Raw genomic sequence first — 57,671 nt, 5'->3', positions numbered from 1 at the left:
GCAAAACAAACGATTTCTCTTTTCACGAAACGGATCAACGGTGGACTCACTAAATTGTCTCATCACAGGCGGAGCCGGTTTTATTGGGTCGCATTTAGCTGAAAAACTGCTTCAGCAAGGTTTTCGGGTCACGATTGTCGATGACTTGTCCACAGGACGAAAAGAGAACATTGAACATCTGCTCGACAACCCTGCCGTTGAATATATTGAGGGTACGGTCGAAGACGAAGTTTTGGTTCACGATTGTGTCGACCGAGCGGATCGAGTCTACCACCTGGCGGCCGCCGTCGGCGTCGCTTTGATCGCCAAGCAACCCATCCAGACAATTGAACGGAATATTTATCCGACGCAGTTGATTCTCAATCGATTAGGTGAACGGGCCGAGCGTGGTGAACGGATTCCCTGTTTCATCGCAAGCACAAGCGAAGTCTACGGGAAAAACCCAAAAGATACTTACTCCGAAGAAGACGATTTGGTTTTTGGCGCGACGACCAAACCACGATGGAGCTACGGCGTTTCCAAAGCAATTGATGAGTTCTTGGCTCTAGCATTTTACAAAGAAAAGGGATTGCCAGCGGTAGTAGGACGTTTCTTTAACGTCGTCGGCCCACGGCAATCGGGTGCATACGGGATGGTTTTGCCGCGGTTCGTCGACGCGGCACTTCGAAATGAACCGCTTATCGTTCACGACGATGGGCATCAAGTACGTTGTTTTGCCCACGTTGATGATGTGGTCCGAGCGGTAACGGATTTGGTCGAAAATCCACATGCCGCTGGCCGCGTCTACAACATCGGTAGCGATGTGCCGATTTCAATTTTGCAACTCGCTGAAAAGGTGATCGCCCAGGTCGGCTCGAACTCCAAGATCGAATTCCAGACCTACGCTGCAGCATACGACGAATCGTTTGAAGATATCCGCCGCCGTGTTCCTGATCTGGCTCGTATCCGCGAAGCAATCGGTTACGAAGCAACGAAAGACCTGGACGAAATCATCCAAGCCGTCGCCGACTACTATCGTTGACCCCAAAGACCGATCGCATCCCAAAACTTGGTTTGAATCCGACTGCATTCGGCAAAACGACCGAGGAAACAACCACCGAACCGATGCGGGCATCCCTCGCGCGGTTAGCTCTCTTTAGAACACCGCCTAGGAAGCCTTTACGTTCACGTACATCATACGCATTGCATGGAGTGCCTCGGAAAGCATCTTCGCTTCGTTTTCCGACAGGTTTCCCTTGGTCTTTTCGCTCAACATATCGAGTGTATCGATGTAATGCTTGGCGAACGGTTTGTTGATGTTCGCTTTGCCAGTGGCCGGGTCCGGCATCTGGCCCAGCATCATCATCGCTTGCGTAAACAACATCGAAACAAGAACTTCAAACGACGCCGGTGGCGGAGCCTGAGCCCCAGACGCTTCGTCAGCAGCTGCATCTTTATCAGCAGACAATTCTTCCGGCGCAGCTACCGGCTCATCGGCTGGTTCCGACTCAACGGGCTCAACGGGCTCGTTGCCTTTCGCTGCGGCTGCCTCTTTTTCTTTGGCGACCTGTTCTTTCCAATCATCGTCGATGATGATCTTTGGTTCTTCAGCAGGATTTTCGGAAGGGTTTGGAGTGTCACTCATGGCTATTACTCTTTTGAGTCAAAACGGTTTTCGCTAGCTAATCGATTGCTTTTCTTCTGTATCGGCTCGCTTCAAATGACGTTCAACCGCCGCTTCGACGAAACCGGCGAATAGCGGGTGAGCCTTGAGCGGTTTGCTTTTGAATTCAGGGTGGAATTGGACTGCGACAAACCAAGGGTGGTCAGGGACTTCGATGATTTCCACCAACCCGCCATCGGGGCTTGTACCGGCAAACCGCATCCCATTGGCTTCGAACTGCTGCCGATACTTATTATTGAATTCGTAACGATGACGATGGCGTTCGTCGACCTCATCCGTCCCATACGCTTTTCCAGAAAGGCTATGCCGATCAAGCTTGGTCGGTTGTTTGCCCAATCGCATCGTGCCGCCCATTTGCGTCACATTTTGCTGTTCGTCAAGCAAGCAGATGACCGGATGTGCCGTGTCCTTGTCAAACTCACTTGAATGGGCGTTTTCTAATTTCACGACGTCTCGTCCGTATTCAATCACGGCACATTGCATTCCCAAACAGATACCAAAAAACGGAATGCCGCGTTCACGGGCAAAACGAATTGCTTGGACTTTACCTTCGATTCCACGCTCGCCAAAACCGCCGGGAACAAGAATTCCATGGTAACCACTCAGTAGCCGCTCGGCCCCTTCGCGTTCGATGTCAGCACTTTGGATGCGTCCGATCCTGATTTGGGCTTGATGATGCATCCCCGCATGATCGATCGCTTCGTAGATCGACTTGTACGCATCTTTGTGTTCCGCGTACTTTCCTACGACTGCGATCGAAATCTCGTGGCGAGGGTTTCGCAACCGATGCAGCAAATCGGTCCAAGGGGTGATATCGAGTGACGATGCTGGCAAATTCAATTTCTTAACGATCAATTCGTCAAGCTTGTTGTCGACCAATGAAATGGGAACTTCGTAAATCGAAAAGTCCTTGTCCTTCTCTTCGATCACCGCTTCCACAGGAACGTTGCAGAACAACGCGATCTTTTCGCGATCTTCGCGGCTGGTCGAATGCTCACAGCGACAAACCAAAACGTCTGGTTGAATCCCAATCTCGCGAAGTTGGCCAACGGAATGCTGAGTCGGCTTCGTTTTGAGTTCATCCGCCGCTTTCAAATATGGCACCAGGGTCAAGTGCATATAGAGGCAGTTTTCGCGGCCAACATCAAGCGAAAATTGACGGATAGCCTCCAAAAACGGCAAGCTTTCAATATCGCCAACCGTTCCGCCGATTTCAGTGATGACGACATCCACGTCGTCACCCCCCATCCGTTTGATCACCGATTTGATTTCGTTGGTGATGTGCGGGATCACTTGGACCGTCTTACCTAAAAACAGTCCTTTGCGTTCTTTTTCGATGACCGACAGATAAATTTGTCCTGTCGTGTAGTTGCAATCTCGCGACAACTCACCCGAAGTGAACCGTTCGTAGTGGCCCAGATCCAAGTCGGTCTCGCTGCCGTCATCAAGAACGTAGACCTCGCCATGCTGGTAAGGGCTCATTGTCCCCGGGTCGACGTTAATGTAGGGGTCCAATTTTTGCATTCGGACCCGCAATCCACGCTGCTCTAAAAGCATTCCGATCGATGCGCTGGTGAGCCCTTTTCCGAGTGAGCTAACGACGCCGCCGGTTACAAAGATATGTTTTGTCATGGAACAAGATAATAGTACAGCAAAGGAAAAAGGGGTAGGTCCGATCGTTGTTTTCACCACGCAACGGGTCTGGCCCGCGAAAGCGATCTAGAATCTGGCCCGCGATAGCAGTTCGGCCCGCGATAGCAGTTCGGCCCGCAAACGGTTAAACGCAAGAAAGGTTTAACCTACGTATTCTGGTTTGCAAACGCCACTCGCTCGGCAAATGCCCGAAAATCCTCTTCGGTATCGATTCCGGGCACCGCCGACTCGACTCTAGCGACAACAATTTGCTTGCCAGCCTCGATCGCCCGCAATTGCTCGAGACGCTCGGTCTGTTCGAGCACGCTTTGCGATTGCTGTGAAAACCACTGCAAAAATTCGCGGCGATAGGCGTATAAACCGAGGTGGTGCCAGAACAACGGCGGTTCAGCCAGCAATGATTCTGCGGTCACACCGCCGCGCATATGGGGTACGACCGAGCGGCTGAAATAGATCGCCCTGCCCTGCCCTGCCCCTTTGGCCCCACCCATTTCACTCGCCAAAACAATTTTGACGCACCCTGGATCCTGAAGCTTTTCCAAGTCGCGGATCGGCGTGCCAACGGTGGCGATATCCGCCGACGGGTTGTCAATCAGCAGCGACGCGACCAAGTCGATAGCCACCGGATCGATTTCGGGTTCGTCCCCTTGGACGTTCACAAACACATCAAACTCCGGGCACTGCTTGGCCACTTCGGCAATCCGATCGGTGCCGCTTGGGCAGTTCACATCCGTCATGATCGCTGTCCCACCAAACCGTGTCACTTCGTCGGCCAACTTCGCATCGTCCACCGCGACGACGACTCGGTTCGTCACCGATGCTCGCGAAGCGGCTTGCCATGTGTACTGAAGCACCGACTTTCCATCGACGCGTCGAAGCAATTTTTCAGACAAACGAGTGGAAGCAAGTCGCGCGGGAACGACGATTAGACAAGCGTTGTTCATATTGAAATATCGATGAAAGAAAAAAGGATGGACAACTCAATCATCCCCGAAACGGAAACTGCCGCAAAGGGCATCAAGTTTTCGGCCCAATCATCGCTCGGGCTGTGAAAGAAACACGACGGAACACCCGGCTATCGAGCCTGAAGCGGATCGCATCGCCTAATTGCCCACTTCTACCCTATTCCTTTCTGCTCATAGAATCATGTTTGTCGACAAACGTGCCTGTAAAATCGAAACTTGTATTCCTTGAAGGACGGATGCCATGGCGATGATACGCCTGAGTGTGATTAGATTGATGTGCCTCTTGACTGCCATATTCATCCCGGCCGACACAGCAACCTCGGCCGACACAGCAACCTCGGCCGACACAGCAATCGTGGCAGACACAGCGACGGTGACTATCGACGCATCAAATCCAGGCCCCAAGATCAATCCCCGTATGTATGGAATCTTCTTGGAGGAGATCAACCATGGAGTGGACGGCGGCTTGTACGGGGAATTGATCCGCAACCGTGCCTTCGAAGATTCGCGACCACCCGAGGGCTACACGCTGCGGAACGGCCGCTGGGTGGACGCCGGGGGCTTCGACTCCGGATTCTCTCGATACGGCTACTCTACCAACGGCGTACCTTTTTGGTCTCTGGTACAGCAAGGATCCGCAGCAGGGACGATGCACTTAGAGACGAACGGCGGAGTAACCGAATCCTCTGCGTATTGCCTGCGTCTTGATGTGGAAGACGCTACGAAGGGAAGAATCGGCGTGTCCAACGGCGGTTTCTTTGGCATGGGAATCCGAAAAGGCGAGTCGTACGCGTTGTCGCTCTATGCCCGCAGCGGCGATCGATTCAATGGACCGCTGACGGTTCGCTTGGAAGATGCCTCAGGCACAGCCTGTTCGGATGAGCCGGAAGTGCATGGCATCACCGCGGAATGGAAACAGCACAAACTCACCCTTACTGCTACGAAGACAGATTCTAAAGCTCGGTTGGTCATCCTGGCTGGTGACAAGGGTCAAATTTGGTTGGACTTCGTTTCGCTATTCCCAGAAGAAACATGGAAGGGCCAATCCAATGGTTTGCGTTTGGACATCGCCCAGATGATCGCAGACCTCAAACCGGGTTTCGTACGCTTCCCCGGCGGATGCGTGGTGGAAGGCGGCACGGTAGAGACCGCCTACAACTGGAAACTCACAGTCGGACCTGTTGAGGATCGTCCGGAGCGATGGGGCCCTTGGAACTATCGCCAAACTCATGGCATGGGATTATATGAGTACCTCCGATTCATCGAAGACGTCGACGCAAAACCGCTGTGGGTGGGCTTCTGCGGCCAAACCTGCATCTTCCGCCAACGGGAGACCGTACCGATGGAAGAGATGGGCTGGGTCCGGGACAATTTCCTCGACATCGTGGCGTACGCCAATGGCCCTGCTGATTCCAAGTGGGGAACCATGCGAGCCAAGGCCGGTCACCCCGATTCCTTTGACCTTAAATACATCGAGATTGGAAATGAGAACCAGGGACCGGAATACGGCGAGAGGTACCGATACGTGCACGATGCGATGAAGTCCAAACACCCCGACTTGACCTACTTAGCGGACCTGTCGTGGACAAGCCGAGAGTCACTGGGCCATGCCGTATTCGACATCGAGGACCGCCACTATTACAACTCCCCACGCTGGTTCCTCTCTCGGTTCAATGAATACGATGGCCGTGATCGCCATCTGCCACCTCTGTACTTGGGCGAAGTGGCCGTCACCAGCGGGGAAGGCGGACCGCTCCGGGGCAACCTCTTGGCAGCGCTCGCCGAGGGCGTGTTCCTTCTGGGTTGCGAGCGGAACAGCGATACCGTCAACATGGTCTCTTATGCTCCGCTGCTGGGGCATGTAAAGGGCCGCACGGAGCTGACCAATGCGCCGCCGCCATGGCATGCCATGATCTATTACGACGGAACCCGCATCTTCGGAACCGCTTCGTATTACCTCTGGAAAATGCTCGGCACCAACCTCCCCACTCACACCGTCCAAACCGAAGTAACGTTCCCCGATGCCGGTCCTCAAAAGGTCACTGGACAAATCGGCGTGGGCACCTGGGACGCAACCGCCGAGTTCAAAGCCGTGCGTGTAGAACAGCAAGGCAAGGTCCTCTATGCCTCTGATTTTACAGAGGACGCAGCAGGCTGGACACCGGATCATGGTCGTTGGAACGTAGCGGATGGAGTCTACCGCCAAAGCCGACGGGGCCAGGGACTCAGCTATTTTGGCGATGAGACATGGACCGATTACACACTTACACTCAAAGCCCGCAGACTCAGCGGTGGCGAGGGATTCCTGATCGCCTTTGGACACAAGGGACCAGACCGGTATTGGTGGAACCTCGGAGGATGGGGCAATAGCCAACACGCCATCGAGTTTAACCAGAGCCCTGTGGGCCGACCCGTCCGCGGTCGGATTGAGGACAATCGCTGGTATGACATCAAGGTTGAGGTCAGCGGACAACAAATTCGCTGTTTTCTGGACGGTCAGTTGGTTAACGAGGGTCAGGCTCCTTCGGAGACCAAGGTCTTTGCCGTTGCCGGTCCGGATGAGGCCAGCGGAGACATCATCCTCAAGGCCATCAACATTTCGGATCAGCGGATGGCGACCAACGTGTCTATCTCAGGGGCACAGGTCAAACCAGGAAAAGCCGCCGTCACCGTCCTGACCGGCGCGTCCCTTAGCGAAAACAACTCACTCGACGAACCAAATAAGATCTCACCTCGGACGACCCTAATGGAAGTCCACGGACCAAAGTGCACGCTTCAGCTTCAACCGCATTCGCTGACGGTTATCCGCTTCAAGACGCAAGCGAGTCCTACACTATCGGATTCCAAACAACGCCCCGATTCCTACAAACTAGCGATCGAGACGATCGAACCACCTGAGAAGGATTTCTTTGCGAAGCAACTGAATTTCAAGGGCATCCCGATCAAAGCCCCTAAGGAAGTCGTCGACGAAGCTCTTTTCGAAGCCTACGATCGTTTGGATAGGATGATGGCCAACCTGCCGAACGTTCCTGCAAGCCTAGCCGCAGTCGGGGCAGAGTTGCACATCATCGGCAGGAATCAAGTCACCACAGACTTGCCCGAATGGCGACACGACAAGGGCAAACCCATTGCCGAATACAATGGCCTGACTCGCGACGAGCGGACTCGCGGGATGGGTGGGCTGTTGACCTCCTGTGGGGAAGAAAACCTACTTCGCCTGAAACAGGACCGCTATCAAGGCCGTGACATTTGTGTACACGAATTTGCTCACAACATTCTTGGCCACGGTGTTCCCAGGGCAATTCGCCAACGTTTCGAGGACCAACGGCAAAGGTCGCTCGACGCAGGGCATTGGGTCAATTCCTACGCTGGAACCAACACCCACGAGTTCTTTGCAGAGCTGGCCATGTGGTACTTCGGGACCCACGGTGACCTACACATGGAGGGCCCAAAGCCCGCGAATGGTCCCGAGGGCCTGAAAGCGTATGACCCCACAGCCTACGCACTGGTGGACGACTTTTGGAGCGGACGGCTAACAACCGGCAATCCAGAGAGAAACAACCGCAGAAGTCTGCCCCAATAAGACCGAGACAAACACGGAGCAAAAACGCAGATGCAATCGTTTGACGAGCGAATACTTACGCTGCAATCGGCCTGAACACCTCTCGCGCAGCTTGCCTTTGATCGCTACCAGTGAGCATCTCAATTGACGGCGAATACCCCGGAATATAGCTCCGACGACACTGGCCTGAACGCTCGCCATCACACAGATGGCAACATTAGGCGAAATAAGCAGCCCGTGCGCCGTCGTTTGGATCGATTTTGTGCGGAAGTTCGAACTCACTTACGCTTTCTCTAGAACAGTCCCGCAGCCTAACCAATTGGCGGCTATGACCTTACACCGAAATTCGGAACCGGCGTTTTTTTGATACACGCTGGCAAGCGATTCCAAGTTTCAACTTCATCAATTTACCAAAGAGAACATTTCAAATGAGTTTCATTCAAGACTTCAAGGATTTCGCATTTAAAGGCAATCTTATCGACATGGCTGTCGGCATCATCATGGGCAGTGCCGCTGCGGCAATTGTAAAGTCCTTCATCGACAACATCGTTTCGCCTCTAATTGCTGTAATCGCAGGCGTTCCCGACATGTCAAGTCTCAAGATGCCCTTGGGAAAAATGATCGAGAACGCTGACGGAGAACAAGTCCAAGCAGCTATCCATTACGGCAGTTTCATTCAGAACGTCATCGACTTTACGATTCTCGCGTTTGTGATTTTCGTGGCATTGAAAGTCGCCGCAAAGTGGATGAAGAAGGCAGAAGAAGAAGCTCCCCCAGCAGCTGACATTGTGCTGTTGACCGAAATCCGCGACGCACTGAAGAAGTAAACAGCGTCATTCACTCCCAGGGACGGCACCGTTGCAGGCCGCCGTCCCTGTGGCCATGGCACCCATTTGCATCCTCAATTTTTCTTATTTGAGGGGCCGACTGCGGGCACGGACTCAAAAACGTCAACCGATAACAGGCGACCGTTCGCGGCGTGTCGCAGCGGAGCAAGACAGGTTTCACGGTTAAAACCGTTGCCATCGGGGATACGGAACCGGTGGAAGGCGATCACCCACTCATCGCTACCGGGTATCTGGACAATCGAATGGTGGCCGGCACCTTTGACGATGCCATCCTGACTTAGAATCGGATTGACCGGAGCCTTCTCGAACGGTCCCAGCGGCGAATCCGAAGTGCCGTAAGCAACAGAGTAGCGTGGATCACGGGTGTCGTATTCCGACCAACTGAGATAGTACTTCCCATTTCGTTTATGAAGAAACGCCCCTTCATTGTAACCCGGCGGCGTGATGTCTTTTACTTCACCTGGATTAAACGAAATCATGTCGTCATTCAACTTAACAACTTTGCAGCGACCTTGCCCCCAATACAAGTAAGCGGATCCGTCGTCATCGACAAAGACCATCGGATCAATGCATTGCATTTTCCGGTAGTCTCCCTTCGCCACAAGAGGCTCACCGAGTGGATCTTTGAACGGACCTTGAGGGCGGTCAGCCACGGCGACGCCAATATTCTGGGCGGCACTAAAGTAATAGAAGTACTTGTCATTCTTCGTGGCGATCGCGGGAGCCCATGCATGGACATCCGCCCATTTCAGATCACGCGGCAGGTCAAGAATGACGCCTTCGTTCGTCCAGTTCACGAGGTCTCTCGACGACCACGTCCGAAACAAAGTGGAACCCCAACCAGGATTTCCATCGGTTGTTGGATAAATGTAAAACGTATCCTCAAACACCGCGATGTGCGGATCGGCGTTCAAGCCTGGTAAAACAGCCGATGGTGCCTCGCGCTGCTCGTCCGATGCCAGGACGCACTTTTGTTCCTGTAGCACTGGAACCAAAAAACCTCGCCAACATTGAGCATGCGAAGGACTTGCAATCAGCAAGGAAATTGCTATGCCTGCGAGACTTAGACGATCAAGATACGGCATGTTCATAACAACGACTCTTCATATTTGATGAGTAACAGCAGGTTCAACAAGGGAAGCCGCAATGATAACATGTCGCTTCGCGGTGAATACTGACAAAGACGCAACAAGCAATTCAGTCGGCTATCATGGTTAGCCGAAGTGTTGCATTTCCCCTACCCTGGCATTGCCCTTCCGACTTGCAAGAGCCACTCATATTAGGGCCTGAAAACACGGGGCTTAAGAAACACGGGGCCCTTTCTGAACTCCTGCTTCAGATAGACTCATCAAACATGAGTGTTGCTTGAAGACTTCCTGATGCTCTTTTATCCAATCTTTTTCAAGGCAATCGCATGAGACCCCCTCACGCTACAGCATTTGCGATACTGAGCCTAATTGTGGTCGCGTTAAGTCTTCCGTTGAAGCTTGCCCAATCGCAACACTCTCAGGGAGACCAGTTCCTCAACGGTATCGGCGAAACAGCATTGGCTGCCCGATACGTATTGGCAGGCAACTCGCAAGATTGGTCCCGAAACAATCACCATGCTGCGGTTCACGGCGCACCGGTGTCATACGTCGACGACGAAAAATTCGGTCGAGTTCTATCGCTTGCTGGCGGCCGTGGCGGGTTCCTACAAATTCCAGGAAACGCATTGATAGGGTTTGATACTGTGAGCATTACTAGCTGGGTTTTCTTCCGATCCGAACAAGCATGGCAACGACTCTTCGACTTCGGACAGGGACCGACTGCTAATTTCTTTTGCACGCCGATGGGAGAGCAACCTAACGAAGGCTTTCGAGCACGCATCACCGCGACGGGATGGAACAACGAGAACGGACCGATGTCGGCACGAATCGCATTGAACCGATGGGTACATCTTGCAATTGTACTGGATGCTTCAAAACAGACATTGACGACCTACGCCGATGGCAAGCAAGTTGGCCACGCAACAAACATCGCTTTGACTCTTGAGGATGTACTGCACCAAGAAGATGGCGACAAGAACCGTCTTTTCATTGGTCGTTCGCAATACGATACCGACGAGACCGCACATGCCAAACTACATGATGTCCGGGTCTATACAATTGCGTTAACCGACGCTCAGGTAGCAACGATCCATCGCGACACGCTTTCGACCGATACGATACCATCGTCAAGCCCTCAAACCGCACCTCAACCCGACCAAACCCAATCCATGGCCGTATCCTCTTCGGCTGTCTACGGGACGTCCATTGTCGCAGTGCCCGACGTGAACGTCGAAACCGTTGTGGGACACCTTCCACGGTTACCTCTTTGGGTTCCAGCCACGTTCAACAACGGAGGCGATAGACCCAAGGTACGCGTGATTTGGCCGGCGCCGAAAAACAATTCCGAAGCTCTCGACGTGGGGACATACACGATTACTGGATCGATCCCAGGCACGGACCTCCACCCCAAAGCAGTTATTCATGTCGCCCCCGCATCAGACAATACCACGACAACAGCGGTGCAACTGCTTGCTCCCTTTCCGTTGGGACGAGTAACCCTGAACCACGACGGACAAGGACACGCAACTCCTTTCATCAAGAACCGCGACAAGTTCTTCAAGTCGCTAACGCTCACGAATGCCGATAGTTTCCTCTATATGTTTCGGGATGCATTTGGACAAGAGCAACCCGACGGCGCACGACCGCTAGGGGGCTGGGATAGCCAAACCACGCGATTGCGTGGACACGCCAGCGGACACTACTTGTCCGCGATCGCACAGGCATACGCTAGCTGTACGTACGACGAAACGTTGCGGGCCAATTTCAAACAGAAGATGGACTACTTGATCGAAACGCTTCACGACCTCTCTGAAAAATCCGGTGGGCTCTCTGAAAAATCCGGTAGGCCACGGATTGCGGAAGGCGACTTCAACGCCGATCCGGCAAGCGTGCCACCTGGCCCCGGACGCGATGGCTACACATCGGACCTTAGTGAAGATGGTATTCGCACCGATTACTGGAATTGGGGCAAAGGGTATATTAGCGCCTACCCACCGGACCAATTCATCATGCTTGAACAGGGGGCAACCTATGGTGGTCGGAACAATCAAGTTTGGGCCCCCTATTACACGCTTCATAAAATCATTGCTGGCTTGCTCGATTGTTACGAAGTCGGCGGAAATGAGAAGGCTCTCAAAGTTGGCAACGGCATGGGACTTTGGGTATATGAGCGGCTACGACACGTGCCCGCACAAACGCGCATCCAGATGTGGAATCGCTACATTGCCGGCGAATTCGGTGGCATGAACGAAGTGATGGCTCGACTGTATCGACTGACGGACGACGCACGATTTCTAGAGTGTGCGCAACTGTTCGACAACATTGACTTCTTCTTCGGGAATGCTGATCGTACGCACGGCCTAGCGTGTAACGTCGACACCATTCGCGGCAAGCACGCAAACCAGCACATCCCACAGATCACCGGAGCACTTGAAACCTATCGCTCCAACCGAGATCCGCGCTACTTCCATCTAGCCGACAACTTTTGGCATATCGTCACTGGCTCGTACATGTACGCCATTGGCGGTGTCGCGGGTGCCAGCACGCCCAATAACGCAGAGTGCTTTCCCGCCGAACCCGATAGTCTGTTCCGGAACGGTTTCTCGAGCGGCGGTCAAAATGAAACCTGTGCGACCTACAACTTGCTAAAACTCAGCCGCCAACTATTCATGCACTCGCCCGATACGAAGTACATGGATTACTACGAACAAGCTCTCTACAACCACATCCTGGCTTCGGTTGACGAGGACAATCCGGGGAACACCTATCACGTGCCACTTAACCCCGCATCGAGGAAACGGTTTGGCAACGCAGGGATGCGTGGCTTTACCTGCTGCAATGGCACTGCATTGGAAAGCAGCACGAAGCTACAAGATTCGATCTACTTCAAGAGCGTGGACAATAGCAAGCTGTACGTGAACCTATTCGTGCCCTCCAAACTCGATTGGAACGAACGTGGCATCGAGGTAACGCAAGCGACGAGCTTTCCCTACTCTGACCGCACGCGACTGACGATCGATGGCGATGGCCAATTTGCCATCATGGTGCGAGTCCCCTCGTGGGCGACAAATGGAATGCATGTGTCAATCAACGGAATGAGTCAGACCGTCGAATTGCCCAAAGGAAAGTACCTGACGCTTGATCGACAGTGGAAAAGCGGTGACACAATCGACTTGCAGATACCGATGAGTTTCCGTCTCAGCCGCATCATGGACCAGCCGAATATTGCAAGCATCTTCTTCGGCCCAGTCCTGTTGGCAATCGACGAACCGGGACCGCTGTCGACGTGGCGACAAGTGAAAATCAACACCAACGACATCGGCCAATCAATCGTGGGGGACCCTAGCAAACTACGCTTCCAAATCGGCGAACTGCAACTCAAACCGTTCTTCGAGACGTATGACCGGTATTCGGTATACATCGACGTGGTGCCGCAGTAGTCCCCGGGCGGAAAGGCTGATCGAGTCCATTTTTAGTTACAGGTGCTCGATTTAGAGGCGTGTCCCAATGCTGCCCTGAGGACTTTGCGGGTGGTTTCCCTGGGCACGGCGATGTTCGAATCACCGCCGTTTTGGGCCAATCGGTGGCGGGTTGCCCTGACAAAAAAAGCACACTGGTTTGACAGTTTGCAGACACAAAGATAAAGTCAGAGCTAACGGTGAGCGGTGCCACAAAACCTTGGGATTATTGGTTTTGCGGAAACAGGGAACTTCGGTGAAAACCCGAGACGGCCCGGCCGCTGTAATGGATGTTGGTGCTCCGGTAGGGCCGCGTAATGGCGGTTCGAAAGTGCACCAAGCTACTCCTTCACTCTTTCATGCCATTGTTGTTTGTTCGCTCCCCTCGGGAACGATCGACGATGAGAAGGCGGAAGTGGGTAATGTGCATCCAGTAGTCAGAAGACCTACCGACCTCACCGGGTGCTCGGAAAGCTGGCGGCATTTTGTCGCTGCTTTCGACAAAAACCTTCTTGGGTGAGGTTCGCATCAGAATCGCGCATCGTGACTTGCAGGAATGGCCCCACCACGGGTTTTGAGTCACACGCGTGAATCATGTTCGTCATGCGCTGGAAATTGTTGACCATCGTAACTATTCCGATTTTTAATGCGGTTAAGTCCATGACCACTTCGCGATTGCGTTCTCCGCGTCCAAGGGCGTTCACCTTGGTTGAACTCTTGGTGGTCATTGCCATCATCGGCGTTCTGGTGGGATTGTTGCTTCCCGCCGTCCAGGCGACTCGCGAAGCGGCAAGGCGAATGCAATGCCAAAACCGGTTGCACCAAATCGGTTTAGGGCTTCACAACTACCACGCCGCGTTCAATCGATTCCCCATCGGTGACCTACAACCTCGCCCGCTTTGGCCAAACGGCAAAGAGTTCGCCTGGTCAGCGTTCGTGTTGCCTCAGATTGAGCAAACGGCGGTTTGGGAACGAATCAATTTTAGTGTTCCCTACGATGACCCGATCAATGCCGATGTGGCTGCATCCGTGATCCCCACTTACATCTGCCCATCGACACCACGGTCGAGCAATCGATTGAAAGACCGTGGCGTGACGGATTACGGCGGCATCTATGGGGAACGCATTGTCAGCCGCAACGATCCTCCGTCGGGTGTCATGATCCATGATCGTGCGATCCGATTCCGCGACATCCTAGACGGAACATCGACCACGATTGTCGTTTCCGAAGACGCGGGATTCGCGGATGGACAATGGATCAATGGAAAGAATTTGTTCGACCAAGCGTTCCAAATCAACCACGCACCAAAATTCGAAAACGACATGCGATCCTATCACCCCCAAGGCGTGCACGGCCTATTTGGCGACGGTGCAGTCAGGTTCTTAACCGACAGCATGGACCTAGAAGTGTTGGCATCCATTTGCACCCGAGCTGGCAAGGAAGTGGTCACCGAAGCCTGGTAATTCTTTACCTATCATCCCTGAAATCCATCTTGATCAAATAGCATTCAAATTCACAATAACATGAACACTAAAAAACGCCGCTCGTTTGCCACTTCGCTTCGTCGCCGACTGACCACCGAAATTCTCGAGGATCGTCGATTGCTCGCTGCGGGGCCCTATGCACCGGCTGCTGGTGAAATCGGCAGTACCGCAATCTCAATGGATGACGCCGCAATCATTGGGTGGGCAACAAATTGGAAAGACTACGCTCCCGGTGCTGAAGTCGACGCACAATGGCAAACACCTCATAAAGCCATCGGACCAGCCGAAGGCAATACTGGCGACGTTGTCACGCTTGGTCGTGGCGGTCAAATCACGCTTGAATTTGACGCACCGATTCGCGATGGACTCGGCAATGATTTCGCTGTCTTTGAAAACGCATTGACCGATTCATTCTTGGAACTTGGCTACGTCGAAGTTTCGTCCGATGGAGTTCATTTCTTTCGTTTTGCAAATGACTCGCAAACGGACGCAGCGGTTGGAACTTACGAATCGCTGGATCCAACACAGATCAACGGGCTAGCGGGAAAATACCGTCAAGGATTTGGTACACCATTCGACCTAGCCTCGCTGAAAGGCACATCCCCGTTTCTAGACGTAACGAGTGTGACTCACGTCCGTGTCATCGATATCGTCGGTGATGGTTCGGCCAAAGACACTAGCAACGATTCAATCTTCGATCCTTATCCCACGAACGGCAGTGCAGGATTCGACCTTGACGGTGTCGCAGTGATGAATCAATCGCCGGTGACAATATCGTCGATCGACTTCGAGGACGTCGGTGCTACACTTGGTGCGAATTCGCATTGGAATGGTCCGGATCCGAACGGCACAACCATCACCGGAGCATATGATGAGTTAACGACCGTTGGGCAATTCCAAACCGCTGGTGCAACGTTTAACAACGCGATTTCGCTCGACTCTGGGGCGTGGAACGGATGGGCCTATTCGAACGAGACCAATACGACAACGCCAGGATTCGAAAACTCGTTCAGTGCGTTTCCCGGCCAAGGAGCCACAGGCTCCGGGACTTTCGCCGTCGCTTTTGCGGATCAATCGGATTTCTACGAACCACCGACGATTACGTTACCCGTTGGTGCCGGAATGGTTCAATCGATCCAAGTTACCAACACGACCTACGCGGCGTTGTCCATGCGAGACGGCGATTCCTTCGCCGAACCATTTGGCGGTGCGAGCGGCAACGAACCTGATTGGTTCTTGCTGACAATCGAAGGCAAGGATCCAGGCGGCGCAAGCGTCGGAACCGTTGACTTCTATTTAGCAGACTACCGGTTTGCCGATTCAGCTTCGGACTACATCGTTGACACATGGCAAACGATTGACTTGTCATCGCTCGGCCAAGCCGCGTCGCTGCAATTTGCTTTGACGTCGTCCGATGTGGGAACCTTTGGGATGAACACTCCTGCGTTCTTTGCAGTTGATAATCTTCAACTTGTTGAACCTGGCTTGGCAATCGACTTTTTGAAGTATGCTGTTACCGAGGACGCTGGCAGCCAGGCAACCACGGCGCGAGTCACACGTGGTGGAACCAGCCTGGCGTCCGCGCAGGTCGTTCAGCTTCAGCCAAACAACGCATCGCTATCGGTACCCGCCTCCGTCTCGATCCCGGCGGGCCAAGCGTTCGTCGATTTTTCAATCGGTGTGATCGACAACCAAGTTTCGCTCGGCGATGTGATGGTGGAATTGACCGCTTCCACAACCAGCGGCCTACAAGCCACACGAACGTTGCAAGTCGTAGAAGACGACTTGCCGCCACTAACCTTCAGCGTCAATCCATCCACCGTTGATGAAGGCGACACGGTGACTGCTACCGTGACGCGGCCCGATGCAAACAAAGCGACCGCATTGACAGTAAATTTATCGAGCGATTTGCCTGCAATCGCATCCCTACCGGAGACGGTAATTATTCCGGCCGGAGCAACGTCGGTTATGTTTGACATTACCGGCGTGGATGATGAAATCGACCATGGGCAATCAACGGTACCGTTGACCGCATCGGCAAACGGATTCGTATCAGCGACGTCTCAGGTCGTCGTGTCCGACAACGACATCGCAGCATTGGCCATCACCTCTAATCCTAGCGAATTTTCGGAATCGGACGCTTTTCCCACCACCCAATTTGAAGATGTAGGTTCGCGACTCAGCGAGGAATCTTTCAACAATGGTTCCGATGGCCGTGGAGGTTTTACTTCCAATAGCCTCAACTTCAACAACGACTACAACTCCGAGTATGGATCTTGGTCCGGCTGGGCGTTTTCGAACACAACTGACACGACGACTCCCGGTTATTTTAATCAATACAGTGCTTTCGCTGCAGGCGGAGCAAACGGCTCGGACACCTACGCGGTTGCATCGGTGTACGGCATCGACTTGCCCAACATCGTTCGTGACGAATCCAACGGGATCGGCTTCAAAGAACTTTCGGTCACCAACACCACCTACGCTGCATTGTCGATGCGTGAGGGTGACGCATTCGCCAAAAAGTTTGGTGGTGAATCGGGCGATGATGCGGATTGGCTCCTGCTAACAATCCAAGGACTCAACAACCAGGATGAATCCGTTGGGACGGTCGACTTTTACTTGGCGGATTACCGCTTCGATGACAATAGTCTCGATTACATTGTCAGCGATTGGACCACGGTCGATGTGTCATCGTTGACTGCCGCTACGAAACTTGTATTCTCACTTAGCTCGTCCGACAACGGCGACTTCGGGATGAACACACCCGCCTACTTCGCGATCGACAATGTTGTACTTGATCAATCCAGCGGATCGAATTCACCATCGATTTTGGTGACCCGAGAAAAGATGGAATTGACCGACCCAATCGAAGTCACGCTGACCAGTAGCGATCCTGGTTTAGCCCTAGTACCACAAACGGTTACGATACCGACAGGCCAAGCATCGATCGAAGTCCCGGTGCGATTGCTCGACAATTCAACCTCTGACGAGAATCGATTGGTGACGTTTTCGGCTGCCGCAAACCGGCTCTCGGCTACAGCCGATGTTGTTATCACCGATGACGATGCCCCCGCGGTGACGCTTACGATTCAAACGCCACAGCTAAATGAAACACAAGGGTCCCCGAGGGCCGACTTTGAGCGAATCGGCCAGCAACTGACGAACGAAACAGCCTACAACGGCTCCGATGGTGCAGGACAATTCGAGTCGTCCGCGTTGATTTTCAACAACGACTTCAATCCAACGTGGGGATCATGGTCGGGATGGGCCGTTTCAAACACGACCGACTCCACAACGCCTGGCTACGGAAACCAATTCAGTTCCATCACTAGCAGCGGAGCCAACGACTCAGCAACCTTCGCGATTGGCACCACTGGCGGCGTGACGCCGACGATCGAGCGCAGCGACGACGCCGACAACTTTGTGTTCGATTCGTTGCAGGTCACTAACGCCACCTACTCAGCACTATCGATGCTTGACGGCGACTTTTTTGCGAAAAAATTTGGCGGCGAAAGTGGCGACGATGCCGATTGGTTCTTACTGACCATCGAAGGCTATGACGCGTCAAACGAATCGATTGGGGAGATCGAATTTTATCTTGCCGACTATCGATTCAGCGACAACTCGCTCGATTACGTTGTCGACGCATGGACGAAAATTGATTTGTCGAGTATCGGCGAAGCGAGATCATTGTCGTTCTCGCTTAGCAGTTCGGATGTAGGCGACTTCGGCATGAACACGCCGGCGTATTTCGCGGTCGACGACATCCAAATGAAATCCACCGACACCTCGGTTGGAAGCGGAATCGTTCGGCGAAATGACGCTGACATTTCGACTCCGTTAACGGTCACCCTATCGTCAGCCCCCGCAGGTCCCTTATTACTTCCTCCGAGTGTCACGATTCCATCCGGCAGCAAAACGGCGAGTTTCTCGTTCGACATCGCCAACAATTCGCTCGTCAACGACGCGGTTATCACCATTGATGGAACCGCGGACGGCTACACCTCGTTCGGCGATTCGGTTCGCATCGTTGACAATGACTACTCGCCAGTCGGATTTATCGTTGCACAGTCCAGCGGAACCACGGCAGTAAGCGAATCGGGAACCTCCGACTTTGTCGAAGTCCGCTTGACGAGCAAACCCGATTCCGATGTTGTGATTGAGGTATCTCACCAGTCATCTGATGACTTTTCAGTGAACGTGACGCGGCTTACCTTTACTACAGAAAACTGGAACTCGGCGCAAACGGTTTCCTTTTCTGGCATCCCCGATTTTGAAGTCGAAGAAAACGATCTAGGCACCGTTCGAATCCAAGTCGTTGCAACCGACTCCGACCCAGCGTTTGCGGATGCCGAGACAACCGATGTGGTGGTTGCAATCGGAGAGCACGCAATCACCGATATCGAACTGATCGCCAGCGAAGGAAAACCGATCATTCGCGATGCCGCTTTGGGCTTCGAATTCAGCTTCTCTGAATCAAACGAGCGGTCCCAGTGGACCGCAGATGACCGAGTTCAAAATCTGACGGTAATGGAAAACACCTTTGACACTGGACTCGCGGAAGTCAATCTGGCTGGTGGAACAGATTCGGTTGAATTGTCCGACTCCACTTCGCTTCACCTTGACGGCGGCGACGGGATTGACCGATTGACGATTCTAGCGACCGATCGTGAACTGAACCTTGGCGGTTTCTTGACCGATGCCGTGGTTGGATTTGAGCATATCATTGTCGCAAGGGAGGGATCGAGTTCGATCTATATTGGATCGGATACTTCACTCGTCTCGCTAGGATCGGAAGTCACGACGGTCGTTCATGCGAAATCGCGTCCGGTCTTTGTCGATCCCGCTTGGGAGCTGCGGGACCCTCGCATCGTCGACGGGGTCTTTATGCATATCATTAGCCAAGGTGAAACGGAAATCCACATTGAATCCACTTCCTCATGGCAAAACGTTCGCGACCACTATGACGTGAACAATAACGGTTCGGTAGCCTCTTCCGATGCACTTGCCATCATCAATCAATTGCTAATGCAAGCCACGCCAAACTTGCCATCGATTGATACGCTGGAAACTTTCGGTGGCTTCTATTTTGATGTCACAGGCGAAGGCGAATTGACCGCTTTGGATGCATTGGTTGTCATCAACCTGCTCAACCAAACAGTAGAACTGCCAGCGGGGAATGGCGAACAAGTGGTTTCGGTCATCTTCGCTTCGACGTCATCGGAACCTAACCTGGGCGATTTGCTTGACGACCAAGTACCATTCGATTTGAGCCCATTGTCGACGAGTCCAACGAAGTCAAATGCGACCGATTCATTGAATCCAACGCGAGAAGTTGTTTTCGTGGAACCGGTCGATGCTGTGATGCGAGAAATCGACGACGTCATCTCCGAAATTGGTGAAATCAAAATCGGCAACGAACTATAGGAGGACTGTGAGATGAGTCAATTCGAACCTACCACCTCGCTTGGGGCGACTCCGTCGCCTTGTGTTGGGAAGTGCATTTTGAACGACCATCAAGTTTGCACAGGATGCTTCCGAAGTCGTAGTGAGATCGGCAGTTGGTCGATGGTCGCAGATCCCGAAAAACGCCGAATCGTCGAACGAGCCGAGACAAGGCGTTTAAAAATGGACCTGTGATTTAACCTGGCAAACTGCTGCTTGATTCGCTCGGAATCTCTTCGGCATCGAGCGCAACGAGATGCTTTGGCTTAAAGTATTGTCCCGCGATCATTCGCACGGGGACGAGCAATGCAATAAACAGCGGAAAAATGATCGCGATGGCACTGCTTTTGGTCAACCAAAGAATCGTTAAGCACACCAATTGCAATGCCGTGTAAAGATGAACGACCTTAAAAGGCACACGGCGGATGTAGTGCGTTTGCGGGTACAAACTTCGTTCCATCGGTAGAAGCATCAGCCGTTCGAGAAATTGATTGCCGCGCATGGATACCAATCCCATGAACAAGAACATGCCATAAAGCACCGCCATCGGAACGAGCTTCAATAGCGATAACGCAATCAGCGAACCACCGATGCCAATGTGAATGGCAAACCCGGTCACACGCGTTTCGCGAACATGAAGGATTTTATCACGACGGTCTCCACTGGGCAAAACCACCTCTTCAACATCCGCAAGGCTGCGGACATGGTTCAGTGAGCGTACCGTCGCAGCAACCAACCATGGCAAGCCAAACAGGCTAAACAAAGCTGTCATCGCACCGACCAAACCCAAATCCCAGTGGTAGGCCGGACCTTTGCGAAGCCGGTTGTCGGCACTGTTGACCAGCCGCGCCGTGATGTTTTGGTCAAGATAAACCAGGACTGCACCGAGTAGCCCAGGAATCGACGAAGCCCACCAAACCCACCGCGGTGCATGCATCGGATTGACGAACCAATCGCGGCCACCTTGAATTGATGGAGCAAATTTGTCGGGGATATCCAATTGAGCCAAATTGACATTGCTAAGCCAATACGCAACCGCACTCATTGCCACAAGCGCGATCGTTGGCCCAAAGTCACCAAGCCATTCTCGCATCCACGGCAACAAGAATCGGCTACGCCGAAACGCCTGCAAATTGGTCGCTAGGTACAGCGTCCCGAGCGCTAGTAGTAGTGTTAACAAAGCATGCGAGGGGTTTGACAAGTCATTGACGTCTTGCGATTCACGAATCAGCGACGAGATCGCTTCATAAATGAAAATCATTGAGATCAACGCGGCGAAAATTTCGTCGGTAAACCGAGTAAAGAATCGCATCAAGAAGCTGGCGTCGGTAACGGCCAACAATATCGTCAATCCACCCGTCCACAAACTGACGCAGGCGTAGGTGGGCAAAAACGGCAGTTCGAGATGGCGACAAAGCTGGTAAAGCGTGGTGATAAAGACCAATAGCGGCCCGGTCGTACCGAGAATATTGAGTGGTTGGCCCGAGAACAACGCATAGATCACGCCGCCAATTGCCGTTGCCACGATTGTCTCGACCGCCCCAATTTCACCATGAGTGCCCACGCCAATCACACCACCAAACGTGACCGTCGGAGCGAGGCAGGCAAAGAACAGAAACATCGTCGAGGCGATGCTTTTAGGATGCAAGCCGTCGCGAATGTCCGAAGCATACCGTGGGAGGCGGCGCCGTAAATCACCAACCAATCCTCCGCCCAATCGGCCTGTCCAGCGAAGACCTCGGTAGCGGTCTGCTTCGGCGGCAGTTTCCCCCGGGGCGATCCGGCCTTCATAATGCCGGAACGCCTCGGCAAGCCCCGCGGAGCCTTCCGCATGGCGAAGTTCGAACCTCGCTTCCGAGTCGCTCATGAAACGGGCGATCGCAGCCAAGGTATCGATATGTTGGCGTGCAGCGGCTTCGGGGCCGATCAACATAAAGATATACGAAACAGGCACGCCGTCCATCGCACCGACGTTGATCGGATGTTCCAATCGAGCGAACACGACCAGCGGTTCGCTCAATACGTCGCTGTACGCGTGTGGAACTGCTACCGCACGACCGATCGCCGTCGCCGAGGTCCGCTCACGGTCGAGAAGTTGAGCGCTAAGTACGTCGCTCTGTTCCTGATCAATTAACCCACGGCGAACCAGTTCTGCGGTGATCTTATGGATCGCATCTTCGAGTCCTGACGCGTCGAGGCCGAGAATGCATCGATCTTCGTGAAACGATTTTTCAACAAGTTGCATTCAGAAGAGCCCGTACTGCGGGGGAAGAGTGGTGTCATGCGTACGGAGGAGATTATGACACAGATTTGGTCGGCGTGCGATTTGTTTAGATCAACACTTCGGCCATTTCTTCGTTGAGATTATTCTTATGGCGACCGCCGTTTTGGGCCGACTCGGCGCGAAGCTCAAGCAACTCTTGGCGTAGTTCGTTGTAATGTTTGGCGACTTCGCTCCAATGATCGTTCTCTCGGAACGTCAATTCACGGGGACTCTCGTCATCGACCAACATCTTCATTTCCCTTCGTAAACGACAAATAGGGCCAGCGAATCGGTTGGTAGTCGTCAAAAGGTCGTATGCAGCGATTGGTCCGAGTACGAACAGTCCGGGCAACCAGGTGATAATGTCATCGAGACATTCAAACAATCGATCCGTCGTCGTTCCCACACGGCCGGTTGCGTAGATTGAGAAGAACAAAACCACACTGTAGTAGGCGATCGCCGCCAATGCGTATAGACCGACGCGACGCAAGATCGCACCTTGGACATGCGGGTCCGCGACGACATATTTTCGCGTCGAAATCGCCGGCATTTTCTTCCATTTCATCCGACTAGCTTCCTGTGCCGTTGATAATGGCATCCGCTGAGGCATTGAAACTTTCTTCCGTCTTACTAGCGAGATATTCCACCGAAACAACGCAAACACCCACAATCAAACCTACCATCACGGCATATTCGATAGCAGTAGCGGCGTCTTCTTCTGCCATAAACGCCAGAAATCCCTTCATAAATGGTGCTTTCGACATGATTGATGACTCTTTCTAATTCTCGGCGATGAGACGCTTGTGAGCGTTCGGGAAGCGTGAAGAGCTTCGTGAAAATGCGGTAATAGGCTCTATTTAATGAAACAATAGTGCGCTAACGCGCGTAGGAACGGGCGGCTAACACGCAACGAATCGAAAGAAATGCAACACGCCAGCGTTCCCGACAGAATATGTCGATTGTTCCGATAACAACACTACTCACTCTCACACAGTTGGTTTGGTAATCTACATCCCCTGAACTCGTGAATACCGTATTTTCATTGGCCCAAACGAGTGGACCGACGTTCTTAATTTCTGAAAAACCAACATGTTCGGACCTGTTCTTAATCGCGAAGCGACCGTTGTCCCCAAACGCCCCAAAACCTACCTCGGCCGAGGTGTCTACGTGCTGGTGCTATTTCTGCTACTTTGCACCGGCTATTTGGTCCTCGACGGTTCTCGCTCGTTGCTGACCACATCGGATTCGGCCCGCTTTGGCGGTTGGATGTTCGCGCTGCTATCCCCGTTACAATTGTTGGTTCTATGCAGCCTTGCCGCCGTGGGTGCCGCCAGTAGTGTTGCACAGGAGAAAGACCGGAGGACTTTGATTCTGTTGCTGATGACACGTCTCAGTGGCTTCGAGGTGGTCGTCGGAAAGTTGGCTGCAAGTCTGCTTGGGCCTCTTTCGATGCTCATCTGTGCCCTCCCCTTGTTCCTCGTGCTGCCGCTCATGGGCGGCGTGTCGCCAGAACAGGTATTGAGCGTCTTTTTGGTCACAGCCGCCACCATCGTATTGGCGGGATCGATTGGCTCAGTCGTCGGCTTGTGGCGAGAAAAGACGTTTCAAGCGATTGCACTGACCGTGCTGCTGCTTTTGATGTACATCGCGGTGGGGGAACTCGTTTCCCTCAGCGGCCTTTTCCCTGAAACCGTCAACTTGGCATTGAGCCCACCGCGAGCTCTTTTCGCAGCTGCCTCACCACTGGCCGCACTGTCAAACGAAACAGCAATCGGCATTGGTTTGTTCGTCTTGGTATCCGTTTTGTCGTCCGCCGTCATTTTGGGTTTTGGCATCGCCAAGGTACGGGTCTGGAACCCCTCTCGTGAAGTCCGTTTAAAAGCGCCGGCCCCAGAAACTTCCGAGGAAGCCGAATCGGTTTTGGAGCCTGCCAGTTGGAAGGTTCGTCAAGCGAAATCGGTTTGGAAGAACCCGATCTTGTGGCGAGAAATTTGCACTTGGGCGTATGGGCGAAAAGTCGTCGTCATCCGAGTCGCCTTTGCACTGCTGTTTCTCTTGATCGCCGGTGCGATCTATTTTCAAGTTCAAAGTGGCGTCGCCATGGAACCCGCTGGCCGAGTCGGGCGAGCGTTACCGGCCGCCACGCTACCATTGGCAATCCTAGGAGTGGTCAGTCTCGTCCTAGTGAACGCGTTAGCAGTCAATGCCGTAACCGGCGAACGTGACGGGTTGGCTTTGGACTTGCTACTTGTGACCGATATCTCACCCAGCGAATTCGTATTCGGGAAACTGATCGGCGTATTGTATGTAGCGAAAGAGATGATTCTGCTACCGCTTGCGCTTGTGATCTACATGGCCGCAACCGGGGTGATGACAATTGAAAACGCCACCTATGTCTTTGTCGGCGCGATCATACTTTACGTCTTCGTGACCATGCTCGGGATTCATTCAGGGCTTAATTATGTGGCCGGTCGAACCGCGACCTTAGCGAGTCTCGGGACCGTGTTTTTCTTGTGCGTTGGAATCGCAATTTGCATGACAATTATGGTCAGCTTCCGCGGTGCATTCCAACTTCAACTCGCCCCCTTCTTGGTGATGATCCTTGGTGGTGGTGCCGCTTTGTTTGCATCACTTGGTTGGCGAAATCCTTCATCTGCCATTTTTGTCGCTTCGTTCTTCTTGCCGCTGATTACGTTTTACGCAATCACACAGTTTTTACTCCAAACCGATCATTTGTTTGTCGTCTTTCCGTTGGTTGTTGGCTACGGGTTCACGACCGCTGCAATGATGATACCGGCGCTGAGTGAATTTGATGTGTCGCTTGAGAAAGACCGAGGGACTGCGGAGGATTCCGCTTGACCATGGTTGCCGAAGCATGGATGTGGCTGCTAGCGATGATATTGCTAGTCTTGCTAAGTGCTTTTTTTAGTGGCAGTGAAGCGGCGTTCTTTTCACTCCACAACCGCGACCGATTGCGACTAAAAAAGGCCGGTCCGACCGGGCGGATCGCAGCACGAATGCTCGCCGATTCGGATCGACTCCTTTCCGCAATTCTATTTTGGAACCTGCTAATCAACATGACCTACTTCGCGATCGCGTCGATCGTCGGAGCGAGGCTTCAACATGACCCAAGTGCGGGTCCCTCGGTTGCTGTTGGATTTACACTTTGTAGCCTGATGGTTCTGATCTTCTTTAGCGAGATGCTGCCCAAGAGTATCGCGGTACTCGCTCCATCACGCATCTGCCTGTTGGTTGCCTTCCCGCTTGATTTAGCCGTGAAAATTGTCGGCCCCGTTTTGCCGCTTGTCAAAACCACCAACTTGGCGGTCGGCCGATTGCTTTGGCCATCTTTTCGCCCAGAACCCGAAATTGATTTGGCGGATATCGAACGAGCGATTGAACTTGGTACCGATGACGCCGCACTATTGCAGCGTGAACGCATGGTACTACGAGGACTCGTCGAGATGTCCGAAACCCGCGTTGGCGAATTGATGCGTCTGAGAAGCAAGCTACAACTCTGCCCGACTGAGAAACTTGCAGGCACTCGATTGACCGAAACGCCACCGGGTGGATATTTAATGGTTACCAACGCCACGGGGGACGAGATCACTGCTGCGATACCAGTAAAACTTTTGCGTCCAAGTCAATTGGATGATTTTCTCGGCGCGATGGAACCGGTCATCTATGCACCCTGGTCCGCTCGAGCGTCACAGGTCTTCGACCAACTCAATGACGAAGACCGTAGCGTCGCGGTGATCGTGAACGAGTTTGGCGAAATCCTCGGCGCCGTAACGATCGCCGATATCCTTCGACGCGTCTTCACGGCAAGGCGAGATCATGAAGACGAAGAACTCGGTGAAGCCTCAATTCAGGAAATCGAAAAGGATCTCTACCGCGTCTTCGGGACAGTCAGCGCACGAGCGTTGTCCAAACGACTGAAAATCGACACGCGTGAAGAAGGCGTTACGACAGTCGCCGGGTTGATTCAACGTCACAATGAACGATTGCCCCGAGTCGGTGACCAAGCGCCGCTAGACCGATATCGATTGAAAGTGACCGAAGAGATTGAAAATGGTGTTTGGATTGAAGTAAGTCTCCCGAAGTCAGCCGATACGCCCGATACAGACGATTCGCCGGAGGTGAGATCATGATTGTCGCTATCACAATCTTCGCCGTCGGAATCCTGTTGAGCGCATTTTTCAGCGGCAGCGAAACGGGTATGTATCGCGTTTCACGCACCCGTTTAGTTCTCGATGGTTTAAGCGGTTCGCAAACGGCCCGAGCCTTAGTATGGCTTCTCAACAATCCAGCAATTTTTGTTGCGACGATGTTGGTTGGCAATAATGTTGCCAACTACTTGGTATCGTTCGCGACGGTGATGGCCATGGTGATATTGTTCGGAAGCAATTCGGTCGCGGAAATTGCTGGTCCGATTTTGCTGACTCCGATCGTGTTCGTGCTCGGGGAATTATTGCCGAAATACCTCTTCTTTCACGCTCCCTATCGCTTGTTAAAAGCAACCCGCCCTGCCCTGCTGTTCGCAACGGTCCTATTCGTACCGATCACCATTGTGCTTGGTCTTCTTGGCAATGCACTTCGCTTGCTTACGGGTGAGACCCCTTTCCGAGTTCGCTTAGCGATGGCTCGTGGCGAATTAGATCAGGTCCTTCGCGATGGTCATGCCGCAGGCATTTTGTCGGCGGGCCAACGCGGACTTGCTCAGAGCCTTTTCGAAGTCGGTAATCAAACCGCTATCTCCTTCGGAGTGCCACCACAACGGTTGGCTGTGGTCGAAGCACCGGTTGACATCAAGGTTGCCACGCATCAGGCACGTCGTCGAAATCATCCGATTGTCTTGGTTCAACGGCACGGACGAATCATTGGCTTTCTGCGATATTCCGACCTTTGCTTAGCCCAACCCGTTGTTGATATGAAACCGGTCGTGCGCTGCAAAGTCACTGATCGACACTTGAAAGTGTTGTTGCGACTCTATGACGCGGGCAGTGTCGTCGCAGTCCTGTATGATGGCCAAGGCGAAATGCGAAGCGTCGTAACCAGACGGCAACTGCTGCAACCCCTGATCAAATAGCTGGCGCACCAATTTGCACTTCATACAACATCCGTGCTTTTCCGTTGTCCGAAACCGACAACGGAACCACAAGTTGCCCCGCCTCGATGGTCGTCTTGATTTCACTGATCCGTTTGCCACTGGCGGCAAGACCGTAAACTTTGGCATGAGATGGATCATCGATTCGCAATGACACCATTGCTCGACCAGTTTGAACCAAGTGCGGCAAATGGCCCCAATCAAGCAATATTTTACGGCCTTTATCCGCATAGCGAGCATCCGTGTTCTGCAGATCGGTCAAATGCGTAATCAGCAATCGCTTACTTTGGCGAATCGGCTTGGTATCGAGGCTGCTAATCCAAACGGTTGCACCGGTATCTTGGATTGCGATCGTGGCTGCCTTCGTGTTGATTTGCTTGCCAGCGGGCGCGAAACCACCTGCCGTTCTGGGGGTATCAAGCGTCAGCATGTCCTCCGGTGCATCGATTGTCACTTGGCCGTTGTCGCTCTGAAAACGGTTTTTGTCTAGCTCGGTGCTGTTGCTCACATCAAGCCAACCAATTTGCTTCATGCCTTGGAAGATGCGATTACCTGCATCACTTCCAAACGGATCAATCTTGCCTCCTTCAATGGGGAGAACCACTTGTTCGGAATTGGAGTTAGTTTGACCAGTGACCTTCCAGCCAACGCGTGCCAACCAGGCAAGACCGTCCCACGAAGGCGTCTTGTCTCGTGAACTAGTGGGTGAATCAAGAAGCTGCTCTCGCGTTGCAGTGATCGCAACCGCATGGTGTGCTGGCTCGATATCGCCACGAAGAAACAGGCATAGACTGGCACGTTCCGCCGCTTGGTTGAGCGGATCGGCGGAAACATCAAAGTAATTGAGCGGCCCGGGCTTGGCGACGTTTTCGCGGTTGTGTGCATAGGCAAACCGCCACAAGCCGTCCCAATCTTGAAGGGCTCCGAGCGTCCCAGTCAAAATACCACCTACGCCACGAAAACGCCCTGGGGAGGAGTAATTGAATTCGGTAATCGTGAATGGTTTTCCGTATAGCCGAGTGAACGCGCAACGACGCCCACCCGATGCACCCTCGGCAATCGGGCTGGTGTTCGGACAACTCGAAGGTAACGACCATGAACGCTCCAAGAACTTTGGATGGTCAACGTAGAAATGGTCGTCGACATAATCGAACGAGTCGCGAACCGCTTGCATTTGCATCGGATTGGTCCACGAATTCATATCGGTTAGCAATGCTTGGCAACCCAGTTCCTTCCGTAGAAATTGCTTGGTGCGATTGAAGAAGTCTTGCTCGATTTCGGCTAGAAAGACGTTGAAGATTACAGATGCGGACGTGTCAGCATAAACGTTCTGCAGCGGAACATTTCCCTTGGCCGGAGAGTGATCCTCGGGAAGATCGCCAAGAGCGGCGACCAGCGATTTGCGGTCTCCATAGCGATCGCTAAGCCAGTGATTCCAAGCGGTTTGCCAATCAGATTTCTGCACTCCTTCGAGTTTACCGATGAAATTCCCTGGATTGTCTTCGTTTACCAAACTGAGCCACGACAATGTCGGATCGTCAGCATACCGTAGTTGAGTGTAGGGATTGACGTGATCAAGAAGCGTTCGACTAAATGCCTTGAAGTTCTCGAAGGCACGATCGTTCACATGCACGGCCATCTTGTACTCGTCCATGCCGACATTCCCCTGCTCATTGATTCCATTTTCGCTGGGATAAATCGTTGATTTGGAGACGGGACGAGAGACAAACAGATCGGTTGTAACGTACATGCCACGTTTCTTGAGCGCCGCAAATAGGTAATCGAGTTGGTCTAACTTTTCCAAATCGAAACTTAGACCGTCGCGCGATGAACGTTGGATCAACTCACGCTCGTAGTGATGGATTCGAATCGCGTTGTAGCCCAACCGCCAAAGTCGTTCGGCAAGCTTGTCGGCAAGTTCGTGCGAAAGGTAGTGAGCCGAGAAGCAAAGATTGACGCCGTAGAAACGGACCGGTTCATTAGGTTGATCGGCAAACGCGAATTTGCCCTCTGAATTCGCAATGACTCGACCGTATTTCCCGGCCGGCATATGACGAGGGATGACCGTGCTGAAGTCGATCGCTGAACCTGGTTCAACGTCGAGCGTCACGTCGAGAGGCAACCAATCCTTACCCGGTACAACCGTGATCGGTCCATCTTCTTCAACTCCGAGTCCATCTTTGCTAGACAAAGCAAAGTTGATCGAGAGCGTTTCACCGGCTGGCCAATCTTCGCCTTGGGCCAATCGAGGCCCAACGCGTATCGAAAACGTTTGCCCCCATTGTCGGTCATCCTGCAAAAGGACCGACGTACCTTGCGAAACATTCAGAGCGAGCGAGTCGCCATCGGGGCTTTTCAACTGAAGCGACTTTATTGGCCCCGAACGCAACGCCATCTTGTCATACTCGGCCGGCAGCTTCCCCAAATGATCATCAGCTTCGAATGTACCGCCGGCCCAATCGCCCGACGGTAACGTGAGACTGACGAAGAAGCTATTGAGTTTGATGTCTGATCTTGGTGTGAGCCGATACGCGAAGCGAGCAGTCGGATTCTCCGCGTCTAGCCGTAGCTCAACATCGACAATCGTTCCGCTTTTGGTAGCGATCGTTCCGCGATGGATGCCGTCATCGACCGTTTGCCCCCAATTGCCCTCTTTGAACGTCGCGGGTTCCCATGCCACTTCGTGCAGACCAGGAAGAATCGATCCCGCTTCATTCCCGTTCAACTTCAGCTGAACCGAACCGGCGGGTGAAACAACGACTGCCCACTTCGGGGTTTCTGCGGAAGCTTGGGAAACGGCGATAGCGCATACTATCATGGCCGAATAGAATGAATGAGTTTTCATTGTGATGTCCGAGGCGGGAGGGTTTGCGGAGAGGTTCAATCGACCAGGGGTCTCGTTGCTTTTGAAGCTGCCGAATCTGATTTGAAATTGGCATGTTTTCAAACCACAGTATATCGCTTTGGTCGTGAGCGAACACTTCGATAGTCAATTCACGCCCCCGGCAGATGGAAACTGCGATACAAGACACCCCCATTTGCGGTGGGTGAGCTTGTTCCAGCCCCACAAGAATAGGGGCAACAAAACGTCGCCCAATTCAGCCGGAGGTTTGACGAACGATTGGATCGACACAGATCCTCGCACAATGTTAGACAGAAGCACGCAAAAAAAGCGGGTGGTAAAGCCTCTGTTCTCTGCAAGAACAGCGCCATCCCACCCGCAATCATTAATTGTCGTCCAACCGTTTTCTGGGCGACTTACTACAGTTCTTCGGAGATCGTCTCTTTAGCGGCACGAGTCCCGAGAGCCCCCCAAAGGCCAAATGGGCTCGCTGAGCCTGGAGGTAGAAATCCACCACCTACTCGCACTTGGGTACTCGTGTTGTCACCTGCTTCGATCGAATCAGTTACGAACTTCACCGCACCATCGCCCATCAACACATGACAACCGCCTTGGTGACGACTACTGGTCGAAGTGTTGCCTTCGCCTTCCTGAGTCGATTGTACGCATGCTTCGGTGTTGGGCCCTAAGACAGTTAAGAAACCGGTATAGAAAGGACGAGCCATTGCCCATTTCGATCCACGTCGCTGTTCCGCATCCCCCGTAAACGGAGTGCTGCCGTTATCATTCCAGAACTGAGGCCGAAGCGGATCCACGAATGGACGACATGACAACGGTCCATTGGCTCTCCACAGATCACCTGCGGGACTATTAACTGCTCTTGATCGCTTATCATTGTCCCCAAGATCCGTGATAATTTCGCCCATCAAAAGCGTGTTAGAAAGTCCGTCCAGAATATCTCGGAAACTGGACTTCAAACGTGGTTTAAAAGCACCACGTAGAGTCGTATTGGCGATCGGTGGCCATCCATTATTGTAGATCCCACCCCAGTCACCAATGTAACCGATATGACTTAAGGTTCCCGAGTCGCCTAAGCAAGCCGCATAATTGGTGCGACCATGAGCAGGCAGACCAACACCCGGATCACTTGGGCATCGATACGAAGGGACTTCGGTCATCCATGGGTCGTAAGGGTTCGCTAGGTGTTCTGCCAACGAACGATTAGGCCACGGCCCGAATGCCTGGAATGCAATGTTCGGCCCTGTACCATCGTTATCGAGTGGGTTACTGATCTGCTCCCACAAAGCTTGCTGCTCGATGAAAGGCAGCAAACCAACCAAAATTGACAAGTCAGATCGATTGCTTCCCGGTGGGTCTTTCGAGTTGTTCGCAGCAACCGTCACGGACGATTCGTACGTGCCCGATCCATGCTTGGGCAACTGGTTATACGCAGAATGGTAGTTGTGAATTCCCAAGCCAATTTGCTTGAAATTGTTACTGCAACTCATTCTACGGGCGGCTTCACGGGCGGCTTGAACCGCTGGCAACAACAACCCTACCAACACGCCAATGATCGCGATCACAACTAGCAGCTCCACCAAAGTGAAGCCACGCTTTCTAAGCTTAACCTTCATGACAATGAACCTTTTTGAAAAACGAAAAGACGGAAACCAACGACTTGTTGGTCTCGTTAGTAGAAAAAATCGTCCTAAGACGATGCAGCAATAGACGCAGTTCCAATGGCTAGAACTGCGTCCAGATTTTTTTAAAAAACAGGGTGAGCTCCGCAGCGGAAGTCATCAAGACTTTCAGCGATTCACGGTGCAGCTCGAAACTCTTGACGAGTTTCGCTTCCCCAAAACTAGAAGTTATCAAAGCACTAAGAAGTTGGATTCAGACCACTAAAATCCGGCTCTTCCTTCGGCTCTTTTAATTCTGGATGGTCCTCTAAGTACTGTTCGAGCTCACTTGTTTCCGTTGCAACGGGTTGTGTTGATTCACCACACCCCACTGCTGCGATAATGAACAAACTCAGCAGCGATGCACATGCAACCTTTGAGAAGCTATATTCAATTTTTATTAGAGACCTGTTTCAAAACGAATCGTGGTTCCTCAGGTGCTTGAGGATAAGTAGCACACAGTGAGAACCATCGGGTAGGAAAAAAGGGGAGGGAAGAACGCAACAATCTAGCAAGACAGTTCTCAATGGCAAGCCAAATGAAACAGGATTTCCGAAGTGCCTTGTCAGCAAGTAACGGAATTTGGGGGCAGCACTACAATTGCCCATTGTCTTTAAACAATGAGTCCTCTCGCTGCTCCGCTGACAACTTAACTCAACCGGAAGGATACTACGAAATTTTCGATGGCATCAAAAAATCCTTAAGGACCGCTGCACCGACTCTTGCCTCAAGACAATATACTTCTATGCTTTTTAGTCCTTCTCAGGTCAGCTTTCTTGACGATGAATCAGCGAACGAGCTCGTCGTGCGATCCACCCAACAACAAAGTAAACAATTAACATAGAAAACACGCCAACGAGTTGGTAAGCAGGAGCGAACAGCAAGACGAGAGCCCCTTGCGCATCCTCATCAACCGCATCGAAAGCCCAGACACCAAAAGCGGCAGTTGCCACGAGTATGACAACAATCGCCGCTTTGCCCGCGAAAGCCTTTATTCGCATGCTGGCTAGCCATAAAAGAACAAATGGAAAGGCGACCCAACCAAGGATTGCAACCATAAAAAAAGACAAGCCGCTTGAAATGCTGGCGGTCCAAATCACGAAACCAAGAGCCGACCCCAAGCATGCGATTCCAATAAACCCGCCACAGGCCGAAAGCCATGTTCGGTTGCTGGCGCCGGCTGCTTGACCAAGATCCGGCTGGCTGGATGGAACTTCGTAAGGGTTCAAATTCATCGAATCTCCAATAGTGTGTTTCCACGGATCCGAATTACGTTCCACTGCTTTGCAGCCGCGCTCGCAGGAGCATCGTTGAGGTTTATTCGCAGTGATCACATTTCACGACTCGCTAGTCCACCTTCACGACTTCTTGTTCATCACGCATGACGGTGAATGTCGTTCGGTTTGCTTCAGAAGAGGCAAAGGTTATCGTATCGACTTGATCGGCCCACTGAATCGTCACTGTCTCCTTTTCAGCGTTCCAATTGGCTTCTGGTAGGCGTTCACGGTTTCGGAAAGGCCACAACAAGACTTTATACTCAGGCGACTTGGCCCACGATTCGATTACCAGCCGTTTACTTGCCCCGCCCCAGCGGACATTGCCCATGTACTGTTCCACTCGGCCAATATCGGAATAACGGTGCAGCGTATCGTCGCGATCGCTCTGTAAAATACAGACCCACAATTGGCGATCATCATCGGGGGCGCCCAAGACCATCGCTGTGATGGGCGAGTCTTCACTGAACTGATATCGTCCGATGATTTCCAGGTCGTCCGACAACTGCATCAACCACTTGAAGTTATGTACTTGGTCGTCTTTCTGAATGTCGTCGATCACTAGCGCATAGGGATGCTTGCCGCGGACGATGCCGGCAGTACGAAAAGCACGTTGAACGGGATTGAAAGGCTTCTTAACACATCGCTGCGATTCGCCTGGTCGCAACCAGTGAGCTCGGTCGTACCAGGATTGATTCATCCATGGCAAATCCACGGGACGGTACTGAAAATCATTCGGCGTTTCGGAAACCTTTTGCCAACCTTGACCAAGCATACTCGACTCGTCATCGGCGCCGTCCCGCATCCATATCCAATCGTAGGCGTATTTGGCGTCACCCACGCAAAACGTCCCGCCGCCGTTGTCGACATAGTCCATTACTCGAGCCGGCTGAGGCGCCCAACCACCGGATGCACCTTGGCCCATGTCGTCAATCAGAATGTTGCTGTGAAATCGCGTCTCAACAATATTACCGAACCGGCTTCCGCCCGACATGCTGAGTATTGGCGACCAGAGTCGGCCTAATCCGGCCAACATAAAACTAGTCCGATCCGCGTGCGTGTGACCACCCAAATCCTGTCGCGTGTGCATTTGCAGGTACAGTGCATCGGAGGTAAAATCACTTCGCGTGACCATCAGCCCACGTTGCGGCGCAAAGAACGACCGTTGCAAGCCCGCAGCGTCAGCCGATGGCTCGCCATCGCCAAGCGGCACCGACGGAAACAGAACCGCGATCATCGCCGAGCTGAAATAGCCAGCCGGACGCAGGTCCGTGTACCGCTCATAGTTCTTGCCAAAATAGGCCCGCCAAACATAGTCAATCGGCTTGGATTGTGGGTATAGCCACTTAAGCCCCACAACGTCATTGATATTGAAACGGTAGTCGCCAACAACGGTGTCTGCACCGGTGCCGCCCCAATCATCGTAAGCCACAAAGCCTTGCTGGTTTGGCAAACTCATCGATGGCAGAAACCTTTCACCGTATGCTCGGACATGAGGGTGGCCAACAAGCGGCTCGCTGCGTTTCGCCAACGCAATCAAGGTTGTCACGAATTGATAGTTCTTGCCCAGCCCCTCATAGCCAGCTCCGGACGCATACCAACCGTACGTCAGGAAGTTGTAGTACGCCCGCTTCCACCCGTCGTAGTAGTCGCGATTGAAACCCTCTTCACCTTCGATGGCCAATAACGTCAGCGGCAAAAAGCTATCTAGCGCACACCAGTTGCTAGTCGTTGCCTCGGATGGAAGAAATGCTCCATAGTGAGATTGATGGGCCGAAATTTTGGCAATCACGCTGCGAACAACGTCACGCTGATCGTCAGCCATGAAGTTGTAATTAAAGTCGTAGCAGAAGCCCATGTTGTAGGCACCGATCTCACCGACGTGATCACCGGGCTTGATTCCATCGCTCGCTGACTTGGCGATGTTGACCATCGCCCGAGCCAGTTCCTTTCCCGAGGCGGCATCGTCTTCGATCCAGCAGCGATAGGCCTCAAGAGCCATGCACCCCATCACGTAATCGTTAAGGCTTGGCTCGTATCCGGCCAAATCGCCGGCCAAAATCCGCTGGTACTGGTCGGCAAGCTCGCCAAAATGCGATCGCTGATAAGCGGCTAACGGTTGATCCAGTTCGTTCTTGGGACACTGGTCCAACGAATGGATCTTGCCTTTGAGAATGTCGCACCAGCCGATCATCATGGCATACATCCGTTGGCCCTGTGGAGTGGTCCGGTAGATGCGGACCATCTCCGGACGATCATCGGGACTCTTCAGCATTCGTGGATGAATACCCGGCGCAGGCGCCGGTGAGATGCTCCGTAGGCCCGTTGTATCGTAGGCGACACGGATGGGGCCGAGGTCGTCCAGCGGCATCGAAGAGTAAGCCATGATTTTGCCGGACTTGGTGATTGCGTCACCTAGGCCAAGTTCGCTCTGAGCGACACAAAACGCCATCGGCCCCAAAACCAAAAGACCCGAAATACAAAGCCCCGATATCTTCGCAGTCGTTACCAGCCATCGTATCATCGCGTTTCCCCTAACCGTTTCTTCGTTAGATCGCAACATTCCTAATCCTCAGTAGTTATACAGGTTTTGGGCTGGGCAATCTCCGAGAAATTCAAATTCAGGAACCGTGACACAACGGTGGCACATCGCTGAGCGATGGCTTGGAGCAATAAGTTCCATGCCTTTGTCTCGGAGCCTCGCCGCCCTGAGCGAGCGTTTGCCGGTATCAGCGAGCGTTTGCCGGTATCAAGTGGCGCTACGATACACGCATGCCGGCATCACGCATGCCGGCATAGTGGAAGGATGATGGCGGTGACAGTGATGGCGGTGACAGTGATGGCGGTGACAGTGAATGCAGTGACAATCAATGACCGCCCGGATACGGAAGGGCTAATCGTTACAACCGATCCGATTGCCATTTTGGGACGCATTTTTCTTCGTCCCGCATCGCTTTCCTGGGCTTGGTGTGGCAGATCGACCCACATTTAAGCGAGACATTCTGTTCGTCGCGTGATACTGCCGCGTTCCCTTTCACCCCCGACTGCTGTGGCCAAGACAAGCACTGAAACGAAAGCCAGCTTCGCCGCCGATTCTTTGGCGATGGGGATGCTTGTTGTTTTGGCAATGACAATCATCCAACGTGCACTCGGTTTTTTCCGAGGCATTTGGTTTTGCCGCTTGATGGATGATACGGTCGTCGGTCAATGGGCAATGGCATTTGATTTCATCATCATGATCACGCCCGTGATGCTGTTCGGAATGCCCGGTTCGCTACCGCGATACGTCGAAACCTATCGACAACGAGGCCATCTGCGTTCGCTAGTACGGCGTTTGTTAATGACGACCGTCCTATGTGGTGGTGCGTTTCTGGTTGGGATGGTCGTCGCGCCAGATTGGTTTGGATGGCTAATCTTTTTGGAAAGCGACAACCGGAGTTTGACCCACAGCGTCGCGATCGGCGTGTTGGCGATCATCGCGTTCAACTTCGTTCATCAATTGGTTTCATCGCTTCGGCAAATCCGAATTGGTTCGCTGATGCAATTTTTGCAGAGCGTCTTGTTCACCATCATCGGTGTTTCATGGCTGCTACTTGGTGGTGGGCTTGAAGGCTTGATTCTCAGTTTTGCGGTGGCTTCGGTAATCGCGATTGTCCCCGGCGCATGGATTCTCTATCAAGGATGGGACGGATTGCCCAAGAGTGATACTCCGTTTGATGCTTCGTCGATGTGGCAACGACTTTTGCCGTATGCTGCCGCACTATGGACCATGAACTTGCTCAGCAACCTGTTCGAGATGTCAGACCGCTACATGATCCTGCATTTCACCGGCGGCGGTGAAATGGCCGGTCAAGCGGCAGTGGGACAATATCACAGCGGACGGATTTTCCCCGTGTTGCTAATCAGTTTGGCATCCATGATTAGCGGTGTGCTGATGCCTTATTTGGCTGCTGATTGGGAATCAGGTCGACGTGAGGCAGTGATTGAACAGATGCGAAAAATCCTAACCGCCGTTTCGGTACTGTTCACCATTGGCAGTGCAACCGTTCTGTTTTTCGCTCCTTGGTTGTTTGGAAGTTTGCTTCAAAATCGCTATGCCGATGGCTTGGCTTTAATGCCAATCGCGTTCGTATTTTACATTTGGTCCTCGCTTGCGACAGTTGGACAAGACTATTTGTGGGTGTCCGAACGAGGCAAGTTGGTGGGAATCGCGATCACGGTAGGCTTAGTGATCAACATTATTCTCAACACGCTTCTTCTACCACTTTGGGGATTACATGGCGCAGTCGTCGCCACATTGTGCTCACACGCGGTGGTGCTTAGCGGCATTTGGATCGCGATGGTTCGATGTGGCTTTCGATTTGATTTAGCGATGTTAATGATCACGCTTTTACCCGCTACCTTATTAACCGGTCCGGTGACAGCGTTGATTTGCGCATGTTTGATGATTGCCGCGAGCCATCCGATGCGAGTTTGGTTGCTTGAAGGCATCGACATGGGCGTCGCCAAATTCGGGCGACGGGCTGCTCACGCTCAATGACCAGAGTCCCCGGAACGCAGCCTTAACCGTTAAGTTTCAGCCGCGTCGCATGAGGCTCGGATTGCTGGTACCCTAGTCGGCATGAATTTTCTCTGCCACGCCATTCCGTACTTTGGTTCACCGTTTGTTGCAGCTGGTACCGCGGTGCCGGATTGGTTGAGCGTGGTGGATCGGAAGATCCGAGCACGACGAAAACATGCAGTCTTGTTTCGCGACGACCCGAATCCGATCGTGCGTGATGTCGCACAAGGCATCATCCGTCACGTTGAAGACGATTCTTGGTTCCACGAAACATTGGCGTTTGCAGAAACCAATATGACGCTAGCAGTCCAACTTCGTGATCGCTTGCCGGGCGATGCCGGTTTTCGGCCGACCTTTGTCGGCCATATTTTAGTGGAAATTTTGCTCGATTCACTTTGGGTTCGAGACAATCCGTCCATCGCTGACCGCTATTACCGATTGCTAGACGACGTGTCGTCCAAGGACGTGCAATCAGCAGTAAACGTGATCACAGGGAAGCCGACCGAAAAATTGGCACCGGTGATCGACCGTTTTGTTCAGGTTCAGTTCTTGTATGACTACGTCGACAATGAGAAACTGTTGTTTCGGTTGAACCAAGTAATGAGCCGAGTGCGACTAGCGCCGCTTCCCGATTCGTTGCTCGATTGGTTTGACGAAGCCCGCGACCTTGTGGAATCTCGTCGCAGCGAGTTGATGACTCCGCCCGATGGCGATTCCCCCTTCCCCACTTTCAAACAACCTTAGCACAGCAGGCAAACAATGAAGTACGGCATGAATCTTCTACTTTGGAGCGGCGAAGTCACGGATGCTTTGATGCCCATTTGTGAACAGCTTAAAGCGATTGGATACGATGGCGTTGAACTTCCTATCCACAATCTCGATCTTCCGTATGCCCAACTTGGTAAGCAACTTGATGACATTGGGCTTAGGCGAACGTCGACCACCATTCGGATCGAAGAGGATAACCCCATTTCGCCCGATCCCGCGACTCGGGCGAAGGGAATCGAGCTCACCAAACGGACACTCGACTGTTGCGCCGCAGCGGGCGTCGAGACATTAGCCGGTCCATACCATTCCGCACTTGGTGTTTTCAGCGGCAAAGGCCCCACCGCAGACGAATGGAAATGGGGCGTTCAGAGCATGCGAGAAGTCGCCGAACATGCCGCAAAAGTCGGTGTGCAGTTGGCCGTTGAAACACTGAATCGTTTTGAATGTTATCTACTGAACACCCACGCCGACACTCGACGCTTTGTTGCCGAGGTTGATCACCCCGCGTGCGGTATGATGTACGACACGTTCCATAGCAACATCGAAGAAAAGAAAATCTCGCCCGCGGTGGAGGTTTGCGGTGACAAACTCGTTCACGTCCACATCAGTGAGAACGACCGTGGTACTCCGGGCGAAGGACACGTCCATTGGGACGAAACCTTTGACGCGATTGCCGCACTCGGCTACGACGGCTGGATGGTGATCGAAGCGTTTGGGCTCGCACTTCCAGAAGTGGCGGCGGCGACGAAGATTTGGCGTCGGATGTTCAAGGACGAAATCACGTTGGCGACTAACGGATTGAAGTTCATGAAAACAGAAGTGGATAAACGCAAGGGAATCGCGTGAGTGACGAAATGGCCAATGATGCAATCCCAAACAGCGTTGCGTTCCTATCGGGCGATCTGATGTTTGCATCGCGAGTACGCGGTGCGGCAGAGAACGCGGGATGGCAGTTCCTATTCGGTGGCTCGTTACCCAGAGAGGATTTGTCAACGGTCCGATATGTGATCGTCGACTTGTCCACACGCAGCGGGCTGATCCCGGAAATCGTCTCGCAAGTCGCTGAACGATGTCCTGATGCAAAACTAATTGCTTATGGACCGCATGTGCAAGTTGAACGATTGAAGAAGGCTCGCGCCGCAGGTGTTCCCACCGTCTTGACACGAGGCCAATTTGACTCCGGCTTAGGATCGATGTTCTACTTGGAGTAGAAATTATATTCGTCGTTATGCGGATTGAAGTCAGCATCGGTCAATCCGACGTTCACTTTTATGTCCAAATAGGTGTACTCTTCGAGCACGTTCAACGGCCCACCGGGTTTCTGCGGCCAATCGTAGGCGACGTATCGAATGGGAACATTGACGACATCGTCCATGAAAACTTCCGCTTGATGGAACTCGGCACCTTGCGGCGTTTTGATTGGCTGAGTGACGTGCAGTACGGTGCAGGTACGACCTTTGATTTTCGCGTTTTTGCGAAACTCGCACTTCACACCCGGAGTATGTTTGGCTTGTTCGCCACGTTCGATCAATTTGACGATCAAGTTTTCAACGCCGATTTCGGTCATGGGGTAGCGTTGCCCTCGCATTGCTAGCATCCCATCAGGCGGAATCGACACGGTAGGCAGGAACTTTCCTTTAAAGCCCCCTTCGTGTGCGATGATGTTTCCGTCATTTTGGTTTTCGACAAAGATGACTTCGCGTCCTTTGACGCTCGACGGTTTTAAGAAATTCAAATACACGCTCAGTGGTTGAACAATTTGCCCATTGTGGACTTTCCGGTTCCTGACTTTCGCGAACATGAATTCGTGGCCGCCTAGTGAACTGCCGACTCGTTCGCGTTTAACCAAAATCGCGGTGTAGTCGTCGATTTGCTTGCGACAACTTTCGAGTCCGTCACGAGCCATTTCGAGGGCACGGTCGAGCGGATGAGTCATTTGCTTCGGCGTGACGCTAGTGGCGTTTGCAACACGATGCACCGGTTCGGCAAATTCGCGGTCTTCGGCAAACAAAGGGATCGAGCTACCTGTTGCAGCAATTGATCCGAGAAGAGCACAGAATTGTCGACGTGGGATAGTCATAAACAGCTTCCAAATTTGTTCGGTACGGCCCATGTCGCTGTCGCAAAGATGGCTCACGACGGGGATTTTGGGTTGATCTAATTTCCGACGAATCAGTGCACCCAAAAATGGATGTGGATGATTAACACCCGTTTGAGCACTCCGAATTTGCCCGATGGCAGTGTATTTTTGCCCGATGGCAGTGTATTTTTGCCCGATGGCAGTGTATTCGCCCAATGGCAGTGTATTCGCCCGGCCTTTGACCGGTGGCATACGCGTTTGCGCCTTGTGGCTACTCATCGCCGGTTGCCCCCACCCCGCATGACTGCATTTCGATGAGAGTAGACGCGATGACCTAACCGCTCCTACCTGAATGACTGGGACAATCGGGCTCGCCCGCATCACCGCTAAGTCACAATACAGTTTTTTTCTCTCACTTTACCAGAGCAATTTTCCAAGTTTGTACGCGGATAACCTCCAAGTTTGCCGCACCAAATCACTCGCTTTCACACCGGGATCTGACCAGGAAGCTAAAGTTCAAGACGCTTGGCAACCGATCCTTAAGACAAGACCAACCCGCAATGTCAACCCAAGTTCGCCAGAGTGAAGCAAGTCGGAGTTTGCAGATGCTTGATAATGTTCGAATGATTTTACTACCGACCATTCTGTCAGCGACTTTGATAGCTCAAGCTGCCGCCCAGTCGCCCACGCCATGGCACCCCAATCGCGATGGCTCGCAATGGCCACGACCGGTACAGTTCGAGGCTTCACCGTCCGCATCGGCGTTTCCTCATTCAACCCCCGCTTGGGAACCACCACCGCTTTCCGATCCCATTCCGAGAGAGGGTCCGCAAAACGCGAACGTGGCGACTGGCAATCACGGTCAAGAGGTCGGACTTTTCTCGAACCTCTTCCCACCACTCGCACCAACTGGCGATCCGGCCCCGAGTCACCGTGTGATTCGATCTCCCGAGTCGAGAGTGATCAAGAAGAACATGGGGTCTCGGTATGCCCAGGATCACCCGCCCCACACATCCCATCGCCAAAGAATGACCCACAGCCCGACAATGATTCCCCAAGCGAAAGAGAAGCCGACATGGAAGGCACCCTATTCGTACGGATATTTCGGTGTAAAAACTCAACCGACTTGGTCAAAACACCATGGATATCGCGACAACTACACTCAGTGGACTCGGCAATAATCATTCGCGTAATCATCGCCGCAGCCGTCATTCTCGAAGCCCACACGTCATCGCTGGTTCGATGAACGCCAACTGAGTTCCCCCATAGACGCGAACGTCCCAATTTCCTTTTGGCAACTGCTCGATATCAAATTTCTTTTCTGCTTCCGCCACCAGCACACTGCCGGGCGGGGCAAAACGCAGTACACGTTCGATGATCTGGTTTAGCTTGTCGAGTTCCTCCTCCCAAAGGATGTAGGGCGGACAAAGATAAACGATCCAAGGGACTCCAATCATCGGATCATCTGGGTCTTCTGGTGGCGCCAAGACAATTTCGGCCCACCGAAAGGCGTCTCCGACCAGTATTTTTACTTTTGATTCGATGTCGAGCGATTCGGTAGTTTGACGGATATACCGGGCTGCACGATTGGATTGTTCGATAGCAATCGCGTTGGATGCACCGCGACTAATCGACTCGATCGCTAATGCTCCCGTTCCAGCGAACATGTCAAAACAGATTGCTCCGCGAACGGCACGACCGAGGATGTTGAACAGGTTTTCGCGGATATTGTCCTTCATCGGCCGGGTGAACTCTTCGCCGTGATAGACAATGGGCCGGCCTCGCATATCGCCGCCAATGACGCGCAGTTTCGTCGGCTTCGCTTTTTCCCGCGATTTTGGTTTCGATTGTTTCGCTGCCTGTCTCGGCTTGCGTTTGGACGATTCATTTCTGCTCATAGGGGCGGAGTATAACCAAGGGTGCTGCAATCGGCGATCTTACGAAGCCATTGGAACTCGCCAGAAACAGATGATTTCGCGAAATATTCGCCGCCGAGAAGCGGCCAGCCGTTGTTCGGGGGTTCAGGTTTAGCAGGCAAACATGGTAAAGTCATGCCCACAAGAGGCCCCGCCGCGTCGCGAGGCTACCTATGCGTTTGTCTACCCCGACCAAGCTGTAAACACTGATGTCAGTTGACCAATATGCGAACTGCCCCTGCGGCAGCGGAAAGAAAATCAAGTTCTGCAAATGTAAGGACTCCGTCAGCGAGCTCGATCGAGTGCTAAAAATGGTCGACGGCGGCCAAGTCGTCCCAGCCCTCGATCGGCTCTCGACGATCCTCACGGAGCATCCTGATGCTGCTTGGGCATTGGCCATTCGTGGTCGCCTGCTGTTGGATCTTCGTGAGTACAGCTCCTTGGCCGAAAACGCAGACCGGTTCATTCGATTGCAACCGAGCAATCCATTGGCACTTACCCAGCGAGCTGCTGCTGAAGTATTCAGCGGCGATGTGAAAGCGGCAACCGACTCGATGCTCGAAGCGTTGACCGAGAGTGGTCGCGAAGTCGATTCATTCGTACTCGATGTTTCCTCCGCAGTAGCGTTCTACTTGGCGCAAAAAGGGGCCTACCTAACCGCTCGCGTTTACGCCAGCTTGTCGATGATGGCGACCGGTTACGAAGGGAGCCAAATGTCGGCGTCACTTCTTCGGGAACTCAATGGATCAGGCACGCTCAACCAATTGATCAAGTCGGTTCCAAAAGCGATTGCCCGACCGAAGGACGCTGAATGGGGCGAACGTTACGACGAAGCGGCGACGCTGTTGCGTAGTAACAAAGTACTGCTTGCCGAGTCGAAGTTTCAATCGCTGCGACGCACCTATGCTCAAGAGCCTGCGATCTTGTCGGGCTTGTTGACCTGTGCGATTTGGCGAGGCGATGTCGCTGCACAAAGCAGCTTCTGCAAGAGTCTTTCCGCGTGCGAGTCGCTCGACATGGAAAGTCGCGTTGAATATCGCGCCTTGGCCTGCTTGGTCAATCCCGAAGACACCGAGTTGACGACCACTAGCTGTCGCATGACCCTCGATATTGAGAATGCGGACGAAGTCGAAATCGCGATAACAGCTGATTCCCGGTTTGTTTCGTTGCCGGCCGAAATGTTGGCGCAAATGCGTGAATCCGAGGACGACGTACCACCACGTTGCGCATTCCAGATTCTCGATCGCGATTGTCCTGATGCGGCCGAAGGCTTACCCCCGATTGACCAAGTGCCCGAATCGCTTGGCATCGTGCTCGTCTTTGGAAAACAAACCGATCGCTCCGCACGCGCCGACGTGCTCGATGTCCGCGGTTCTGACGCCGAACAAGTAAAAACTCTTCTGCGAAATGCGATTGGTGAATCAAGCGAGATCAAAGAGGAAGCCGGAAGCCCGCTACCACTGCTGGTAGCCACGCAACCACAAGTGGCTATGATTCGTTTCAAGGCAAAACCCGATGAAGCCGAAGCGATGCAGAACGAGTTGGTACAGCAGCGGCTGCCCAAAGCGATCGTGTCAACGAAGCTCGGCATTCTCGGCGACGCATCACTACTCGACACGGCCGACGACGCATCGAAACTACTTGAGCGGACCGTCGTTGTACGTGTCGTCGAGCAATACGATGCGATCTTGTCCAAGGGCGAGGCGATCATGAACGAAGTCTACTCATTGGCCAAACTTGAACCTTTGCCAATGATCAAACTCACCAACGAAGAAATCGAAACGGTCGCAAACACCGACCTAAACCGAATCGATGCGAGTGAATTGAGCGAAGATTCGTGTTTGTATTTGCTGCAACGAGCACAGCAAATTTCGGCGACGCCGGCTACACGCCAATTTGCAAAACGGATCATTGCAGCGGACCTTCCCGAAGAAATGAAGATGGCCAAAATGCTGGCCTATCAAATGCTCGTGAATGCCGCCCCAGGCAGCAAAGTGGCAATTGAAACTCTCGATGAAGCGAAGGCATTCGCCAACGCAAACGAATTGCCTGCGGCAAGCCTTTTGCTAAGCGAAGTTGGACTGCGATTGCAGGCTGGCGATGGTGAAGGTTTCCAGAAAGCGATCGCAGAACTGACCACCAAATACAGCAACGACCCCGAGGTGATGGCACAGCTTCAACAAATGTTGATGGCCTACGGCTTGATTCGCCCCGATGGTTCGCCACGGCAAGCAGGCCCAGGCCCGGCCGGTGGCGGAGCAGTGCCACCCGCAGCAGAGGCAGGAGGCGGACTCTGGACGCCTGACAACCCAACCGCTGCACCGTCGGATACTTCCTCCTCAGGAGGCAGTAAATTGTGGGTCCCCGGAATGGACTGAGAGAGCACAGGTGAACCGATTACCTAACGCATGAACTCACCCACACCCATCAAACACGAATGCGAAGACGCCCGCTTCATGAAACGGGCACTTCAATTGGCTGAACAGGGACTCGGTTCAGTGGAACCCAATCCGATGGTGGGTTGTGTGATCGTTCGCGACGGAACGGTCATCGGTGAAGGGTATCACCAGCGGTTTGGCGAAGCACACGCTGAAGTAAACGCGTTGCAAGCGTGCCAAGAAGCGAACGAAACGACACGCGGCGCAACAGCCTACGTGACACTTGAACCTTGTTGCCATTTCGGCAAAACACCGCCATGTAGCCAGGCACTCATCAAAGCCGGTGTACGCCGCGTGGTCATCGCAATGACCGACCCGTTTGACAAAGTCGACGGTGGCGGCTTAGTGGAGCTGAACGCTGCAGGGATCGAAACATCCACTGGCGTGATGCAACACGAAGCACTGGAGCTGAATTCAGCCTACCGAAAACGAGTTCAAACCGGGCGGCCTTGGTGTATCGCAAAGTGGGCCATGACGGCCGACGGACGAATCGCAACTTCGATTGGTCAAAGCCAATGGATCACCAACGAGACTTCACGACACGATGTTCATCTTCTCCGAGGCCGCTGCGATGCAATCTTAGTTGGCATGGGAACGGTGATTGCGGACGATCCAATGCTGACAGCCCGACCAACGGGCCCACGCACAGCAACGCGAGTGGTGTTCTGTTCGACCCGTTTGCCTAGCACCTCGTCGAAGCTTGTGCAGTCAGCTCAGCAAGGTCCACTATTGCTGATCGTTTCATCGACGATCAACGCGGAACGCTTGGCACCACTACAACGGCTCGGCGCAAACGTGTATCGATGCAAATCATCCGACTTGGTGTCGATCGCAAGCGAAGGGATCGAGCATCTTGGCTCGCTCGGAATGACCAACGTGATGATTGAAGGCGGAGGCGAATTGATGGGCAGTGTCGTCAAATCGGGCGAAATTGACGAGTACCATATCTACGTTGGTGCCAAGGTTTTCGGCGGTCGCACCGCCCCTGGACCGATCGGCGGAAAAGGGTTTGAAACGCTAGCGGAAGCTGTGCAGCTACGCTTGGTTGGTAGCCAGCAAATCGGCAATGACATCAAGTTGATCTATCGAAAAGCACTCATTTCGTAGGTCAAGCTCGCTCAAGTCCACCACCGACAATTCCCTAACGGTAACGGATCCGCCGCTAAAAAAACTCCTCTTCATTTTAGTGCGACATTTTGTCGATACTTGCAAAATGGACTCGTCGGGCCGCTCCCGACTTGGTTCGGCCCGTGCGTCCACTGAAACCATTTGCACCCAAAGGAGGGTACGAAGATGAAGTGGCGTTTGCTGATTGCCGTCTTACTCGATTTGTCCATTCTAGACGCGGCGTCTTTTGCTCAAAGACCGCCCGAGGAGGAGCGTCTTTCTTCGACACGAAGGCCCCCACAGGACGACAAGCTCTTCTCGGAAGGTGGCGTGGTTCGGTTCCAACTTATTCAAGGGCGGCTGGGACTCGACGCACCACGCCATCGAAAAGGCAGCGACGAAAATCGCGAAGGTGGCGTGCTAGAAAGCATTTCGGTCACGGCCGATCGTGGATTGCCTTCGCTGCACTACGTCTACCAAAATAAACACCAGCATCTCGTATTAAGCGTTCAAGAAGCGACCCACGTTCAGATTGAATCATGGTTGCCACAGACGTCCGAACGGAGCAACTTAGACCAACCCGAGTTCGGCTCGATTCGTTGGACGATCCAACGTGATTCGTTGACCGAACACTACGTTGGCCCGACTCTGCTACATGTGCGTCTGCAGAACTCGACGGTGTTCGATCTGCACTATGGCAATTTGATCGAGCGTGTATTGTGTGGACGATCGCTCGCACAAATCAACCGTGACGCCGACGCGACCCTGATAAACCAAATTGCCGACTCCCCTGCCCCCTCGGTTGACGCGATCACCACGTGTGTTGACGCATTCCGATCCAACCGCCGCGCAACGCGAACGTCGGCTCAGAAGCGGCTATTGTCATGGGGAACCCCTGTGGTTCCTGTGCTCCAAGATGCGTTATCGGACAATCTCGACGCTGAACAAACTGCCCGAGTCAAAGCAACCATTCGCAAATTGAGGCCGATGGTCGAAGATACACCGCGGTCGCTTGCGGCGCTGATGCGAATTGACCAGAAGTACTGGGGTTTCATTGCGCCGTCCTTAGATTCGCAGCAGATAGTCACGGTGAACGAGCACCTTCAACGTGTGGGGCTAGTGCAAATCGAAAGCTCCACCGAACCCGTTCGCCGCATCGCCACACGACCGTAGGAGTGTGAATCGTGTTTCGGTGAAGTTTGACTTATTTGGGGTGACCGAGCAAATAGCGAACCTAACCAATGAGCACATTAACATATGCACTCATGGCCGCCGGCCCCCAAGTTAACATCGCCTGAGTTAATATTCCCCGAGTTAACTCGACTAATTGAACTCGCCTTCGCCCTGTTCGCCATGCAAATGGCGTTGAAGATAGCTCGCGCGTTGTACATTGCGGTCCGACGAACCGAGCATACGACCATGCAACTTCTGTAAATGTGCAGGTTGAGTATGGATGAATAACTTGTTGATGGTTGCGAGTTCGACATCGTCGATCAGGCCTAAATTGACACCCATTCGAACTTTAGACAAATAGTGCATTGTCTCTTCGCTGCTGATCTTCTTCGCGGTGCTTAGAATCCCGAGCGCACGGCTCACGTCATCGTGTAAATCTTGTTGATTTTGTTCGACTAAAAACGCCCTCGCTTTTCGTTCGTACTGGATAATTTGAGGCACAACCTCGTCACCCACTAACGATAAAAGAGCCTTTTCACTATGCCCGAGCGTGACTTGATTGCTGACTTGATAGAAATCGCCTGAGTATTGCGAGCCTTCACCGTATAAACCACGAACGGTCACATTGATCCGCTGCATACTTCGAAAAACTTTTTCGATCTGGCGAGTGATCACCAGTGCGGGCAAGTGCAACATCACACTCACGCGAAGCCCTGTGCCAACGTTCGTTGGACAGGCCGTTAAGTAACCGTATTTTTCGTGAAACGCGTAAAGGATCGACCCTTCAAGTTGATCATCAAGTGAATCGATGCGAGCCCAAGCGGCATCCAAATCCAACCCACTTTGCATCACCTGGATTCGCAGGTGATCCTCTTCATTAATCATCACGCTATATTGTTCGCCTGGGTCCATCGCCACCGCGCGTGACCCATCGGCATCAGCGATCTCGCGGCTGATCAATTGGCGTTCCACCAAGAATTGGCGATCGATTTCCGACAACTCTTCGATGTCGATGTAGCGAATGTCGTTCCAGTCTTCGATCGCTTCCATGCGAGCCCGCACGGTTCGTTCAATGCTATCACGATCTTCGTCGCTGCATCGGCGGATAAACGGAAAGTCGGCCAAGTTGCGTGCTAAGCGAATCCGACTGCTTATCACGATATCCGATTCCGGCCCCGTTCCGCGAAGCCACTCGCCCGAGTTTCTTGCTAAGGCATTAAAGTCCGTTTCTTGATTCACGATTGGTCCTCACCTTCGGGCGAGTTCGCCTCATCTTCATTGCCATTTGCAGTTTCTTCAGGGGCAGGTTGGTTCAAATCCGACTCCATCCTCTTAAGTTCGTCACGAATTTCCGAGGCTCGTTCATAGTCTTCCAATTCGACCGCTTCTTCCATCTCACGTCGCAATTGGATCATCCGAGCCTGTGAATCGGCGGACGCTGCCAACCGCCGCGGCCGTTTGCCGACATGCTCGGTAGCATCGTGAATGTTGGTCAATAAGGGGATCAAATCGCTCTCGAAAAAGCTGTAATCGTAGGGACAACCAAGCCGTCCCGTATTACGGAACTCGAAAAAACTAATGCCGCAAACCGGACACTCTTTTTGGTCCAATTCTTCAAGTTCCGCCTTGGTTTGCCCGAGTTGTAGCTGTTTGGCTAGCGCGCCGGCGACCGAAGCCACCGGGCTGGTGGCCTCTTTCTGCAAGAAATTCCGGGCATGTTCCTCGCACAAATGCATCACTTTGGGCCCGTTGGGTTCGGTGAGCTCCGTGATATGGAACGTCGCGGGTTTTTCACAATACTGGCATTTCATCGTGTCATTCCTAGCCGCCGCAACTGCCGCTAAAGTGTGTCTTTTCGGAAGGGGCTTCGCAGTTCGCGGGCAACAGGTCGATTCTATCGACACCCCAATCGGTGTCAACGTAACGACCTTGACCATCCCGCTACAGCCGGCACCTGTTTTTGCGTTTTCCAACACCTGATTCTCAATAAAAACCGTCGCATCGATGCTTACACCAAACGCTGCCGAGTTTACTGACCTGGCGATCGACCACGACTTCGTTCCTGTCTATCGACAATTGCTAAGTGATTCACTCACCCCGGTGACCGCCTTTCGGCTACTTGACGACGACGGACCTGCGTGTTTGTTCGAAAGCGTGATCGGTGGCGAAAAAGTCGGCCGCTACAGCTTTCTCGCGGCCGGGCCGGTCAAACGCTTTGCTGCTCGTGGAAACGAAATCACGATCCAAGACGCCAAAACGAAAGACGGCGCGAACACCGAAACACTCCAATCCGACGATCCGCTCGAAACCTTTCGCTCGCACGTTGATTACCGCGTCGCGGACGTAAAGGGGTTGCCGCCGTTCATTGGCGGGGCAATCGGGTACGCCGGATATGACGTGGTTCGTTATGTTGAAAAACTTCCAAACGCCCCCCAAGACGATCGAGGCCTACCCGATCTCGATTTTTCGTTCTACCACACACTTTGCATATTCGATCACGTCGACAAAACGATCACGGTCGTTTCATTAGCCGATTGTCGTGGTGTCGAGAATACGCAACAGGCCAACGAAGCTTACGACAAAGCATCCCAAAGTCTCGATCAATCCATCGGCCGCCTACGGCGTCCCGTTTCGCACAGCACCGACGAGTTAACGCATCCGTTGTCTGGCGAAGCATCAGCCTCAAGCGAAGCGACAGACAAACCACTCGAAGTCAAATCCAACTTCACTCGCGAATCTTTTGGCAAAGCGGTTTTGAAATGCGTCGAGTACATTCGCGCAGGTGACATCTTTCAAGTCGTTCCGAGTCAACGAATGAGCGTCAAGACCGATGTCGATCCCTTCGAAATCTATCGATCTCTCCGCGTCGTCAACCCTAGCCCCTTCATGTTCTTCGTTCGCACCCCAGAATGTGTTCTGGTTGGTTGCTCCCCAGAGATCATGTGTCGCGTTGCTGACCGCATTGTCACCGTTCGCCCGCTAGCAGGAACCCGCCCACGCGGCAAAACGGAAAAGGAAGACAAGGCACTGGAAAAAGAATTGCTGGCTGATCCAAAAGAGCGTGCCGAACATGTGATGCTCGTCGACCTAGGCCGAAACGATATCGGACGAGTCGCACAATTCGGTTCGGTCGAGCTTACTGAAATCATGATCGTCGAACGCTATAGCCACGTAATGCACATCAGTAGCGAAGTCCAGGGAACGCTTCGCGAAGGTCTCGATGCATTCGATGCTCTCAAAGCTTGTTTACCTGCCGGAACGGTCTCAGGTGCACCGAAGGTCCGCGCGATGGAAATCATTGACTCCATCGAACCGCATCGCCGCGGTCCCTATGGCGGCGCGGTCGGCTATATCGATTACCGAGGCAATATGGATACGTGTATTGCACTGCGGACCATGGTGGTCAAAGACGGGGTCGTGTACGTCCAAGCCGGGTGTGGCGTGGTCGCCGACAGCGATCCGAACGCTGAATATGACGAAACAATCAACAAAGCAAAAGCGATGGTATCCGCAATTGAAATGACTTCCGAACGAGTCAAATCGTCCGCTGTCAAATGATCGAAATTAGTCGCCCTTCGTTTTCCGCGTAGGTTATTTGTACGTCGACGGATTCTGTGTCAATGTTTTTGGCAACGAACGCCTTTGCTTCGCAGCCTGACCGAAACCATGAAAAGACGGTCGGTCCCCAACTGCTTTGCCCCACCCCATACGCTCCATGCTCTAGAAGCGTCCGAACCAATAGGCAAATTTCAGGTCCGTTGTAGGCTCCGTTTTGAACCGACTCAAACAACAAACCGCTTGTGTGGTTGTATCGTTGTACTGCGTCAGCGAACTGAAAAAAATCGCCATCATGCACCGCAGGAATCAATCGATGCTCGGCGATCTCCCGAAGTTTTTGTCGCTGTACAGCGGAAGCCGGTGGTAGCTTGGCAAATTGGCTCTGTTCTAACTCACCACTCACAACGTCCAATCTACGCCGCGCCGAGAACAAAGCGACGCACCAATCGGTCGGCAAACCGACGCGGTGGCGAATGGGATTCAACTTTGCTTGACTGGCTGAGTCGTTTAAGTTTGAATTTTCGCAAATGGAGTCTTCGTATACCAAACCGCCACCAAGATGCCCATGAATACCGACCGCTGAGCGGCGACCACGATCGGCGATGCGAAACGCCATTTCATGGTCAGAACATTCGACCTGAAACAGTGCACACAACGCTCCCGCAACCGACATGGCCAATTGGGTTCCGCTGCCCAATCCTGTATGCGGATCGGGTCGACTAAGGATTTCGATTTTGCACGGCGGCAACTGTGACATACCTGCAAAACCGGCAAACCGACGTCCAATCGCTTCGACGCGTTCCGATGCAACATTCGATGGACAAAACCGATCCGCTTCGGTGGCGATGATCTCGGTGTGAGGTGATTGAATCATCACCCCCACGCCACCGTAGGGTGCCGCAGTATCGAGCAGACCGAAATGCAAACGTGACCCCGCGGTCACTCGAACTTGCTTGTTCATTCGGTTTTCACTGCCGAATTGCAATACGCGTTTGCGACAAACCGCCTGATGCGTTCAAACGCGGTGGTTTCGTTTCTGCCAGCCGTCTTATCGATCAAAATCTCAAGCCTCGACAATTCGGATTCAATTTCCTTTCTCGGCAATAAGCTCGTTCGGGTGCCAAGGATCGCAGCCTCGATTACCGCATTCTTGGCTCGATTGAACCCAAAAAAAGGTCGGACGATTTCACTTCGCACCACCCTGCACTGCATCGTCAAACGTGGATGATGTCCGTCGTTTGAAACCACATCGACAGCGAACCAGCGATGACAATCTCGCAGGACCCAATAGGAATCGTCCAAACAATCGACAAGCTCTGTTGCCGTTTCTAGATCACCGATTTCATTGAGTGCAGCGCGGACAAATAAGTCGACATCGTCCGTCACATGCACGACCGCTCGTGGATTTTCAGTTAAATTCCGATATGTCTTCGACGAGTCGAATGGACGAAGCGTGATTGACTGGTCAAGCGGATCCCCCACTGCAAAATCGTCGCCGACCGTTGGGCCCATCGGTGCGATGTTCACTCGCCCGCAAGCATCCGATGTCGTCACGATGGATTCAACAATCATGACAAGATCCCCCGACGAATTTCGGATGCAATCAAGACAAAGTTCTCAACGACCCGTGCGCCTTCGTCCGAAAGGATCGACTCGGGATGAAATTGGACACCGAATATCGGCCGCTCGCGATGCTGCACACCCATAATCACACCGTCGTCGGTTCGAGCAGTGACATCCAATTCGACCGGTACGCGATCAGGGTCGATCGCTAGCGAATGGTAACGCCCCACGCTCATCGGCAACGGACAACCTCGAAACACACCCGTTCCATTATGAGAAATGGCCGACGCCATGCCGTGAATAGGCCCACACCGATTTACAACCCCTCCGAACGCAAGGCCGATCGCTTGATGGCCTAGGCAAACACCAAGAATCGGTGTCGTCAGTGAAAGTTCTCGTACCACGGCGATTGAGCAACCAGCATCCACCGGATGCCCTGGGCCAGGCGAAATGACAATTGCTTCAGGAGCGATTTCGCGGCAGCCAGCTACATCGATTTGGTCGCTACGAACCACACGCGTTTGGCAACCGAGTTGACGAAAGTAGCGAGCCAAGTTGTGGACGAACGAATCGTAATTGTCCAACAGCAATATCATGCGGCAAGTCTAGCTTTGTTTCAAAAACACTAACGGCGAGGTTTGGCAAACTTGATCTTTTCGATCAACTTCACCACCTGGTTACCGTCTTTGTAGCCACTGACCGCCGTGATTGCATCGATCACGTTCTCGTAACGCAAGTTGTAATCGCTGTCGATCTCAATCTCGGGGCCATCCTCCCCTTCGACCGGCGCCGTGTTGCCGATCAACGAAATGACATTTGCCTGCAGCTGCGGAAAATCAGTCCCTAAACTAATGTCATTGAGCGACATGCTTGCCAACCGGCCATCGGCATCCGAAGTCAGGCGTAGCTTCAACGGAAGGTCGGTCGGATCGGGCACGCCACTACTTTCACCCAATGGCATGCGAACACTAAAGTCCCCTTCCATTTCTACAATTTTGAAGGTCATCACGAAGAAAACTAGCAGCAAGAAGACAATGTCAATCATGCTGGTCATGTTCAATTCGTTCTTTTCCATTTCCCCTTTGTTGCGGATTTTCATTATCGATTATCCTCTTTTACACGTAGGGCAAAATTGATCAAGTTCTGTTCTTGGGCAACACGAATGACCTCCTGGACATCGCCCATCGCCGTGTCCTGATGCGCCCGGATCACGACGTTCGCATCGTTTGCCGTTTTCCCTTCGGCTTTGATGACTGACATTTCACGCTGCAAGCCGATCCGCAAGGTTTCCACAGTGAATTCATCGCCACCGAGCACGATTTCGCCATCTTGGGCCACATGCAAGATAATCGGAAATTCCAGCGCGACCTCAGGCGGCTTGACTAGCTTGCTGCTCGGAAGCACCACGCGATCATTCGCTTCGGTTTGGGCGAAATTGATCAACACCATGAAGAACGCGATCAATTGGAACGTCATGTCGATCATTGGCGTCAAGTCGCCTTGAGCCAAATCTGGTTTCTTCGATTTGACGCGCATCTACTTTTTGGCTCCAGGCTGAACATCTTCAAATCGGCTCATCAAGTTCTCACTCGCTACGCCAACTTCGAGCAACAATCGCGATACGCGGTTGCGCAGAATGTTGTAGGCTGCAATTGCCGGAATCGCGATGGCTAGTCCAATCAACGTGGTAAACAAAGCGGTTGAAATCCCCGACGCCAATTCGGCGGGTTTCGGCGATGCGCCACCGAGCGCGATCACTTGGAACGACGTGATCATTCCATGAACCGTTCCGAACAACCCGATCATCGGGCTGAGGTTGCCAATCAATGCCATGTAAGAGAGCAAATGCTCGAGCTTCATGCTTTCTTCTTCGCCAACTTCCTGCATCCCTTCGATGGCTTTGTTGTAGCCACGCGAAAGTTTTGCAAGGCCTGCGGAAAGGACTTTGCCCAATACGGATTCGTCCGCACGCGCGAGGTCGTAGGCTTCTTGAAACTGTTTCTCGTTGAGTTTCTCTTCGAAACTGTCAATTAACTCTTGAGGACAAAGCGTATCGCGTCGGGCCGCAAGAAAATTCATAACGAAAAGTGAAACCAGCGAAATCGACAACGCCAAGAAGATAAAGACGTAGCCGTACCCGAGGGAGCTAATGGTCCACTCAAGCAGGTTCTGGTCACCCACCGATGCAGGGCTGGGATCACCACCTTGTGCTGGTGCATCGACAGGAGCCGCCGGAGCTTCGACGGCAACCGGAGCGGGATCACCACCAAACTCATCCATCGCGTCGTCTTGAGCGACTGCGGAAAGCGAGAAAAACAATGATGCGACCATCGCCAATATGGCGAAATGGAGAGACCGCGAACGCGGTTTTTCGGAAGCGAATAGGGAACCGCAAGAGGCGAACATCAACGATTTTCTCCGGAAAAATAGAAGCTAGACGTTTGTTTTGATTTTTGCTTTAGATCTGTAAGATACTCTACTGGCCAAAGCCGGGATACAACTGTTTTAATTCTTGTTTTGCCTCAGCGCCCCGCTCAGGTTTGCCGACTTTCGGCCACAATTCAACCAATTTCGATAGGGCAACCGCATGCGAGTCGCTTTGGCTCGAAAACATCAGGTGGGTGTGCAAGTAAGCCAAAAGAGCGCCTTCGGCATCCCCTTTCGCTTCATAATTCGCACCTTGGGCATTGTAGGTCCGAGCGGCCATTTCGATATCCGTTGGTCCCATATCAGCGATTAATGCCGATACAAGCTCAAGCCCCTCATCCGGTTTGTTTTCGATTGCGAACGCGGTCGCTTTGCCCGCTTTGGCAAGCGATTGAAGCCTGGCTGCGGACACTGAATCGACTTTCAATCCGATCACTTTGTCAAATTGAGCTATCGCTGTTGCAATATCACCCGCCCTCATTTGGGCCATTCCCGTTAAGTAAACCGAGTCGATTTTAGCGGTTGCCGAAGGTGCCGATCGGAGCGAACCGTAAAATTTCAACGCGTCATCGGTATTGCCCAAAGCCAACGCCAGATCACCAAGAATTTTTGCCGCGTCATAAAAGTGCCACGAGTCGCGATACTTTGAAGCGAAGGACAGCATTTCAACCGCAGCAGCCTTCTTGTCTTTCTTGCCCGCCAAGGCAAGTTTGCCGCTGCACATTGCTCGATAAAACACCGCATCCGCTTTGATCACGGCACGAGGTAAACTGTCGAGATCCATGCCAGCAAGGTTTTCCAGGGCTTGGTCGTATTGCCCATCAATCGCAAATTCACGTCCTTTGGTCAGAGCGGCAGGATCGCCGTCGTACAGAATCTTCTTGATCTCGCCCGCCATAAAGCTCTGCGTTCCACTGCCCTTTTTCAGTTGCACGCCTTGGGCACTGGTCTTCGCCACTGTTCCACTAATGGCAGAGCCGGTCAGTGGGTAGACACGGTCCGTTTGAGCTTCAACGATGGTGTTCAGCGCAAGCACAGCCGCGAGCGACATCAACGTGATGATTCGTCTTGGTTGGTTTCGGTTTGCTGGGGTCATTTGAGTCATAAGTTGGGTTCTTGTTCGGGCGAAAATCACAGGGACTTCCGTTACGAATTTGGAGGCAAACCAGTAACGGGATTACCGACCGCCTTTTGAATTTCACGAAGAAGCGAATCGAACTTTTTCCGTTGTTTCGCGCCGCCGAGGTCAGGGTACAATGCGACAACTTTGGTAATGTCCGACTCCGCTTTTTTCATGATTTTTGTATCCTTCGCTGATCGTCCCCATAAAAAACGCGACAAGGCGACGTGATATCGCGCATCAAAGAAAATCGCTTCGAACTTCTTGTCCCGGCTGGTTAGTTGGCTAATTTTGCCCCAGCCCCAGATGATGTTCTTTTTATCGGCCCCGGGGCGTGCCCCGTTAAGCGCAGCGGCATAAGATTTCGAGGCAAATTTTGCAGGCAACTCGGTCGCCCACTTTTCGTACGCAGTCGCCGCTTCGACCTGTGCATCGAGCATCATTGGTTTCTCGGCCAAGATATTTTGGAACGTATCGAGCGAGCCTTTGTACTTACCAAGCAAGCGCTGAGCACGCCCATATTGATACTGGATCGAAAGCGAAACGTCGTCACTTGATTCTTGCAGTCGACCGTAAGTACTCACCGCAGTGTCAAGTAACTCCGCAGCTTGCCCGGTCGCCTTGACTTCTGCTGGCTGCATCGCGGCTTCGCCAAGTTGGACAAGCGTTTGAAGAATCCACTGCAATGTCGCGGGATCGTTACTGGTTTGTGCGATGCGATTCAGGAAGACGCGGAACGCTTCGATCAGCTTTGCCTTTTTATTTTCCGGTGCTGAATCAAGTTCTTCTTTTAGATCACGTGCCATTCCGACATAAATCGGGATCAATCGTTTTTGCCCCTCTTCATCCTGGTAGGTCGCTTGAAGCTTTTCCATGACACTGGTCGCACGCTGAAGCATGGCGTCGGCGTCGCCATCGTCACTGGTCATTCGGGCGACGATGATGTTCAATTCCGTCGCCGCCAAATCGCCGCGAAATGCATCTTCATCGCCGGCGAGTTTATCTTCGTCGGCGAGCTTATCGACCAACTTCACCGGACCATAGGTTGGATCATCCAAGACCGCCAACGCCTGCCGGCTGTCGCCAGATCGCAAATAGACTTTTGCAAGGACCAAGGCTGCTTGCATCGCTTCGTTTTCAACGGAGTCCGCATCCATACCCTCAAGCCCTTTCCGCAGGACCTGCTCGGCATCGGCTAGCTGTTTCGCTGCTAATTCGAGGTTTTCGTCACGACGGGCCATGATCGAACCGTTCCAAAGCAGCCGGCCTAGGAGTCTTTCAAAAGTCGAACGCTCAGCGCCTGCGGGCATCTTGGCGATCAATTCGTTGGCCTGGTCCCAGCGATCTTTTTGCATCGCCAAACGAATCATCACCCCTTGCGCTGCTGCCGCCTGGGGATCATTAGGCCAAGCCGATGTCAGGAAGTCTCCTAACTTTTCAATTTGGCCGACCAAGTCCCCGTTTTGGTCTTCGGGAATCTCCGACAACAGCATCTGAAACGAGTTTAGAGCGAGCAGCCCTCCCTTTAGACCCGTTTCGGTTCCAGGCGAAGTTTGAGCCAAGAAGCTGCCAACCACGGTGGCATCGCGATAACGTTTTTCTTGGTAAAGCAGATACGCCAAAATTTG

43 protein-coding genes and 1 riboswitch (1 of these 44 running past the window's edge) are annotated in these 57,671 nt (G+C 52.8%); of the genes, 20 read left to right on the top strand and 23 right to left on the bottom strand.

The window, feature by feature from the left end; genetic code table 11:
- Positions 1 to 40: 40 nt before the first annotated feature.
- Positions 41 to 1,021 carry an NAD-dependent epimerase/dehydratase family protein gene (locus CA13_RS20945; RefSeq protein ID WP_146399944.1) on the top strand — a complete coding sequence of 327 codons (981 nt, stop codon included), beginning with the start codon at positions 41 to 43 and terminating at the stop codon, positions 1,019 to 1,021.
- Between the two features lie 126 nt (positions 1,022 to 1,147).
- On the opposite strand, the gene CA13_RS20940 is transcribed toward CA13_RS20945, so the two are convergent.
- From CA13_RS20940 to kdsB, 3 genes are all read right to left on the bottom strand, one after another.
- Positions 1,148 to 1,624, bottom strand: coding sequence for a DUF1844 domain-containing protein (locus CA13_RS20940; RefSeq protein WP_146399942.1), 477 nt, complete (start codon positions 1,622 to 1,624; stop codon positions 1,148 to 1,150).
- Positions 1,625 to 1,657: 33 nt separating this feature from the next.
- A complete protein-coding gene (locus CA13_RS20935; RefSeq protein ID WP_146399940.1) occupies positions 1,658 to 3,295 on the bottom strand; it encodes a CTP synthase in 1,638 nt (545 codons plus the stop codon).
- A 167-nt stretch (positions 3,296 to 3,462) separates the two neighbouring features.
- Positions 3,463 to 4,260, bottom strand: a complete 798-nt coding sequence (kdsB, locus tag CA13_RS20930; RefSeq protein ID WP_146399938.1) for a 3-deoxy-manno-octulosonate cytidylyltransferase — start codon at positions 4,258 to 4,260, stop codon at positions 3,463 to 3,465.
- A gap of 262 nt (positions 4,261 to 4,522) precedes the next feature.
- Between kdsB and CA13_RS20925 the strand changes: the two genes are divergently transcribed.
- Together CA13_RS20925 and mscL are read left to right on the top strand one after the other, a co-directional pair.
- On the top strand, positions 4,523 to 7,864 hold the full coding sequence (locus CA13_RS20925) for an alpha-L-arabinofuranosidase C-terminal domain-containing protein (RefSeq protein ID WP_146399936.1): 3,342 nt from the start codon (positions 4,523 to 4,525) through the stop codon (positions 7,862 to 7,864).
- Between the two features lie 407 nt (positions 7,865 to 8,271).
- The gene (mscL, locus tag CA13_RS20920; protein WP_146399934.1) at positions 8,272 to 8,670 is read left to right on the top strand and encodes a large conductance mechanosensitive channel protein MscL; all 399 of its coding nucleotides are present in this window, start codon (positions 8,272 to 8,274) and stop codon (positions 8,668 to 8,670) included.
- A gap of 74 nt (positions 8,671 to 8,744) precedes the next feature.
- Here the strand turns inward: mscL and CA13_RS20915 are convergent, their stop codons facing one another.
- Positions 8,745 to 9,782 carry a family 43 glycosylhydrolase gene (locus CA13_RS20915; RefSeq protein ID WP_146399932.1) on the bottom strand — a complete coding sequence of 346 codons (1,038 nt, stop codon included), beginning with the start codon at positions 9,780 to 9,782 and terminating at the stop codon, positions 8,745 to 8,747.
- Between the two features lie 323 nt (positions 9,783 to 10,105).
- Between CA13_RS20915 and CA13_RS20910 the strand changes: the two genes are divergently transcribed.
- From CA13_RS20910 to CA13_RS20895, 4 genes are all read left to right on the top strand, one after another.
- Entirely contained in the window at positions 10,106 to 13,219 is a 3,114-nt protein-coding gene (locus tag CA13_RS20910) for a beta-L-arabinofuranosidase domain-containing protein (RefSeq protein ID WP_146399931.1), read from the top strand.
- 208 nt (positions 13,220 to 13,427) lie between these two features.
- A riboswitch (cobalamin riboswitch) is annotated at positions 13,428 to 13,705 on the top strand.
- A gap of 237 nt (positions 13,706 to 13,942) precedes the next feature.
- Positions 13,943 to 14,701, top strand: a complete 759-nt coding sequence (locus CA13_RS20905) for a DUF1559 family PulG-like putative transporter (protein WP_473087474.1) — start codon at positions 13,943 to 13,945, stop codon at positions 14,699 to 14,701.
- Positions 14,702 to 14,761: 60 nt separating this feature from the next.
- Entirely contained in the window at positions 14,762 to 20,149 is a 5,388-nt protein-coding gene (locus CA13_RS20900) for a DUF4465 domain-containing protein (RefSeq protein WP_146399927.1), read from the top strand.
- A 12-nt stretch (positions 20,150 to 20,161) separates the two neighbouring features.
- The gene (locus tag CA13_RS20895; protein ID WP_146399925.1) at positions 20,162 to 20,362 is read left to right on the top strand and encodes a DUF1289 domain-containing protein; all 201 of its coding nucleotides are present in this window, start codon (positions 20,162 to 20,164) and stop codon (positions 20,360 to 20,362) included.
- Between the two features lies 1 nt (position 20,363).
- Here the strand turns inward: CA13_RS20895 and CA13_RS20890 are convergent, their stop codons facing one another.
- From CA13_RS20890 to CA13_RS20880, 3 genes are all read right to left on the bottom strand, one after another.
- Positions 20,364 to 22,412 carry a PTS sugar transporter subunit IIA gene (locus CA13_RS20890; RefSeq protein WP_146399923.1) on the bottom strand — a complete coding sequence of 683 codons (2,049 nt, stop codon included), beginning with the start codon at positions 22,410 to 22,412 and terminating at the stop codon, positions 20,364 to 20,366.
- An 85-nt stretch (positions 22,413 to 22,497) separates the two neighbouring features.
- A complete protein-coding gene (locus CA13_RS20885) occupies positions 22,498 to 22,995 on the bottom strand; it encodes a hypothetical protein (RefSeq protein ID WP_146399921.1) in 498 nt (165 codons plus the stop codon).
- 4 nt (positions 22,996 to 22,999) lie between these two features.
- Positions 23,000 to 23,194 (bottom strand): Flp family type IVb pilin, encoded by a 195-nt coding sequence (locus tag CA13_RS20880; RefSeq protein ID WP_146399919.1) that lies wholly within the window; start codon positions 23,192 to 23,194, stop codon positions 23,000 to 23,002.
- A 325-nt stretch (positions 23,195 to 23,519) separates the two neighbouring features.
- Between CA13_RS20880 and CA13_RS20875 the strand changes: the two genes are divergently transcribed.
- From CA13_RS20875 to CA13_RS20865, 3 genes are read left to right on the top strand one after another with little or no spacing between them, the layout of a single operon-like run.
- Entirely contained in the window at positions 23,520 to 25,289 is a 1,770-nt protein-coding gene (locus CA13_RS20875; RefSeq protein ID WP_146399917.1) for an ABC-2 transporter permease, read from the top strand.
- Positions 25,290 to 25,291: 2 nt separating this feature from the next.
- Positions 25,292 to 26,581 carry a CNNM domain-containing protein gene (locus CA13_RS20870; protein ID WP_419195134.1) on the top strand — a complete coding sequence of 430 codons (1,290 nt, stop codon included), beginning with the start codon at positions 25,292 to 25,294 and terminating at the stop codon, positions 26,579 to 26,581.
- A complete protein-coding gene (locus CA13_RS20865; RefSeq protein ID WP_146399915.1) occupies positions 26,578 to 27,519 on the top strand; it encodes a CNNM domain-containing protein in 942 nt (313 codons plus the stop codon). Before CA13_RS20870 ends, CA13_RS20865 begins: the two co-directional genes overlap by 4 nt.
- On the opposite strand, the gene CA13_RS20860 is transcribed toward CA13_RS20865, so the two are convergent.
- From CA13_RS20860 to CA13_RS20845, 4 genes are all read right to left on the bottom strand, one after another.
- On the bottom strand, positions 27,512 to 30,382 hold the full coding sequence (locus CA13_RS20860; RefSeq protein ID WP_146399913.1) for a glycoside hydrolase 5 family protein: 2,871 nt from the start codon (positions 30,380 to 30,382) through the stop codon (positions 27,512 to 27,514). The two genes, CA13_RS20865 and CA13_RS20860, sit on opposite strands and share 8 nt — an antisense overlap.
- Positions 30,383 to 30,798: 416 nt before the next feature.
- A complete protein-coding gene (locus tag CA13_RS20855; RefSeq protein WP_146399911.1) occupies positions 30,799 to 32,013 on the bottom strand; it encodes a DUF1559 domain-containing protein in 1,215 nt (404 codons plus the stop codon).
- Between the two features lie 812 nt (positions 32,014 to 32,825).
- Positions 32,826 to 33,293, bottom strand: a complete 468-nt coding sequence (locus CA13_RS20850) for a hypothetical protein (RefSeq protein ID WP_146399909.1) — start codon at positions 33,291 to 33,293, stop codon at positions 32,826 to 32,828.
- Positions 33,294 to 33,405: 112 nt separating this feature from the next.
- Positions 33,406 to 35,856 (bottom strand): hypothetical protein, encoded by a 2,451-nt coding sequence (locus tag CA13_RS20845; protein ID WP_146399907.1) that lies wholly within the window; start codon positions 35,854 to 35,856, stop codon positions 33,406 to 33,408.
- 135 nt (positions 35,857 to 35,991) lie between these two features.
- On the opposite strand from CA13_RS20845, the gene CA13_RS20840 reads away from it, so the two are divergent.
- The 5 genes from CA13_RS20840 (at position 35,992) to CA13_RS20820 (ending at position 39,872) form a co-directional block, all read left to right on the top strand.
- The gene (locus CA13_RS20840) at positions 35,992 to 36,324 is read left to right on the top strand and encodes a hypothetical protein (protein ID WP_146399905.1); all 333 of its coding nucleotides are present in this window, start codon (positions 35,992 to 35,994) and stop codon (positions 36,322 to 36,324) included.
- 57 nt (positions 36,325 to 36,381) lie between these two features.
- Positions 36,382 to 37,872 (top strand): lipopolysaccharide biosynthesis protein, encoded by a 1,491-nt coding sequence (locus tag CA13_RS20835; protein ID WP_146399903.1) that lies wholly within the window; start codon positions 36,382 to 36,384, stop codon positions 37,870 to 37,872.
- A gap of 81 nt (positions 37,873 to 37,953) precedes the next feature.
- Positions 37,954 to 38,637 (top strand): hypothetical protein, encoded by a 684-nt coding sequence (locus CA13_RS20830; RefSeq protein WP_146399901.1) that lies wholly within the window; start codon positions 37,954 to 37,956, stop codon positions 38,635 to 38,637.
- 15 nt (positions 38,638 to 38,652) lie between these two features.
- Positions 38,653 to 39,507, top strand: coding sequence for a sugar phosphate isomerase/epimerase family protein (locus CA13_RS20825; protein WP_146399899.1), 855 nt, complete (start codon positions 38,653 to 38,655; stop codon positions 39,505 to 39,507).
- Positions 39,504 to 39,872, top strand: a complete 369-nt coding sequence (locus CA13_RS20820) for a histidine kinase (RefSeq protein ID WP_419194639.1) — start codon at positions 39,504 to 39,506, stop codon at positions 39,870 to 39,872. The genes CA13_RS20825 and CA13_RS20820 overlap by 4 nt, the downstream gene beginning before the upstream one ends.
- Here the strand turns inward: CA13_RS20820 and CA13_RS20815 are convergent.
- Entirely contained in the window at positions 39,860 to 41,020 is a 1,161-nt protein-coding gene (locus CA13_RS20815) for a DUF1571 domain-containing protein (protein WP_419194638.1), read from the bottom strand. The genes CA13_RS20820 and CA13_RS20815 overlap by 13 nt on opposite strands.
- 326 nt (positions 41,021 to 41,346) lie before the next feature.
- Between CA13_RS20815 and CA13_RS20810 the strand changes: the two genes are divergently transcribed.
- Entirely contained in the window at positions 41,347 to 41,922 is a 576-nt protein-coding gene (locus CA13_RS20810; RefSeq protein WP_146399897.1) for a hypothetical protein, read from the top strand.
- A gap of 27 nt (positions 41,923 to 41,949) precedes the next feature.
- Here CA13_RS20810 and CA13_RS20805 read toward each other — a convergent pair whose 3' ends face one another.
- The gene (locus CA13_RS20805; RefSeq protein WP_146399895.1) at positions 41,950 to 42,639 is read right to left on the bottom strand and encodes an RsmD family RNA methyltransferase; all 690 of its coding nucleotides are present in this window, start codon (positions 42,637 to 42,639) and stop codon (positions 41,950 to 41,952) included.
- Between the two features lie 227 nt (positions 42,640 to 42,866).
- On the opposite strand from CA13_RS20805, the gene CA13_RS20800 reads away from it, so the two are divergent.
- The 3 genes from CA13_RS20800 to CA13_RS20790 all read left to right on the top strand — a co-directional run bounded on the left by CA13_RS20800 (position 42,867) and on the right by CA13_RS20790 (position 47,375).
- Positions 42,867 to 45,035: a tetratricopeptide repeat protein gene (locus CA13_RS20800; protein ID WP_146399893.1), complete on the top strand. Its 2,169-nt coding sequence runs from the start codon at positions 42,867 to 42,869 to the stop codon at positions 45,033 to 45,035.
- A gap of 30 nt (positions 45,036 to 45,065) precedes the next feature.
- A complete protein-coding gene (ribD, locus tag CA13_RS20795; RefSeq protein ID WP_146399891.1) occupies positions 45,066 to 46,202 on the top strand; it encodes a bifunctional diaminohydroxyphosphoribosylaminopyrimidine deaminase/5-amino-6-(5-phosphoribosylamino)uracil reductase RibD in 1,137 nt (378 codons plus the stop codon).
- Positions 46,203 to 46,388: 186 nt separating this feature from the next.
- On the top strand, positions 46,389 to 47,375 hold the full coding sequence (locus CA13_RS20790) for a hypothetical protein (RefSeq protein ID WP_146399889.1): 987 nt from the start codon (positions 46,389 to 46,391) through the stop codon (positions 47,373 to 47,375).
- Positions 47,376 to 47,525: 150 nt separating this feature from the next.
- Here the strand turns inward: CA13_RS20790 and CA13_RS20785 are convergent, their stop codons facing one another.
- Positions 47,526 to 48,614 carry a protein arginine kinase gene (locus CA13_RS20785; RefSeq protein WP_146399887.1) on the bottom strand — a complete coding sequence of 363 codons (1,089 nt, stop codon included), beginning with the start codon at positions 48,612 to 48,614 and terminating at the stop codon, positions 47,526 to 47,528.
- A complete protein-coding gene (locus CA13_RS20780; protein WP_146399885.1) occupies positions 48,611 to 49,186 on the bottom strand; it encodes a UvrB/UvrC motif-containing protein in 576 nt (191 codons plus the stop codon). The genes CA13_RS20785 and CA13_RS20780 overlap by 4 nt, the downstream gene beginning before the upstream one ends.
- A 193-nt stretch (positions 49,187 to 49,379) precedes the next feature.
- On the opposite strand from CA13_RS20780, the gene trpE reads away from it, so the two are divergent.
- The gene (trpE, locus tag CA13_RS20775) at positions 49,380 to 50,933 is read left to right on the top strand and encodes an anthranilate synthase component I (RefSeq protein ID WP_146399883.1); all 1,554 of its coding nucleotides are present in this window, start codon (positions 49,380 to 49,382) and stop codon (positions 50,931 to 50,933) included.
- On the opposite strand, the gene CA13_RS20770 is transcribed toward trpE, so the two are convergent.
- The 8 genes from CA13_RS20770 to CA13_RS20735 form a co-directional block, all read right to left on the bottom strand.
- Positions 50,926 to 51,894 carry a GHMP family kinase ATP-binding protein gene (locus CA13_RS20770; RefSeq protein ID WP_146399881.1) on the bottom strand — a complete coding sequence of 323 codons (969 nt, stop codon included), beginning with the start codon at positions 51,892 to 51,894 and terminating at the stop codon, positions 50,926 to 50,928. The two genes, trpE and CA13_RS20770, sit on opposite strands and share 8 nt — an antisense overlap.
- A complete protein-coding gene (locus CA13_RS20765; RefSeq protein WP_146399879.1) occupies positions 51,891 to 52,505 on the bottom strand; it encodes a DUF447 domain-containing protein in 615 nt (204 codons plus the stop codon). The genes CA13_RS20770 and CA13_RS20765 overlap by 4 nt, the downstream gene beginning before the upstream one ends.
- The gene (locus CA13_RS20760; protein ID WP_146399877.1) at positions 52,502 to 53,092 is read right to left on the bottom strand and encodes an anthranilate synthase component II; all 591 of its coding nucleotides are present in this window, start codon (positions 53,090 to 53,092) and stop codon (positions 52,502 to 52,504) included. The genes CA13_RS20765 and CA13_RS20760 overlap by 4 nt, the downstream gene beginning before the upstream one ends.
- 29 nt (positions 53,093 to 53,121) lie before the next feature.
- Positions 53,122 to 53,595 carry an ExbD/TolR family protein gene (locus tag CA13_RS20755; RefSeq protein ID WP_146399875.1) on the bottom strand — a complete coding sequence of 158 codons (474 nt, stop codon included), beginning with the start codon at positions 53,593 to 53,595 and terminating at the stop codon, positions 53,122 to 53,124.
- Positions 53,595 to 54,032: an ExbD/TolR family protein gene (locus CA13_RS20750; RefSeq protein ID WP_146399873.1), complete on the bottom strand. Its 438-nt coding sequence runs from the start codon at positions 54,030 to 54,032 to the stop codon at positions 53,595 to 53,597. Before CA13_RS20750 ends, CA13_RS20755 begins: the two co-directional genes overlap by 1 nt.
- Positions 54,033 to 54,902 carry a MotA/TolQ/ExbB proton channel family protein gene (locus CA13_RS20745; RefSeq protein ID WP_146399871.1) on the bottom strand — a complete coding sequence of 290 codons (870 nt, stop codon included), beginning with the start codon at positions 54,900 to 54,902 and terminating at the stop codon, positions 54,033 to 54,035.
- Positions 54,903 to 54,972: 70 nt separating this feature from the next.
- Positions 54,973 to 56,028: a tetratricopeptide repeat protein gene (locus CA13_RS20740; protein ID WP_419194637.1), complete on the bottom strand. Its 1,056-nt coding sequence runs from the start codon at positions 56,026 to 56,028 to the stop codon at positions 54,973 to 54,975.
- Between the two features lie 41 nt (positions 56,029 to 56,069).
- Positions 56,070 to 57,671: the 3' portion of a tetratricopeptide repeat protein gene (locus tag CA13_RS20735; RefSeq protein WP_146399869.1), read on the bottom strand. 1,494 nt of this gene lie beyond the right edge of the window; only the last 1,602 of its 3,096 coding nucleotides appear in the window; its start codon lies off the right edge, out of view; the stop codon is at positions 56,070 to 56,072.

It is taken from the genome of Novipirellula herctigrandis, from assembly GCA_007859835.1.
Lineage (GTDB): Bacteria > Planctomycetota > Planctomycetia > Pirellulales > Pirellulaceae > Novipirellula_A > Novipirellula_A herctigrandis.
The sequence above is the reverse complement of the archived record's forward strand: the minus strand, read 5'-3'. Positions and strand labels throughout refer to the sequence as shown.

Bases quoted from the DNA above. Each gene is read 5' to 3' on its own strand.
- CA13_RS20750 (WP_146399873.1), bottom strand. From the start codon at position 54,032: ATGCGCGTCAAATCGAAGAAACCAGATTTGGCTCAAGGCGACTTGACG.
- CA13_RS20845 (WP_146399907.1), bottom strand. From the start codon at position 35,856: ATGATACGATGGCTGGTAACGACTGCGAAGATATCGGGGCTTTGTATT.
- CA13_RS20865 (WP_146399915.1), top strand. From the start codon at position 26,578: ATGATTGTCGCTATCACAATCTTCGCCGTCGGAATCCTGTTGAGCGCA.
- CA13_RS20825 (WP_146399899.1), top strand. From the start codon at position 38,653: ATGAAGTACGGCATGAATCTTCTACTTTGGAGCGGCGAAGTCACGGAT.
- CA13_RS20875 (WP_146399917.1), top strand. From the start codon at position 23,520: ATGTTCGGACCTGTTCTTAATCGCGAAGCGACCGTTGTCCCCAAACGC.
- CA13_RS20850 (WP_146399909.1), bottom strand. From the start codon at position 33,293: ATGAATTTGAACCCTTACGAAGTTCCATCCAGCCAGCCGGATCTTGGT.
- CA13_RS20895 (WP_146399925.1), top strand. From the start codon at position 20,162: ATGAGTCAATTCGAACCTACCACCTCGCTTGGGGCGACTCCGTCGCCT.
- CA13_RS20885 (WP_146399921.1), bottom strand. From the start codon at position 22,995: ATGAAATGGAAGAAAATGCCGGCGATTTCGACGCGAAAATATGTCGTC.
- CA13_RS20880 (WP_146399919.1), bottom strand. From the start codon at position 23,194: ATGTCGAAAGCACCATTTATGAAGGGATTTCTGGCGTTTATGGCAGAA.
- CA13_RS20770 (WP_146399881.1), bottom strand. From the start codon at position 51,894: ATGAACAAGCAAGTTCGAGTGACCGCGGGGTCACGTTTGCATTTCGGT.
- CA13_RS20765 (WP_146399879.1), bottom strand. From the start codon at position 52,505: ATGATTGTTGAATCCATCGTGACGACATCGGATGCTTGCGGGCGAGTG.
- CA13_RS20940 (WP_146399942.1), bottom strand. From the start codon at position 1,624: ATGAGTGACACTCCAAACCCTTCCGAAAATCCTGCTGAAGAACCAAAG.
- mscL (WP_146399934.1), top strand. From the start codon at position 8,272: ATGAGTTTCATTCAAGACTTCAAGGATTTCGCATTTAAAGGCAATCTT.
- ribD (WP_146399891.1), top strand. From the start codon at position 45,066: ATGAACTCACCCACACCCATCAAACACGAATGCGAAGACGCCCGCTTC.
- CA13_RS20855 (WP_146399911.1), bottom strand. From the start codon at position 32,013: ATGAAGGTTAAGCTTAGAAAGCGTGGCTTCACTTTGGTGGAGCTGCTA.
- CA13_RS20780 (WP_146399885.1), bottom strand. From the start codon at position 49,186: ATGAAATGCCAGTATTGTGAAAAACCCGCGACGTTCCATATCACGGAG.
- CA13_RS20935 (WP_146399940.1), bottom strand. From the start codon at position 3,295: ATGACAAAACATATCTTTGTAACCGGCGGCGTCGTTAGCTCACTCGGA.
- CA13_RS20800 (WP_146399893.1), top strand. From the start codon at position 42,867: ATGTCAGTTGACCAATATGCGAACTGCCCCTGCGGCAGCGGAAAGAAA.
- kdsB (WP_146399938.1), bottom strand. From the start codon at position 4,260: ATGAACAACGCTTGTCTAATCGTCGTTCCCGCGCGACTTGCTTCCACT.
- CA13_RS20890 (WP_146399923.1), bottom strand. From the start codon at position 22,412: ATGCAACTTGTTGAAAAATCGTTTCACGAAGATCGATGCATTCTCGGC.
- CA13_RS20870 (WP_419195134.1), top strand. From the start codon at position 25,292: ATGGTTGCCGAAGCATGGATGTGGCTGCTAGCGATGATATTGCTAGTC.
- CA13_RS20925 (WP_146399936.1), top strand. From the start codon at position 4,523: ATGGCGATGATACGCCTGAGTGTGATTAGATTGATGTGCCTCTTGACT.
- CA13_RS20860 (WP_146399913.1), bottom strand. From the start codon at position 30,382: ATGAAAACTCATTCATTCTATTCGGCCATGATAGTATGCGCTATCGCC.
- CA13_RS20740 (WP_419194637.1), bottom strand. From the start codon at position 56,028: ATGACTCAAATGACCCCAGCAAACCGAAACCAACCAAGACGAATCATC.
- CA13_RS20755 (WP_146399875.1), bottom strand. From the start codon at position 53,595: ATGAAAATCCGCAACAAAGGGGAAATGGAAAAGAACGAATTGAACATG.
- CA13_RS20840 (WP_146399905.1), top strand. From the start codon at position 35,992: ATGGCTTGGAGCAATAAGTTCCATGCCTTTGTCTCGGAGCCTCGCCGC.
- CA13_RS20815 (WP_419194638.1), bottom strand. From the start codon at position 41,020: ATGAGTAGCCACAAGGCGCAAACGCGTATGCCACCGGTCAAAGGCCGG.
- CA13_RS20915 (WP_146399932.1), bottom strand. From the start codon at position 9,782: ATGAACATGCCGTATCTTGATCGTCTAAGTCTCGCAGGCATAGCAATT.
- CA13_RS20910 (WP_146399931.1), top strand. From the start codon at position 10,106: ATGAGACCCCCTCACGCTACAGCATTTGCGATACTGAGCCTAATTGTG.
- CA13_RS20790 (WP_146399889.1), top strand. From the start codon at position 46,389: ATGAAGTGGCGTTTGCTGATTGCCGTCTTACTCGATTTGTCCATTCTA.
- CA13_RS20760 (WP_146399877.1), bottom strand. From the start codon at position 53,092: ATGATATTGCTGTTGGACAATTACGATTCGTTCGTCCACAACTTGGCT.
- CA13_RS20830 (WP_146399901.1), top strand. From the start codon at position 37,954: ATGAATTTTCTCTGCCACGCCATTCCGTACTTTGGTTCACCGTTTGTT.
- CA13_RS20745 (WP_146399871.1), bottom strand. From the start codon at position 54,902: ATGTTCGCCTCTTGCGGTTCCCTATTCGCTTCCGAAAAACCGCGTTCG.
- CA13_RS20805 (WP_146399895.1), bottom strand. From the start codon at position 42,639: ATGAGCAGAAATGAATCGTCCAAACGCAAGCCGAGACAGGCAGCGAAA.
- CA13_RS20900 (WP_146399927.1), top strand. From the start codon at position 14,762: ATGAACACTAAAAAACGCCGCTCGTTTGCCACTTCGCTTCGTCGCCGA.
- CA13_RS20810 (WP_146399897.1), top strand. From the start codon at position 41,347: ATGCTTGATAATGTTCGAATGATTTTACTACCGACCATTCTGTCAGCG.
- trpE (WP_146399883.1), top strand. From the start codon at position 49,380: ATGCTTACACCAAACGCTGCCGAGTTTACTGACCTGGCGATCGACCAC.